Origin of the sequence: Actinoplanes subtropicus (assembly GCF_000721705.1) — a bacterium.
Taxonomy (GTDB): domain Bacteria; phylum Actinomycetota; class Actinomycetes; order Mycobacteriales; family Micromonosporaceae; genus Actinoplanes; species Actinoplanes subtropicus.
In genome coordinates this window covers 168,525-223,183 of record NZ_JOJL01000011.1, presented here as the reverse complement: position 1 = coordinate 223,183, position 54,659 = coordinate 168,525, and the positions used below count along the sequence as shown (strand labels likewise).

57 protein-coding genes (2 of these 57 cut by a window edge) are annotated in these 54,659 nt (G+C 71.9%); 35 read left to right on the top strand and 22 right to left on the bottom strand.

Annotated features, from left to right (window positions below; genetic code table 11):
- On the top strand, positions 1-496 hold the 3' end of the coding sequence (locus IH26_RS57950) for an aromatic amino acid lyase (protein WP_157437231.1). 1,268 nt of this gene lie to the left of the window's left edge; 496 of the gene's 1,764 nt are visible here — the last part of the coding sequence; its start codon lies beyond the left edge, outside the window; it ends in the stop codon at positions 494-496.
- Here the strand turns inward: IH26_RS57950 and IH26_RS0117520 are convergent.
- Positions 456-1,442 carry a LacI family DNA-binding transcriptional regulator gene (locus IH26_RS0117520; RefSeq protein ID WP_030437273.1) on the bottom strand — a complete coding sequence of 329 codons (987 nt, stop codon included), beginning with the start codon at positions 1,440-1,442 and terminating at the stop codon, positions 456-458. The genes IH26_RS57950 and IH26_RS0117520 overlap by 41 nt on opposite strands.
- Positions 1,443-1,539: 97 nt before the next feature.
- Between IH26_RS0117520 and IH26_RS0117515 the strand changes: the two genes are divergently transcribed.
- Together IH26_RS0117515 and IH26_RS0117510 are read left to right on the top strand one after the other, a co-directional pair.
- On the top strand, positions 1,540-2,427 hold the full coding sequence (locus IH26_RS0117515; RefSeq protein ID WP_030437272.1) for an amidohydrolase family protein: 888 nt from the start codon (positions 1,540-1,542) through the stop codon (positions 2,425-2,427).
- Positions 2,424-2,912 carry a cysteine dioxygenase gene (locus IH26_RS0117510; RefSeq protein ID WP_030437271.1) on the top strand — a complete coding sequence of 163 codons (489 nt, stop codon included), beginning with the start codon at positions 2,424-2,426 and terminating at the stop codon, positions 2,910-2,912. The genes IH26_RS0117515 and IH26_RS0117510 overlap by 4 nt, the downstream gene beginning before the upstream one ends.
- A gap of 45 nt (positions 2,913-2,957) precedes the next feature.
- Here the strand turns inward: IH26_RS0117510 and IH26_RS0117505 are convergent, their stop codons facing one another.
- A complete protein-coding gene (locus IH26_RS0117505) occupies positions 2,958-4,394 on the bottom strand; it encodes an aromatic amino acid lyase (RefSeq protein ID WP_030437270.1) in 1,437 nt (478 codons plus the stop codon).
- 105 nt (positions 4,395-4,499) lie between these two features.
- Between IH26_RS0117505 and IH26_RS0117500 the strand changes: the two genes are divergently transcribed.
- The 4 genes from IH26_RS0117500 to IH26_RS0117485 are packed head-to-tail and all read left to right on the top strand — an operon-like array spanning position 4,500 to position 7,736.
- A complete protein-coding gene (locus IH26_RS0117500; RefSeq protein WP_030437269.1) occupies positions 4,500-5,489 on the top strand; it encodes an ABC transporter ATP-binding protein in 990 nt (329 codons plus the stop codon).
- Positions 5,486-6,136 (top strand): ABC transporter permease, encoded by a 651-nt coding sequence (locus IH26_RS0117495; protein ID WP_030437268.1) that lies wholly within the window; start codon positions 5,486-5,488, stop codon positions 6,134-6,136. Before IH26_RS0117500 ends, IH26_RS0117495 begins: the two co-directional genes overlap by 4 nt.
- Positions 6,133-6,786, top strand: a complete 654-nt coding sequence (locus tag IH26_RS0117490) for an ABC transporter permease (protein ID WP_030437267.1) — start codon at positions 6,133-6,135, stop codon at positions 6,784-6,786. The genes IH26_RS0117495 and IH26_RS0117490 overlap by 4 nt, the downstream gene beginning before the upstream one ends.
- 17 nt (positions 6,787-6,803) lie before the next feature.
- A complete protein-coding gene (locus tag IH26_RS0117485) occupies positions 6,804-7,736 on the top strand; it encodes an ABC transporter substrate-binding protein (protein WP_425394384.1) in 933 nt (310 codons plus the stop codon).
- An 84-nt stretch (positions 7,737-7,820) separates the two neighbouring features.
- Here IH26_RS0117485 and IH26_RS0117480 read toward each other — a convergent pair whose 3' ends face one another.
- Positions 7,821-10,082: an ATP-binding protein gene (locus IH26_RS0117480; protein ID WP_030437265.1), complete on the bottom strand. Its 2,262-nt coding sequence runs from the start codon at positions 10,080-10,082 to the stop codon at positions 7,821-7,823.
- A 35-nt stretch (positions 10,083-10,117) separates the two neighbouring features.
- Between IH26_RS0117480 and IH26_RS0117475 the strand changes: the two genes are divergently transcribed.
- Positions 10,118-10,486, top strand: coding sequence for a response regulator transcription factor (locus IH26_RS0117475; protein WP_030437264.1), 369 nt, complete (start codon positions 10,118-10,120; stop codon positions 10,484-10,486).
- Here IH26_RS0117475 and IH26_RS57945 read toward each other — a convergent pair.
- Complete coding sequence (locus IH26_RS57945; RefSeq protein ID WP_245665256.1) at positions 10,452-11,435, bottom strand: sensor histidine kinase; 984 nt, start codon at positions 11,433-11,435, stop codon at positions 10,452-10,454. The two genes, IH26_RS0117475 and IH26_RS57945, sit on opposite strands and share 35 nt — an antisense overlap.
- 73 nt (positions 11,436-11,508) lie before the next feature.
- Between IH26_RS57945 and IH26_RS0117465 the strand changes: the two genes are divergently transcribed.
- Positions 11,509-12,708 carry an FAD-dependent monooxygenase gene (locus IH26_RS0117465; protein ID WP_030437262.1) on the top strand — a complete coding sequence of 400 codons (1,200 nt, stop codon included), beginning with the start codon at positions 11,509-11,511 and terminating at the stop codon, positions 12,706-12,708.
- Between the two features lie 29 nt (positions 12,709-12,737).
- Positions 12,738-13,031 carry a hypothetical protein gene (locus tag IH26_RS0117460; protein ID WP_030437261.1) on the top strand — a complete coding sequence of 98 codons (294 nt, stop codon included), beginning with the start codon at positions 12,738-12,740 and terminating at the stop codon, positions 13,029-13,031.
- Here IH26_RS0117460 and IH26_RS0117455 read toward each other — a convergent pair.
- The 5 genes from IH26_RS0117455 to IH26_RS57940 all read right to left on the bottom strand — a co-directional run bounded on the left by IH26_RS0117455 (position 12,985) and on the right by IH26_RS57940 (position 16,613).
- The gene (locus IH26_RS0117455) at positions 12,985-14,157 is read right to left on the bottom strand and encodes an MFS transporter (RefSeq protein ID WP_281179751.1); all 1,173 of its coding nucleotides are present in this window, start codon (positions 14,155-14,157) and stop codon (positions 12,985-12,987) included. The two genes, IH26_RS0117460 and IH26_RS0117455, sit on opposite strands and share 47 nt — an antisense overlap.
- A gap of 44 nt (positions 14,158-14,201) precedes the next feature.
- Positions 14,202-15,461 (bottom strand): FAD-dependent oxidoreductase, encoded by a 1,260-nt coding sequence (locus IH26_RS0117450; protein ID WP_034215469.1) that lies wholly within the window; start codon positions 15,459-15,461, stop codon positions 14,202-14,204.
- Between the two features lie 14 nt (positions 15,462-15,475).
- On the bottom strand, positions 15,476-15,982 hold the full coding sequence (locus tag IH26_RS0117445) for a GNAT family N-acetyltransferase (protein WP_030437258.1): 507 nt from the start codon (positions 15,980-15,982) through the stop codon (positions 15,476-15,478).
- The gene (locus IH26_RS0117440; protein ID WP_030437257.1) at positions 15,979-16,308 is read right to left on the bottom strand and encodes an ArsR/SmtB family transcription factor; all 330 of its coding nucleotides are present in this window, start codon (positions 16,306-16,308) and stop codon (positions 15,979-15,981) included. The genes IH26_RS0117445 and IH26_RS0117440 overlap by 4 nt, the downstream gene beginning before the upstream one ends.
- 95 nt (positions 16,309-16,403) lie before the next feature.
- Positions 16,404-16,613: a hypothetical protein gene (locus IH26_RS57940; protein WP_084598880.1), complete on the bottom strand. Its 210-nt coding sequence runs from the start codon at positions 16,611-16,613 to the stop codon at positions 16,404-16,406.
- An 89-nt stretch (positions 16,614-16,702) separates the two neighbouring features.
- On the opposite strand from IH26_RS57940, the gene IH26_RS0117430 reads away from it, so the two are divergent.
- From IH26_RS0117430 to IH26_RS0117415, 4 genes are read left to right on the top strand one after another with little or no spacing between them, the layout of a single operon-like run.
- The gene (locus tag IH26_RS0117430; RefSeq protein ID WP_051808225.1) at positions 16,703-17,077 is read left to right on the top strand and encodes an ArsR/SmtB family transcription factor; all 375 of its coding nucleotides are present in this window, start codon (positions 16,703-16,705) and stop codon (positions 17,075-17,077) included.
- A 22-nt stretch (positions 17,078-17,099) separates the two neighbouring features.
- Positions 17,100-17,774 carry an arsenate reductase/protein-tyrosine-phosphatase family protein gene (locus IH26_RS0117425; protein ID WP_030437255.1) on the top strand — a complete coding sequence of 225 codons (675 nt, stop codon included), beginning with the start codon at positions 17,100-17,102 and terminating at the stop codon, positions 17,772-17,774.
- A gap of 27 nt (positions 17,775-17,801) precedes the next feature.
- Positions 17,802-18,530 carry an aquaporin gene (locus IH26_RS0117420; RefSeq protein ID WP_030437254.1) on the top strand — a complete coding sequence of 243 codons (729 nt, stop codon included), beginning with the start codon at positions 17,802-17,804 and terminating at the stop codon, positions 18,528-18,530.
- The gene (locus IH26_RS0117415) at positions 18,527-18,934 is read left to right on the top strand and encodes an arsenate reductase ArsC (RefSeq protein WP_030437253.1); all 408 of its coding nucleotides are present in this window, start codon (positions 18,527-18,529) and stop codon (positions 18,932-18,934) included. The genes IH26_RS0117420 and IH26_RS0117415 overlap by 4 nt, the downstream gene beginning before the upstream one ends.
- Here the strand turns inward: IH26_RS0117415 and IH26_RS0117410 are convergent.
- Positions 18,885-19,415, bottom strand: coding sequence for a hypothetical protein (locus IH26_RS0117410; RefSeq protein WP_030437252.1), 531 nt, complete (start codon positions 19,413-19,415; stop codon positions 18,885-18,887). The genes IH26_RS0117415 and IH26_RS0117410 overlap by 50 nt on opposite strands.
- 73 nt (positions 19,416-19,488) lie before the next feature.
- Between IH26_RS0117410 and IH26_RS0117405 the strand changes: the two genes are divergently transcribed.
- Positions 19,489-19,833 carry a PadR family transcriptional regulator gene (locus tag IH26_RS0117405; RefSeq protein WP_030437251.1) on the top strand — a complete coding sequence of 115 codons (345 nt, stop codon included), beginning with the start codon at positions 19,489-19,491 and terminating at the stop codon, positions 19,831-19,833.
- Positions 19,815-20,387 carry an HAAS signaling domain-containing protein gene (locus IH26_RS0117400; protein WP_030437250.1) on the top strand — a complete coding sequence of 191 codons (573 nt, stop codon included), beginning with the start codon at positions 19,815-19,817 and terminating at the stop codon, positions 20,385-20,387. The genes IH26_RS0117405 and IH26_RS0117400 overlap by 19 nt, the downstream gene beginning before the upstream one ends.
- A gap of 4 nt (positions 20,388-20,391) precedes the next feature.
- Here the strand turns inward: IH26_RS0117400 and IH26_RS0117395 are convergent, their stop codons facing one another.
- On the bottom strand, positions 20,392-21,873 hold the full coding sequence (locus IH26_RS0117395) for an APC family permease (RefSeq protein WP_030437249.1): 1,482 nt from the start codon (positions 21,871-21,873) through the stop codon (positions 20,392-20,394).
- 145 nt (positions 21,874-22,018) lie between these two features.
- Here IH26_RS0117395 and IH26_RS0117390 point away from each other — a divergent pair, with 145 nt between their 5' ends.
- The 8 genes from IH26_RS0117390 to IH26_RS0117355 are packed head-to-tail and all read left to right on the top strand — an operon-like array spanning position 22,019 to position 30,324.
- On the top strand, positions 22,019-23,266 hold the full coding sequence (locus IH26_RS0117390) for a cytochrome P450 (RefSeq protein ID WP_034215464.1): 1,248 nt from the start codon (positions 22,019-22,021) through the stop codon (positions 23,264-23,266).
- Positions 23,263-24,192 (top strand): PDR/VanB family oxidoreductase, encoded by a 930-nt coding sequence (locus IH26_RS0117385; protein ID WP_030437247.1) that lies wholly within the window; start codon positions 23,263-23,265, stop codon positions 24,190-24,192. Before IH26_RS0117390 ends, IH26_RS0117385 begins: the two co-directional genes overlap by 4 nt.
- A 9-nt stretch (positions 24,193-24,201) precedes the next feature.
- Complete coding sequence (locus tag IH26_RS0117380) at positions 24,202-25,002, top strand: acetoacetate decarboxylase family protein (protein ID WP_030437246.1); 801 nt, start codon at positions 24,202-24,204, stop codon at positions 25,000-25,002.
- Complete coding sequence (locus tag IH26_RS0117375) at positions 24,999-26,459, top strand: aldehyde dehydrogenase (protein ID WP_030437245.1); 1,461 nt, start codon at positions 24,999-25,001, stop codon at positions 26,457-26,459. The genes IH26_RS0117380 and IH26_RS0117375 overlap by 4 nt, the downstream gene beginning before the upstream one ends.
- On the top strand, positions 26,452-27,381 hold the full coding sequence (locus tag IH26_RS0117370) for a DODA-type extradiol aromatic ring-opening family dioxygenase (protein ID WP_030437244.1): 930 nt from the start codon (positions 26,452-26,454) through the stop codon (positions 27,379-27,381). The genes IH26_RS0117375 and IH26_RS0117370 overlap by 8 nt, the downstream gene beginning before the upstream one ends.
- A 12-nt stretch (positions 27,382-27,393) precedes the next feature.
- Positions 27,394-28,239, top strand: a complete 846-nt coding sequence (locus IH26_RS0117365; protein WP_030437243.1) for a fumarylacetoacetate hydrolase family protein — start codon at positions 27,394-27,396, stop codon at positions 28,237-28,239.
- Positions 28,236-29,660, top strand: coding sequence for an aldehyde dehydrogenase family protein (locus IH26_RS0117360; RefSeq protein WP_084598879.1), 1,425 nt, complete (start codon positions 28,236-28,238; stop codon positions 29,658-29,660). The genes IH26_RS0117365 and IH26_RS0117360 overlap by 4 nt, the downstream gene beginning before the upstream one ends.
- Positions 29,653-30,324, top strand: a complete 672-nt coding sequence (locus tag IH26_RS0117355; RefSeq protein ID WP_030437241.1) for a gamma-glutamyl-gamma-aminobutyrate hydrolase family protein — start codon at positions 29,653-29,655, stop codon at positions 30,322-30,324. Before IH26_RS0117360 ends, IH26_RS0117355 begins: the two co-directional genes overlap by 8 nt.
- On the opposite strand, the gene IH26_RS0117350 is transcribed toward IH26_RS0117355, so the two are convergent.
- Positions 30,290-30,802 carry a MarR family winged helix-turn-helix transcriptional regulator gene (locus tag IH26_RS0117350; protein ID WP_030437240.1) on the bottom strand — a complete coding sequence of 171 codons (513 nt, stop codon included), beginning with the start codon at positions 30,800-30,802 and terminating at the stop codon, positions 30,290-30,292. The genes IH26_RS0117355 and IH26_RS0117350 overlap by 35 nt on opposite strands.
- Before the next feature lie 77 nt (positions 30,803-30,879).
- Between IH26_RS0117350 and IH26_RS0117345 the strand changes: the two genes are divergently transcribed.
- The 7 genes from IH26_RS0117345 (at position 30,880) to IH26_RS0117305 (ending at position 37,567) form a co-directional block, all read left to right on the top strand.
- Complete coding sequence (locus tag IH26_RS0117345; RefSeq protein WP_030437239.1) at positions 30,880-32,232, top strand: glutamine synthetase family protein; 1,353 nt, start codon at positions 30,880-30,882, stop codon at positions 32,230-32,232.
- Positions 32,210-32,944 carry a type 1 glutamine amidotransferase gene (locus IH26_RS0117340; RefSeq protein WP_030437238.1) on the top strand — a complete coding sequence of 245 codons (735 nt, stop codon included), beginning with the start codon at positions 32,210-32,212 and terminating at the stop codon, positions 32,942-32,944. The genes IH26_RS0117345 and IH26_RS0117340 overlap by 23 nt, the downstream gene beginning before the upstream one ends.
- 583 nt (positions 32,945-33,527) lie before the next feature.
- Entirely contained in the window at positions 33,528-34,298 is a 771-nt protein-coding gene (locus IH26_RS0117335) for a TnsA-like heteromeric transposase endonuclease subunit (RefSeq protein WP_211268665.1), read from the top strand.
- Complete coding sequence (locus IH26_RS59800) at positions 34,295-35,404, top strand: hypothetical protein (protein WP_051808224.1); 1,110 nt, start codon at positions 34,295-34,297, stop codon at positions 35,402-35,404. The genes IH26_RS0117335 and IH26_RS59800 overlap by 4 nt, the downstream gene beginning before the upstream one ends.
- Positions 35,326-36,207: a hypothetical protein gene (locus IH26_RS0117325; RefSeq protein WP_030437235.1), complete on the top strand. Its 882-nt coding sequence runs from the start codon at positions 35,326-35,328 to the stop codon at positions 36,205-36,207. The genes IH26_RS59800 and IH26_RS0117325 overlap by 79 nt, the downstream gene beginning before the upstream one ends.
- Complete coding sequence (locus IH26_RS53645; protein WP_051808223.1) at positions 36,204-36,926, top strand: hypothetical protein; 723 nt, start codon at positions 36,204-36,206, stop codon at positions 36,924-36,926. The genes IH26_RS0117325 and IH26_RS53645 overlap by 4 nt, the downstream gene beginning before the upstream one ends.
- Before the next feature lie 65 nt (positions 36,927-36,991).
- Positions 36,992-37,567: a DUF6245 family protein gene (locus tag IH26_RS0117305; RefSeq protein ID WP_157437230.1), complete on the top strand. Its 576-nt coding sequence runs from the start codon at positions 36,992-36,994 to the stop codon at positions 37,565-37,567.
- Positions 37,568-37,808: 241 nt separating this feature from the next.
- On the opposite strand, the gene IH26_RS0117300 is transcribed toward IH26_RS0117305, so the two are convergent.
- From IH26_RS0117300 to IH26_RS0117290, 3 genes are all read right to left on the bottom strand, one after another.
- Positions 37,809-38,288 (bottom strand): MarR family winged helix-turn-helix transcriptional regulator, encoded by a 480-nt coding sequence (locus IH26_RS0117300; protein ID WP_030437233.1) that lies wholly within the window; start codon positions 38,286-38,288, stop codon positions 37,809-37,811.
- Between the two features lie 11 nt (positions 38,289-38,299).
- Positions 38,300-39,361 (bottom strand): alkene reductase, encoded by a 1,062-nt coding sequence (locus IH26_RS0117295; protein ID WP_030437232.1) that lies wholly within the window; start codon positions 39,359-39,361, stop codon positions 38,300-38,302.
- Positions 39,362-39,445: 84 nt separating this feature from the next.
- Entirely contained in the window at positions 39,446-40,351 is a 906-nt protein-coding gene (locus IH26_RS0117290; protein WP_030437231.1) for an NADP-dependent oxidoreductase, read from the bottom strand.
- A 1,198-nt stretch (positions 40,352-41,549) separates the two neighbouring features.
- On the opposite strand from IH26_RS0117290, the gene IH26_RS0117280 reads away from it, so the two are divergent.
- Positions 41,550-42,539 carry a daunorubicin resistance protein DrrA family ABC transporter ATP-binding protein gene (locus IH26_RS0117280; RefSeq protein ID WP_030437230.1) on the top strand — a complete coding sequence of 330 codons (990 nt, stop codon included), beginning with the start codon at positions 41,550-41,552 and terminating at the stop codon, positions 42,537-42,539.
- A complete protein-coding gene (locus IH26_RS0117275; RefSeq protein ID WP_030437229.1) occupies positions 42,536-43,363 on the top strand; it encodes an ABC transporter permease in 828 nt (275 codons plus the stop codon). Before IH26_RS0117280 ends, IH26_RS0117275 begins: the two co-directional genes overlap by 4 nt.
- Here IH26_RS0117275 and IH26_RS63910 read toward each other — a convergent pair.
- Positions 43,345-46,677, bottom strand: coding sequence for an AfsR/SARP family transcriptional regulator (locus IH26_RS63910; protein WP_030437228.1), 3,333 nt, complete (start codon positions 46,675-46,677; stop codon positions 43,345-43,347). The two genes, IH26_RS0117275 and IH26_RS63910, sit on opposite strands and share 19 nt — an antisense overlap.
- Positions 46,678-46,812: 135 nt before the next feature.
- Here IH26_RS63910 and IH26_RS0117265 point away from each other — a divergent pair, with 135 nt between their 5' ends.
- Positions 46,813-48,279 (top strand): leucine-rich repeat protein, encoded by a 1,467-nt coding sequence (locus IH26_RS0117265; protein ID WP_030437227.1) that lies wholly within the window; start codon positions 46,813-46,815, stop codon positions 48,277-48,279.
- Here IH26_RS0117265 and IH26_RS62105 read toward each other — a convergent pair.
- From IH26_RS62105 to IH26_RS0117240, 4 genes are all read right to left on the bottom strand, one after another.
- Positions 48,267-48,449: a hypothetical protein gene (locus tag IH26_RS62105; protein ID WP_030437226.1), complete on the bottom strand. Its 183-nt coding sequence runs from the start codon at positions 48,447-48,449 to the stop codon at positions 48,267-48,269. The genes IH26_RS0117265 and IH26_RS62105 overlap by 13 nt on opposite strands.
- A 170-nt stretch (positions 48,450-48,619) precedes the next feature.
- Positions 48,620-49,333, bottom strand: a complete 714-nt coding sequence (locus IH26_RS0117250; RefSeq protein ID WP_211268664.1) for an RNA polymerase sigma factor — start codon at positions 49,331-49,333, stop codon at positions 48,620-48,622.
- 96 nt (positions 49,334-49,429) lie between these two features.
- The gene (locus tag IH26_RS63905) at positions 49,430-49,555 is read right to left on the bottom strand and encodes a hypothetical protein (RefSeq protein WP_281179748.1); all 126 of its coding nucleotides are present in this window, start codon (positions 49,553-49,555) and stop codon (positions 49,430-49,432) included.
- Between the two features lie 116 nt (positions 49,556-49,671).
- The gene (locus tag IH26_RS0117240; RefSeq protein WP_051808222.1) at positions 49,672-51,420 is read right to left on the bottom strand and encodes an alpha/beta hydrolase; all 1,749 of its coding nucleotides are present in this window, start codon (positions 51,418-51,420) and stop codon (positions 49,672-49,674) included.
- A gap of 222 nt (positions 51,421-51,642) precedes the next feature.
- Here IH26_RS0117240 and IH26_RS0117235 point away from each other — a divergent pair, with 222 nt between their 5' ends.
- Positions 51,643-52,596, top strand: a complete 954-nt coding sequence (locus tag IH26_RS0117235; protein ID WP_030437223.1) for an acetylxylan esterase — start codon at positions 51,643-51,645, stop codon at positions 52,594-52,596.
- Between the two features lie 21 nt (positions 52,597-52,617).
- On the opposite strand, the gene IH26_RS0117230 is transcribed toward IH26_RS0117235, so the two are convergent.
- Positions 52,618-54,051: an IS110 family RNA-guided transposase gene (locus IH26_RS0117230; protein ID WP_084598876.1), complete on the bottom strand. Its 1,434-nt coding sequence runs from the start codon at positions 54,049-54,051 to the stop codon at positions 52,618-52,620.
- Between the two features lie 324 nt (positions 54,052-54,375).
- Positions 54,376-54,659: the 3' portion of a YidB family protein gene (locus IH26_RS55885; protein WP_051808221.1), read on the bottom strand. It continues 124 nt past the right edge of the window; 284 of the gene's 408 nt are visible here — the last part of the coding sequence; its start codon lies beyond the right edge, outside the window; the stop codon is at positions 54,376-54,378.

Here is a 54,659-nt window from a genome sequence, read left to right as displayed (position 1 = left end):
CCACCAGGCCGGGGCGCTGACCACCGCGCTCGTGCACCTGGCCGAGCTGGGCGCGGCCCGGCTGCACCGGCTGCTCGACGCGGAGATCACCGGGCTGCCGCGGCAGCTCTCCGACGCGCCCGGCCTGCACGCGGGGATGGTGACGGTGCACAAGCGGGCGGTCGGGGTAGTGCACCGGCTGCGGCGCTTCGCCACGCCGGCGCTGGCCGGGGCGGTGGAGACGTCGCTGGGGCAGGAGGACGTGCAGAGCTTCGGCTTCGAGGCGGCCGAGTGCCTGGCCGAGGCGATCACCGGGCTGCGGGACGTGGTGGCCTGCGAGCTGCTCGCGATTCACCAGGCGCGGCTGCTCGGCGCGCCGGTCGGCGACGCGTTCGGGCCGGCGCTTGACGAGATCGCCGCCGTGCTGCCGGAGGGAACCGCGGACCGGCCCTTCGGACGGGACCTCGACCAGATCATCACCCGGCTGGCGGGTGGGTGGTCGAGCCGCGGACGATGAGCTCCGGGCGGAACAGCGGCGCGGGGTCGGCCGGGCCCGCCAGCTGCCCGATCGCGGCCTCGACCATGGCATCCTCGTCCCAGGCCATCGTGGTCAGGGCCGGGTCGACCAGGGCCGCCAGCTGGTGGTCGTCGTACCCGACCACGGACAGGTCCTCGGGCAGGCGCAGCCCAGCCTCCCGGACGGCCCGGTAGACCGCGAACGCCAGCGAATCGCTCAGGCAGAACACGCCGGTCGGCCGGTCGGCACCGGTCAACAGCGAGGCCGCCACCTGCACGGCGTCGGCGGTCGCGGCCGGGGCGGAGACCTCGATCAGCTCGACGCCGAGGCGGGTGGCGACCTCGGCCGCGAGGACCTGGGCCGGGCGGCCGGGCGTGGAGGGCAGGGTGGGCGCGAGCAGGCCGATCCGGCGGTGCCCCAGGCCGGCCAGATGCGCCAGGGCGGCCTCGACGCCGTACCGGTTGTCGAACAGGACGCTGCCCGAGCCGGGGCGGGTGGTCAGCGCGTCGCCGATCGCGACCACGGCGACCTCGGGGCCGAGCAGCCGCCAGTATTTCGCGGTGGGGTCGACCGGGGAGACCAGGGCGCCGTCCACCCGCTGGGCCACGAACTGCTCGACGATCAGGCGTTCCTGCTCGGGGTCCGCGTCCGCGTCGGCGATCGTCGCGTACCGGCCCTGGCTGCGCAGGGCGCGGGTGAGCAGGACCGAGAAATCCTGCTGCCACAGGTCGCGCAGGGAGCCGCTGACCCCGATCGATCCGGTACGCCCGCTGGCCAGCGCGCGGGCGATCGGGTCGACCGTGTAGCCGAGCTCGTCGGCCTTCTCCTGCACGCGCTGGATGGTCTCGGGGGAGCCGCGGACGCCGCGTAACGCATACGAGGTGGCGGCCAGGGAGAGTCCGACGGCATCGGCCAGGTCCTGCAAGGTGCGTCGCTGTCCGGACACCCGCCGAGACTAACAGCTGGGATTCGCTTGCGCGGGGCAGGAGGGAAGCGCTTCACTCCCTGCATCGAGTGAAGCGCTTCCCTCCCCGGAGACTGTCATGGTGATCGACTGCCACCAGCATCTTTGGCCGCCACGGCTGATTGACGCGTTGCGTCGGCGGCGGTCGTGTCCGTACCTGCGCGGCTGGACGCTGTATCTGGCGGGTGAGCCGCCGTACGAGGTCGATCCGGCGGCGCACGACGTCTCTCGGCGGCGGCGGATGGAGGCGGGCACCGAGCGGGTGCTGGTCTCGCTGTCCAGCCCGCTGGGGATCGAGCACCTCGACGGCCCCTCGGCGTCGGAGCTGATCGAGGTGTGGCACGAGAGCGCGCTCGAGCTGCCCGAGCCGTTCCGGGTCTGGGCGGCCGCCGCGGTGACCGAGCCCGATCCGGACGGGCTGGCCAAGGTGCTGCGGTCGGAGCGGGTGGCCGGCCTGCAGCTGCCGGCGACGGCGCTGAGCTCCCCGGCGGCCGTCGAGCGGGCCGGGCCGCTGCTCGCCGAGGCGGAGCGGGCCGGCAAGCCGGTGCTGGTGCATCCCGGGCCCGCGCCCTCGGGGGACGCCGGCCTGCCCGCATGGTGGCCGGCTCTCGGCCCGTACGTCTCGCAATTGCATTTGTCCTGGCTGGCCTGGCACGTCGCCGGACGGTCGCGGCACCCAGGCCTGCGGATCGCCTTCGTCGCGCTGGCCGGACTGGCGCCGTTGCATCACGAGCGGCTGGGGGCTCGGGGTGGCGCCTTCGGGGCGGTTGATCCGCACGTGTTCTACGAGACGTCGTCGTACGGGACCCGGGCCATCGACGCGATGGTCCGAGTCGTGGGGGTCGATCCGATCGTGCACGGCAGTGACCGGCCGTACGCGGAGTCGGGTGATCCGGGGTTGGGGGCGGCGTTCGCCCATGCCATGTTCACCGTCAATCCGGGTGTACTGATCGGAGGTTCGCGATGAAGGTGCCGGTCCTGCCGGGGCGGGTTCTGACCCGCCGGGAGCTGAAGGCATGGGTCACGGCGGTGGCGCAGCGGGCGGACCTCTGGGAGCCGCTGGTCCGGCACGACACCGGCGGGCGGCACTTCGCGCAGCTCTACCGGGACGGGGACATCGACGTCTGGGTGCTCTGCTGGAATCTCGTCGACGACACCGGCTGGCACGACCACGACACGTCGTCGGGAGCGGTCGCGGTGACCCGCGGCGCCGTCGCCGAGGCCACGCCGAGGATGGGCGGGGAGCCGGCCACCCGGGTGGTCCGGGAGGGGCGGGCGTTCGCGTTCGGCCCCGACCACATCCACCGCATGTCCGGCGCGGTGGACGGCTCGGTGTCGATCCACGCGTACTCGCCGCCGTTGTGGCGGATGGGCCAGTACTCGATCAGCCCGTCCGGGGTGCTGCGCCGCCGGGCGGTCAGCTACGCCGACGAGCTGCGGCCGCTCGACTAGGTCTGTGTCGAAATGGGGGCCGGAGCCCCCACTTCGACACAGACCTTAGAGCTGCCCCAGTTCCGGCAGCAGGTCGGTGGCCCGGGCCAGGTCGTCGCCCAAGGGGCGGTCGTCCATGGAGTCGTCGAGGGCCTTGGCGGCCAGATCGAAGGCCTGGCGGGCAGTGCCGTCGGTCAGGCGGCCGGGGGCCAGGCGCAGGGCGCGGACCGCGGCCACCAGCTCGGCGGCCAGCAGGGTGGGTGCGAGGTGGGTCATCGTTCTCAGGGAACGCGCGCCCTGAGTGGCGAAGCTGGCGTGTTCCTCCAGGCCGAGTGAGATGGTCAGGGTGCCGGCCGCGGTGGGCTGCATGCCCACCCGGATCTCGGTGAGCAGGTCCTGGACCACGTATTCGCTGATCATCAGGCCCGAGCTGCCGGGTGGGCCGGCGGCCAGGAACGCTCGCAGGCCGGTCATGTCGGGGCGCATCAGGAGGCCCAGCCGGGCCGCGGAAAGCGACAGCACGGGCAGGAAGGCGCCGCGCACGGCGTCCAGGTGGGTGGCCAGCGTGGCGGTGTGGAACTGCCCGTGATGGCGTACGCCGCCGGCGGTCACCAGCGGGTTTTCGACGGCGGCGTTGAGCTCGGCGATCAGGACGTCGTGCAGGGCCCGGGCGGCGGCCAGCGCGGGGGCGGTCACCTGCGGCAGCACCCGCAGGCCGAAGGGGTCCTGGATGCGGGCGGGGGCGGCACAGCCGGCCACCAGGGCGCGCAGCTCGGCGGCCACCTCGGCCTGGGCGGGGTGGGCGCGGGCGGCGTGGACCGATTCGTCGTACGCCTCGGGGTTGCCACGCAGGGCCAGGAAGGTCAGCGCGCCCACCACGACGGAGGCGCGCAGCTGGCTGCGCATGCGGTCCAGGGCCAGCGCGGCGGTGGTGACCGTGAGTGCGCTGGACGAGATCATGGGCAGGGCGTCGGTGGCGTCGATCGTGGTCACCGGGCCGGGCCTACGGCCGGAACGCCAGGGGCGCTCGCCGGCCAGGGTCAGGCCCAGCTCGGCCAGGGCGGCCAGGTCGGCGGTGCCGATCGCGCCCCAGGAGTGGAGGGTGGGCACGGCACCGTCGCGCAGGGCGGTCAGGAACGCGGCGGCGACCCGTCCCGAGATGCCGGAGCCGCCGGCCAGGATCTGGTTGAGGCGGGTGACCATGGTGGCGCGGGCGGTGAGGTCGTCCTCGACGGGGCCGGCACCGGCGCAGTGGCTGCGGAGCAGGCGCAGGGCGTGCGTCGACTCGTCGGCGGAGTCGGTGCGTTCGTGGCGGTTGGCGCCGACGCCGGTGTTGGCGCCGTAGACCGCGCCGCGGGAGCGGGCGGCCAGCAGCAGGGCGTGCCGCTCGTCGACCAGGGCCAGGGCGGCCGGGTCGGCGGTCACGTCCGCGCGGCCGGCGGCGACGGCGATCAGGTCGTCGATCGTCAGCGAGTGCCCGTCGAGCCGGACTTTTGCGTGCATATCGACACCACCTAGTTTCAGCAGCGTAAAGCCTCGGGCTGGGCGTTGACATTCTATTCAGCGCGTCGAGACTATGAATAGCCTCATTCAACGAGCGGGAGCGCCATGATCACATTTGACGATGTCGTGAAGGTCTACCCCGGCGGCAGCACGGCCGTGGATCACCTCTCGCTCGAGTTGCCGACCGGGCGGACGACGGTCTTCGTGGGGCCCTCGGGCTGCGGGAAGACCACCTCACTACGGATGATCAACCGGATGATCAGCCCGACCTCGGGGCGGATCCTCATCGACGGCAAGGACGTCGCGGGGCAGGACGAGGCGGTGCTGCGCCGCGGCATCGGCTACGTCATCCAGCACGCGGGGCTCTTCCCGCACCGGACCGTGCTGGACAACGTCGCCACGGTGCCGATGCTGCTCGGCAAGACCCGGCGGGAGGCCCGGGCCGCCGCGCTGGAGCTGCTCGACCGGGTCGGGCTCGCCGCGGAGTTCGCCGGGCGCTACCCGGCCCAGCTCTCCGGCGGCCAGCAGCAGCGGGTCGGCGTGGCCCGGGCGCTCGCCGCCGACCCGCCGGTCATGCTGATGGACGAGCCGTTCAGCGCGGTCGACCCGGTCGTGCGGGAGGGGCTGCACCGCGAGTTCCTGCGCCTGCAGAAGGACCTGGGCAAGACTATTGCGATGGTCACCCACGACATCGACGAGGCGATCAAGCTCGGCGACGTCGTCGCGATCTTCCGGCAGGGCGGGGTGCTCGCCCAGGTCGGCACCCCGCAGGAGCTGCTCACCCAGCCGGCCGACGAGTTCGTGGCCGAGTTCGTCGGGCGCGATCGCGGACTGCGGAGCCTCTCCTTCGAGTCGGCGGCCGGCCTGCCGGTACGCCCGGTCGCCGAGGCCCCCGAGGTGCTCCTCGACGACGCCGGCCGCCCGCAAGACGCCGCGACCTTCACCCAGGAGGACTCGCTGCGGCTGGTCACCGACCTGACGATCACCTCGCCCACCGGGATCGCGGTGCGGGTCGGGCCGGACGGGAAGGCCGACGGTATCGTCTCGCACCACGACATCGCCGACCACATCGCCCGGATAAAGGGCCAGAAATGACGACTTATCTCTCCAACAACTGGGACACCGTGCTGGCCGCGCTCGAGCAGCACATCTGGCTCGCGCTGCTGCCGGTGGTCATCGGCTTCGTGGTGGCGCTGCCGATCGGCTACCTCGGCGTCCGGTTCCCGTGGCTCTACCACCCGCTGGTCAACGTGTGCGGGGTGCTCTACTCCATCCCGTCGCTGGCGCTGTTCGTGTTCCTGCCGGTCCTGCTGGGCACCAAGATCCTGTCGCCGCTGAACATCGTGGTCGCGCTGATCATCTACACGGTGGCGCTGCTCGCCCGTACGGTCGCGGATGGTTTGAAAGCAGTTGATCCGCTCGTGGTGCAGTCGGCCACGGCGATGGGCTACCGGCGGTTCCGCCGGCTGACCGACGTGGAGCTGCCGGTCGCGCTGCCGGTCATCCTGGCCGGCCTGCGGGTGGCCACGGTCGCCAACATCAGCCTGGTCAGCGTCGGCGCGCTGATCGGCGTGGGCGGGCTCGGGCAGCTGTTCACCCGCGGCTTCCAGCTGTTCTACGTGGAGCCGATCATCGTCGGCATCGTCCTGTCGGTGCTGCTGGCCGGGCTGGCCGACCTGGTCATCGTGCTGCTCGGCCGGCTGATCACACCGTGGACCCGATTCCAGGGGGCGGCGTCGTGAACCTCTCCTACCTGCTCGACCCGTCGCACTGGGACTTCTCCGACGGCAGCATCCCCACGCTGATCGTGTCCCACCTCTGGTACGTGCTGCTGTCGCTGGTGATCGGCACCGCCATCGCGCTGCCGATCGGGCTGTGGATCGGGCACACCGGCCGCGGCTCGTTCCTGGCCATCAACGCGGGCAACGCCGGCCGCTCGCTGCCCACTCTCGGCCTGTTGATGCTCATGGTCACCCTGCTCGGCCTGGGGCTCACCCCCGTGCTGATCGCGCTGACCGTGCTGGTCATCCCGCCGGTGCTGACCTCCGCGTACGCCGGGATCCGCAATCTCGACCACCGGGTGGTGGATGCCGCGAAGGGCGTCGGCATGCGCCCCTGGCAGGTGCTCACCAAGGTGGAGCTGCCGATGGCCCTGCCGGTGCTGATGAGCGGCTTCCGCAGCGCCGCATTGCAGGTGGTGGCGACCGCGACGGTGGCCGCCGCGGTCGGCCTGAACGGCCTGGGCCGCCTGCTGATCGACGGCCTGGCCGTCAACGACTACTCCCGCGTGCTGGCCGGCGCCATCGTCGTCGCCGTGCTGGCCGTCCTCCTCGACCTGGTTCTCGCGCAGGTCCAGCGCTGGATCGTCTCCCCCGGCCTGTCGAAACGATAGAAAGGCAAAATCCCATGGTGCGTACGCGTCTGGCAGTCGCCCTGATATCCACCCTCGCCCTGACCGCCCTCACCGCCTGCGGAGCCAACAGCGACCCGCTCAGCAACGACAACAAGGGCAGCGGCAGCAGCAACTCGCCGTCCTCGGTCACCGTCGGCTCGGCCAACTTCGCCGAGAGCGAGCTGCTCGCCGAGATCTACTCCCAGGCCCTGGAGGCCAAGGGGGTGCAGGTCAAGCGGCAGTTCAACATCGGCGCCCGCGAGCTCTACCTGAAGGCGCTGCAGGACGGCTCGATCGACCTGCTGCCCGAGTACAACGGCGCCCTGCTCTCCGCCCTCGCCAAGGGCGGCGCCCCCGAGGGCGTCAGCAAGCCGGACGACGTGCTGGCCGCCCTCAAGAAGGTGCTGCCGGCCGGCACCGAGGTCCTCGACCAGTCGGCCGCCGAGGACAAGGACACGCTCACGGTCACCCAGGCCACGGCCACCAAGTACAACCTCAAGACCATCGACGACCTCAAGCCGGTCGCGAACAAGCTGTCGATGGGCGCCGGCCCCGAGTGGCAGGAGCGCTACCAGGGCCTCAAGGGTCTGAAGTCGCTGTACGGCGTGGAGTTCAAGACCTTCAAGCCGCTGGACGCGGGCGGCCCGCTGACGGTCAACGCCCTGATCAAGGGCCAGATCGACGTCGGCAACATCTTCTCCACCGACTCCTCGATCAGCACCAACAAGCTGGTCGTCCTGGACGACCCGCGCAACCTCTTCCTGGCCGAGAACATCCTGCCGCTGATCCGCACCCAGGCGGACAACCCGACGGTCAGCGGCGCCCTCGACGCCGTCTCGGCCAAGCTGACCACCGAGAACCTGACCACCTACCTCGCCAAGGTCCAGGTGGACAAGCAGGACACCAAGGTGGTCGCCAAGGCCTTCCTGACCGACAACGGCCTCGCCTGACCCACCCACTCCCGCCGCCGCCCGAGCCCATGCGGCTCGGGCGGCCCGTTGCGCACAACTGTCTCACCGGGTGGGCCTGATGGTTCAGGTCGCAACCCCGGCCAGTTCCGCCGAGAGCACATTCATCACATCGCCGACCTCATGAGCCTGCTCATAGAGATCGGCCGGCAACGTGCTGAGCGGCCCCAGATGCGCCCGATCCTCCAGATCAGCGCACAAAGCGGCAAACCGATTGGCCCCCAACGTAGCCGACGACCCCTTCAGCCCATGCGCCAGCCGAGCCAGATTGCGCGCGTCGCCGCTCCGCGCCGCCGCCTCCATCTTGCGCAGCACATCCGGCAGCCGATCGGCGAAATTGTGCAGGATCTCGGCGAGCTTGGCGTTGTCCCCGCCGGTGGCCACCGCCATGTCGTCGACCCACGCCCGGATGCTTTCCGCCTCCGTGTCGAAGACCGCCGCCGAGACGTCGGCCTGCGCCGCCGCCCCCGCCAGCACCGCGTCCAATTCCGCCTCGCGAATCGGCTTGGCCAGAAACCCGTCCATCCCCGCCCGCCGGCTCGCCGTCCGGTCGTCGACCATCGCGTTCGCCGTCAATGCGACGATCCGCGGCGACCCATGCGCGGGCGGGTGCGCACGAATCCGCTCCGTGGCCGCCAGCCCGTCCAGCACCGGCATCTGCACATCCATCAACACCAGATCGAAGGGCGTACGGTGCACCGCCGCCACCGCCTCGATACCGTCCGCCGCCAATTCGACCCGATGGCCGCGCCGTTCCAGCAGCAATTGCGCGACGCGTTGATTGACCGGATTGTCCTCGGCGACGAGCACGTGCAGCGACCGCCCCACCGGCGCGGCCGCCTCCACCGTCTCCGGCAGCACCCCCGCCGCGGCGCGAAGCCGGACGGTCACGGTGAAGGTCGAGCCCTGGCCGGGCGTGCTGTCCACCGCGATGCCCCCGCCCATCGCCTCGGCCAGCCGCTGACTGATCACCAGGCCGAGGCCGCTGCCGCCGTAACTGCGCGCCGCCGACGCGTCGACCTGGCTGAACGGCAGGAACAACCGATCGAGGCGGTCGGGCGGGATGCCGATGCCGGTATCCCGTACGGCGAACCGAATGTGACCCGGCGAGGGCGCCGACGTGGTGACCGTGACCGCGCCGTGGTCGGTGAACTTCACCGCGTTGCCGATCAGGTTGACCAGGATCTGCCGGATCCGGCTCTCGTCGCCGGCCACCGTCTCCGGGCAGTCCTCGACGAGGTGGCCGGAGAGGTGCAGCCCCTTGGCGTCGGCGGTGAGCGCGACCAGGTTGACCGCGCGCTGCACGCACGAGCGCAGCCCGAACGGCCGCTCGTCCAGGGTCAGCTCGCCCGCCTCGATCTTGGAGAAGTCCAGGATGTCGTTGATGATCACGAGCAGCGTCTCGCCGCTGGCGTGCACGGTGTCGACCAGCTCCCGCTGCCGGGTGTCGAGGTCGGTGTCGAGCAGCAGGCCGGTCATCCCGATCACGGCGTTCATCGGCGTACGGATCTCGTGGCTCATCGTCGCCAGGAACGCCGACTTGGCCGCCGCGGCCGCCACCGCCTCGTCCCGGGCGGCCAGCATCTCGGTCATCGAGACGTTCACCGCCCTGGCCATCTGAGCCAGTTCCCGCGGCCCGCTCACCTCGGCCCGCGGGCTCAGATCCCCCTCGGCCAGCGCCTGGGCCGCCGCGGTGACCCGCCGGACCGGCGCGGTGATCCGCCGGGTGATCCACCGGCCGCCCAGCGCGACCAGCGCCGCGGTGGCCACCGAGACCCAGACGATCAGCTGGCGGGTGAGCCGGGCGCTGTCGTCGCTGTCGTGCAGCTTCTCGGTCAGGCGATCCTGCTCATGCTTGTGCATCTCGCTGATCAGGGCCTGGGCCTCGGCCAGGTCCGGGTTCACCTGCTTGGGCCGGCCCGCGGCGACGGCCGCCCGGAAGGACGCGACCCGGGCGTCGAGGATCGTGTCGAGCTGGTCGAGGAGCCGCTGGTGCTCGTCGTCGCCGCGACTGTCCGTGCGTACGTGCTGAAGGTCGTCCTCGACCGAGTCGGAGATGTTGCGCAGCGCCTGCACCCATGCCACGTTCCCGGTGTCCCGGTAGTCGCGGGCCGTGCGGTCCAGGCCGTTCACCCGGTCGCCGAGCCGGCCGATCTCGCCGAGCAGCACGTCCGAATGCTGCAGCGGGGCCTGGCCGCGCATCAGGTCGCCGATCCGCACGTACGCGCCGGCGCCGACCACGGCCAGCGCCAGCAGCGCGAGCAGGAACCCGAACGACAGCATCCGGCCGACCGTCCACCAGGCGATCCGCTCACCCCGCTCCCCCATTCCAGCTACTGTAGGTAACGGCGGAGGGGGATGCGGTGACTTCTGTCCTGGTGGTCGACGACGATCCGACGATGCTGGAGATCGTCCGGACCGTGCTCAGCTCGGGCGGCCTCGAGGTGGCCACCAGCAGCACCGGCCGCGACGGCCTGCGCGCCGCGCACGAGCGCCCGCCGGACTGCGCGGTCCTGGACGTGACCATGCCGGACATGACCGGCCTCGAGGTGTGCCGGGCGCTGCGCGACGACGCCGAGACCGCCGACATCCCGATCATCCTGCTCACCGGCCGCGGCCAGTGGCTGGACGTGGCCTCCGGCTTCGACGCCGGCGCCGACGACTACCTGGTCAAACCGTTCACGGCGCAGGACCTGCTCACCCGGGTGGACGCGCTGACCGGGGCAGGCTGACCACCAGGTACGGGGCGCCCTCGGTACTCTCCACGCCGACCGTCCCGCCGTGCCGGCCGATCACCGCCCGGGCCAGCATCAGCGCGGTGGCGTTCCCGCCCGACTCGGAGTAGCTGAACAGCCGGTCGCTGGCCTGCCGGGAGGGCAGCCGCAGCGCGATCCGCCACCGGTCGCCGCGGGTCTCGGCCACCCCGGTGTCGTCGCCGCCCAGCGCCCGGACGGCGGCGACCAGGCGGCGGAAGACCTCGTCGAGCCGGTCCCGGTCGCCGGTCAGCGGCTCCGGCTCGGCCAGCACCACGAAGCCGTGCCCGGCGAGCATCTCCGGCAGGTCGAACGGGGTCTGCGCGAGCGGGACGGAGCCGTTCTCGATCCCGCTGACGGTGGCGATCTCGGCGGTCACCGAGCCGATCCGGCGGACGCCGCGGACGATCAGCTGGATCGCCTCGTCCAGGGCCGGGTCGCCGGTGGTGTCCGGGAGCAGGTCGGCCATCGCGAGACTGGCGGCGAGCGGGGTGCGCAGCTCGTGCAGCATCGCCGAGACCAGCTCGGTCTTGGTGGCGACCAGCTCGGCGAGGGCACGGTTGTGGCTGCGCAGGCTGCCGCGGACCCGGGTCTCGGTGGTCAGGTCGGTGACCACGGCGGCGAGCAGGTCACCGTCGTCGGCGGGCAGGGTGTGCCAGCGGACCTCGACCACCCGGTCGCCGGGCAGGTGACAGCGGCGGCGCCGGCCGGGGTCGCCGAGCCGGGCGGCCCAGAGGCCGGGGGCCCGGCGGAAGGGCTCGCGGGCGGCCACGTGCTCGAGGCGCTCCCCGACCGGGGAGCTGAGGAACGCGTCGAACAGCCCCAGGAACTCGTCGTTGGCCACCACCACGATGTCGTCGGCGGCGAGCAGCACGCCGGTGCCGACACACTGCGCCAGCGCCTCGACGACCCGCGGGACAACGATCACCACTCCAAAGATAGGCACGAACGCCGCCCGGGGTGGCTTGTCCGGCACACCGGCGACGGTCGAAGCTGGGGGCATGCGGGGGCTGCGGGTGGGTGTGGTGGGTGCCGGCATCGGCGGGCTGAGCGCGGCGTTGTCGCTGCTCGCGGCCGGTTTCGACGTACAGGTGTACGAGCAGGCGCGGGCGCTCGGCGAGGTCGGCGCCGGGGTGCAGGTGAGCCCGAACGCGTCGCGGGTGCTGTGCCGGCTCGGGCTGGCCGGCGAGCTGGCGCGTACCGCGGTGCGGCCGCTGGCCCTGCACCAGCGCCGGTGGGACGACGGGCGGACGCTGCTGCGCACGCCGCTCGGCGAGGCGATCGAGGAGCGGTTCGGGTTTCCGCACTACCAGATGCATCGGGCCGATCTGCTCGCCGCGCTGGCCGCGGCCATCCCCGCGGAGCGGATTCACCTGGGACGGCGGCTGGTCGCCATGGAGGACAACGGCGATGGCGTACGGCCGGGTTTCGCCGGCGGCGCCGAACCGGAGCTGGACGTGCTGATCGGCGCGGACGGCATCCACTCCACGGTCCGCGGCCTGCTGTCCGGGCCCGAGCGGCCACGCTTCACCGGCTGCGTCGCCTACCGCGGGCTGATCCCGGCGGAGCGGGTGAGCGACCTGTCGATCGAGGTGACCGCGCAGGTCTGGATGGGTCCCGGCGGCCACTTCGTGCACTACTACGTCAGCGAGGGGCGGCTGCTGAACTTCGTCGCCGTGGTGGAGCGGGACGCCTGGGGCCGCGAGTCGTGGACCGATCGCGGGGACGTCGAGCAGGCGCGGGCCGCGTACGAAGGGTGGCATCCGCAGGTGCGCGGCATCCTGGCGGCGGTCGACGAGACGTTCGTCTGGGCGCTGCTCGACCGGCCGCCGCTCGAGCGCTGGTCGTGCGGCCGGGTGACGCTGCTCGGCGACGCCTGCCATCCGATGCTGCCGTTCCTGGCGCAGGGCTCCGCCCAGGCGATCGAGGACGGCGCGACGCTGGCCGCGTGCCTGGCCGAGGGCGACGATCCGGCCGCGGCGCTGCGCCGGTACGAGCGCCTGCGGCTCCCCCGGACCAGCCGGGTGCAGGCCCTCTCCGCCGACAACAAGATCCGTTTCCACCTGCCGGACGGCCCGGACCAGCGCGCCCGGGACGAGGCGATGGCGGCGGGCGGGACGGACTTCTCGTACCGGGCCATCGAGTGGATCTACGAGCACGACGCGACGGCCCCGGGCCGGGCGTCGCCTCCCGGCCCGTGACTCCCACCCCACCGGCTACTGTTCGCCGCATGGCGGAGGCCCTGGGCACTCTTGGGTTCGGTGTGGTCATGCTCGTGGCCGGCGGGCTGCTGGTGACCGATTTCCGCGGTATGACGAGGTGGTACACGCGGTTCTCCCTCGATTTCGCCCGGCCCCTCACGGGGGCATTTCGCCGCCGCGAGACCCCGGAGAAGCGCGCCGAGCGGATCGCGTACGGCGTGCTCGTCACCCGTATCGTCGGCGGCATCTTCGCCGCGCTCGGCGGTTTCCTGATCTTCATCGGCGTGCCTTGGCTCCTGGGCGCCGTGGCCGTGAAGGTCTGACCCGGTCGCGGGCCGCGAGGAGGGCGGTCGCGGCGAGCAGGCCGGCGAGCCCGACGCCGGCGAACACCGCGGCATAGCCGCCGCCCGAGGACGCGAGCCAGGCCGCGCCGAGCGGGGCGGTGGCCTTGGCGACGGTGACCGGCACGACCATCGCGCCGGCGATCGTGGCGTAGCGGCGCGTGTCGTAGCGCTCGGCGAGAAGTACCGGCTTGGCGATCGTGGCGACGCCGAAGCCGAGCCCGAAGCCGACGACCGCGAGGACCGCGAGGGTGCCGTCCCGGCCGACCAGCGGAAGGAGGGCGGCCGCGAGGCCCTGCAGCGCGAAGATCGCCGCCACCACCGGGATCGTGCGGTAGCGGCGTTGCAGGCCGGTGGTGACCAGCCGGCCGGTGACCGACAGGACGCCGAAGAGCCCGGCGGTCGTCGCGGCGAACGTGGCCGGGTGGCCCCAGCCGATCAGCGCGGCGACCAGGTGCACGGTGACCACGGCGACCGCCGCGGTGTTCGCGGTGAAGGCGACGGTGAGCAGCCAGAAGGCCCGATCGGTGAAGACCTCCCGCAGCGGCGTCGCCGGCCGCGGCGACCGCACCGGGGGCGACGGGGCGGGCCGGAGGACGACCGCGTGCAGCGGCACGGTGAGGCCGGCCTGAATGGTGGCGAGCAGGAGCAGCGCGGTGCGCCACCCGTACGCGTGGACGAGCCATCCGGTCAACGGCAGGAAGACGGTGCTGGCGAAGCCGGCGACCACGGTCAGCGTCAGCAGGGCGGCCGGGCGCCGCCGTGGCGGGCACCCGGCGATGATCACCGCGAACGCGGCCTCGTACAGGCTGGCGGCCGCGGCGGCGCCGATGCCGATCTCCACCAGGTAGAGCTGCCAGAGCGCATGCACCTGCGACCAGGCCGCCAACAGGATCGCCCCGAGCAGCGATCCCCCGGTCATCAGCGCCCGGCCGCCGTGCCGGTCGAGCCATCGGCCCACCGGCACGGCGAGCGCGGCGGAGGTCAGTACCGAGGCGGTGAAGGCCCCGGTGATCGCGCCGGTGGAGGCGTGCAGGCCGGCGGCCATCGGGACCAGGAAGACGGCGAACGCGTAGTAGAGGGTGCCGTAGCCGACGGTCTGCGTGATCGCGAGCGCGCGGACGGTGGCCCGCGCCCGCTCGGATTCGCCGCTCAGGAGCAGCAGCTTCCGCCCGCGCCGACGGCGTCGGCGGCGAGCACCGGGTCGCTGGTGCAGACGCCGGTCTCGGGCAGGTCGAGCCGCACGTCGCGGGCCGCGGTCCAGTCACCGTCCAACGCCGCCACCACCGATCGGGCCTGCTCGTAACCGGTCGCGAGCAGGAACGTCGGAGCCCGGCCGTACGACTTCGCCCCGATGGCGTAGTAGCCGGGCTCGGGCTGGGTCAGCTCGTCGACGCCGTGCGGCGGGACGGTGCCGCAGGAGTGCTCGTTGGGGTCGATCAGCGGCGCCAGCGCCCGCGTCGCACCCATGATCGGGTCGAGGTCGAGCCGTAGTTCGGAGACGATGCCGTGGTCGGGCCGGAAGCCGGTCGCCGACACGATCCGGTCCACGACCACGCCGCGGCTGCCGTCGGAGACCTCGACGCCGCCGTCGCCCGCGGTGAGGCGCTGGACGCCGAAGCCGGTGAGCAGGGTGATCGCGCCGGATTCGACGTGCTCGCGCAGCCGGCTGCCGAGCGCGCCGCGAGCGGGCAGCGCGTCGTCCGCCTCGCCGCCGTAGGTGCGGAACGGCGTACCGGAGCGGATCGCCCACATGACCGAGGTGCCCGGCAGTTCCGTGAGCGACAGCAGCGTGTTGGCGGCCGAGTGCCCGGCCCCGACGACCAGGACGCGGCGACCGGCGAACTGGTCGCGGTCGCGGCCCAAGACGTCCGGAAGAGCCTTGCCGACGTACGCCCGGGCAGCCTCCTCGCCGTGCGCGGGGATGCCGGCGGCACCCAGCACGTTCGGCGTGCCCCAGGTGCCCGACGCGTCGATCACCGCCCGGGCCGGCACGTCCTCGCCGGATTCCAGCCGGATCAGGAACGGGGTGTCTTCCCGGCCGGCGGTGCGCAGCCGGTCGAGTCCGGCCCGGGTGATCGCGGCGACGCGGGCGCCGTAGCGGACGTGCGGCCGGAGGACGGGCAGGTCGGCGAGAGGCTGGAGGTAATCGCCGGCGAGTTCGGCGCCGGTGGGCAGCCGGTCGTCGTCGGGGCGGGCCCAGCCGGCGTCGGCGAGCAGCTTCGCGGCGGCGGCGTCGATGGTGTAGCGCCACGGCGAGAACAGCCGGACGTGCCCCCACTCCCGGACGGCGGTTGCGGCCCGCTCGCCGGCCTCCAGGACGACGAACGGCAGGCCGCGCTCGGCAAGGTGCGCGGCGGCGGCCAGACCGACCGGCCCGCCTCCGATCACGGCAATGGGCAGGATGGACATGGGTAGCTCCCGGATCAGTCGATGAATGGGCTGCGGCGCTCGATGAACACGACGTCGCGCCAGCGGTTGCCCTGGGCGAGATGCCGGCCGACCCGCTCGCGGACGCCGACGGTGCGGAACCCGGCGGCGCGGTGCAGGGCGAGGCTGGCCGCGTTCTCGGGGAAGACGCCGGACTGGATCGTCCAGATGCCGGCCTTCTCGGTGGACTCGATCAGCGCGTCGAGCAGCGCCCGGCCGATCCCGCGCCCCCGGGCCGCGGGATCGACGTAGACGGAATGCTCGACGACGCCGGCGTAGACGGGCCGCGCGGAGACGGCCGAGATGGCGACCCAGCCCAGCACGGTGCCGTGCTCGCCGACGGCGACGTACCGGTGCTCGGGCAGTTTGCTCGCGTCGAAGGCCGCCCAGGCGGGCGCGGTGTGCTCGAAGCTGGCGTTGCCGCCGTCCATGCCGGCCTGGTAGATGGACAGGACCGCGGGCGCGTCGGCGGCGGTCATCGGCCGGATCGTCACGTCGCTCATGCGCAGGCCCCGGTCGCGGTCGGCGCGGGGCGACCCAGGACCACGTCGGCGGCCGACGGGAAGCAGGCGACGCAGTTCGTGTTGATCCGGTAGTGCCGGGCGTTGCCGACCGCCTCGACCAGCACGAACCGCACCTCGGTGAGGATCTTCAGGTGCTGCGAGACGGTGGACTGCGCCAGCCCCGCGGCGGCGACGATCTCGCCGACCGGCATCGGCCGCCCCTGCCGCGCGAGGTATTCCACGATCTGCACCCGCGACGGGTCGGCGAGCGCCCGGAACCACGACGCGTACGTCTCCGCTGTCGTCCGGTCGAGCAGGTCGGCCATGTTTCACCATCTTCATCGTCTATCGCCGATTAACGATGAAAGTCTACCGCTCGCCGGCCGGGCCGGCGACCACGAGACGGCACACCGCGGCCAGGTCATCCGCAGCAGCCCTGACCGGCGGCGACCGCGGTGGATCTGGCCGAGCTGCCACAGCAGGAGTTCTCTGCCTTGGCCTCGGCCGGCGTGCCGCAGCAGGGCGCCTCGGCCACGGGCTCCGGAACCCCGCGGGTGGCCTGAGGCGAGTTGCCGCAGCAGCCGTTGCCAGGGCCGCTACGGCCCGCGGTGTCGGTGTCGGTGTCGCTCATGTCAAGCCTCCTGGTTTCGATAACTGTCGAGTTCGATGACTGTCGAAACCACAGTTGCACGCGGATTCGATACATGTCAAGCTCGACGCATGTCGAAACCAGCCGCATCCAACCTGCTCGACTCGGCGGTGCCGTGCTGCCCGCCGATGGCGCAGCAGCGGGTCGGCGCCGCCGCGGCGACCGAGCTGGCGGTGGCCTTCAAGGCGCTCGGCGACCCGGTCCGGCTGCAACTGATGTCGATGATCGCGTCGGCGCCCGGCGGGGAGATCTGCGTGTGCGATCTGACGCCGTCGTTCGAGGTGTCCGGCTCGACGATCTCGCACCACCTCAAGACCCTGCGCGAGGCCGGCCTGGTCGACGCCGAGCGCCGCGCGAGCTGGGTCTACTACCGACCCCGGCCGGCCCTGATGCGCCAGCTCGCGACCCTGCTCACGCCCGCCGGGGACGACTTGACGCCGAGCTAGAAGGTCAGTAGAAATTGACTCAATGAATGCTGAGTCTTCGGCGCTGCGCGCGCGGGCCCGCGTGCACGCGGCGCTCGGCGATCCCGCCCGGCTGGCGATCGTCGACACCCTGACCGTCGGCGACGCCTCCCCCGGCGAGATCGGCGCCGATCTGGGCATGCCGACCAACCTGGTGGCGCACCATGTGAAGGTGCTTGAGGAGGCCGGGCTGATCGTGCGCACCCGCTCCGAGGGCGACCGCCGTCGGACGTATCTGCGGCTGGAACCGCGCGCTCTCGCGGCGCTGACCCCGCCGCGCCTGGCCGGCGCCGAGCGGGTGGTCTTCGTCTGCACCCACAACTCGGCCCGCTCGCAACTGGCCGCCGCGCTGTGGCGCGACCGGGTCGGCGGGCCGGTGGCCTCGGCCGGCACGAACCCGGCGGCGCGCGTGCATCCCCGGGCGGTACGGGTGGCCCACCGGCACGGCCTGCCGCTGGATCCGGCCGGCACCGCGCACGTCTCCGCGGTGGTGCACGACGGTGACCTGGTCATCGCCGTCTGCGACACCGCACACGAGGAGCTGACCGCGGCGGCCCGGCCCCGGCTGCACTGGTCGGTGCGCGACCCGGTGCGCGTCGGCACCGACGAGGCCTTCGAGACGGCGTACGCCGATCTGGCCGGTCGCATCGATCGGCTGGCGCCGGTCCTCGAAGCCTGACCACCTCACCGACCGGAGTTCCTCGTCATGCACCTGATCTCGCTGCGGCGGCGCTTGCTGGCCGAGTTCCTGGGTACCGCGCTGCTGGTCACCGCCGTGGTCGGCTCCGGCATCATGGCCAGCACGCTGTCCCCGCACGACGTGGGCCTGCAGTTGCTGGAGAACTCGGTGGCGACCGCGTTCGCTCTCGGCGCGTTGATCCTGACCTTCGGCCCGGTCTCCGGCGCGCATTTCAACCCGGTGGTCTCGGCCGCCGACTGGTTCCTGGGCCGCCGGACGCGGAGCGGCCTGAGCGCGACCGAGCTGGCCGGCTACACGGTGGCCCAGGTCGTGGGCGCGATCGGCGGCTCGGTCCTGGCGAACCTGATGTTCGGCCTCGACGCGGTGACCATCTCGCACAGGCAGCGATCGGCCGGCCACCTCCGGCTCGGCGAGGTCGTCGCCACCGCCGGCCTGCTCCTGCTGATCTTCGCGCTGGCCCGGTCCGGCCGGGCGGCCGCCGCGCCCGCCGCGGTGGGCGCGTACATCGGCGCGGCGTACTGGTTCACCTCGTCGACCAGCTTCGCCAACCCGGCGGTCACCGTCGGCCGCGCCTTCACCGACACCTTCGCCGGCATCGCCCCCGCCTCGGTCCCCGGGTTCGTCCTGGCCCAGGCGGCCGGCCTGCTCGCCGGCACCGGGCTGCTGCTCGCCCTGTATCCGCACGTCGGCAGCGCCGCCGACGACGTCGTCATGGCACCCGAGGAGATCCGATGAGCGACAAGCCCAGCGTCCTGTTCGTCTGCGTGCACAACGCCGGCCGCTCCCAGATGGCCGCCGGCTGGCTGCGCCACCTGGCCGGCGACGCGGTCGAGGTGCGCTCGGCCGGCTCCGAGCCCGCCGACCGGATCAACCCGGCCGCCGTCGCGGCGATGCGCGAGGCCGGCATCGACATCACCGCCGAGACCCCGAAGAAGCTGGCGTACGAGACGGCCCAGGACTCCGACGTCATCATCACCATGGGCTGCGGCGACGCCTGCCCGGTCTTCCCCGGCAAGCGCTACGAGGACTGGCAGCTCGACGACCCGGCCGGCCAGGATGTCGAGGCCGTCCGCCCGATCCGCGACGAGATCAGGCGGCGGATCGAGGCGCTGCTGGCCGATCTGCTTCCGCCTCGGTAGCCGGGGCCCGGTTGCGGCGCAGCGCCCGCCAGGTCAGCGGCAGCGCCACGGCGGCGGGCAGCAGCCAGTACGTCAGGTGCGGCAGCCGGTCCCAGAGCGGCAACTGCGGGCCGTTGTCGACGTAGAAGCCGGTGAACAACGCCGCGTACGAGCCGGCCATCGCGCCGCCGTGCCGGGTCAGCCACCCGTCCCGCCCCCGGCGACGGGCCGCCCGGCCGAACCAGGCCAGTCCGGCCGCCACGCAGGCGATCAGGAACAGCCGCCAGTCCTCCCGCCAGCGCAGGGTGGCCAGCACGCTCGCCGTCAAGAACACCGCCGAGATCGCGGAGAGATACACCGCGCCGGCCCGTGGATGGCGCCCCGGCCGCTTCCGGGCGGTCGCCGCGAGGGCGCCGGACACCACCGCGGCGCCGCCGGCGAGCACATGCACCGCGAGCACGGCGAGGAAAAGGGGGCCGGCGTCGGGAAGGTGGAGATCCATGGCAACCACGACCATATGTAGGTTAGCTACCTAACGCGCCGAGAGTAGCATACCTACCTATGGAGGGACGCGGATGAAGGCCGAGGCGCAGGCACTCAAGGGCCACCTGGACGCGTTGCTGCTCGCCACCCTCGAGGACGGGCCGCGGCACGGCTACGCGATCAAGGAAGCGCTCCGGGACGGCAGCGGCGGCCGGTTCGACCTGCCCACCGGTACCGTCTACCCGGCGCTGCACCGGCTGGCGGCGGCCGGCCTGATCAGCGGCTCCTGGTCGCAGGCCGACGGCCGCCGGCGCCGCAGTTACCGGCTGACCCCGGCCGGCCGGCGCCGGCTGGCCGGCGACCGGGCCAGCTGGCTGGAGTTCTCCACCACCGTCACCGCCCTCCTGGAGGGTGCACCATGGCCGGCCACGACCTGATCGACGACTACCTCGCGCGCCTCGCCCGGCACCTGCCGGCCGACGCGGTGGCCGAGCTCGCCGACGGGCTGGCCGAGACCTACGACCGGCAGCTGAGCGCCGGCCTGGCCAAGGACGCCGCGGCCACCGCGGCGATCGCCGAGTTCGGCGCACCCGAGGTGGTGCTGGCCGCCTTCGTGCGGCAGTCGCCCGGCCGCCGCACGGCGCTGATCCTGCTGGCCTGCGGCCCGGTCGTCGGAGCGTGCTGGGCGACACTGCTGATCAGCGAGCACGCGTGGACCTGGCCGGTGCCGGCCGGGCTGCGGCTCGCCTTCGGCCTGGCGCTGGTCGCGGTAGTCGCCGCGCTGGCGTACGCGGCGACCGCCCGCACCGCCTACCGCCGGACCAGGGCGAGCGCGCCCGGCTGCCTCGTGCTGCTGCTGCTCGACGCCGGCCTGCTGGCCACCGCGGCGACGACGGTCCCGGCGCTGCGGTGGCCGTTCGCACTGGCGGCGGCGGCCAGCCTCACCCGGATGACGCTGACCGCCCGAGCCCTGCCGCGCCTGTTCGGGTGAGGCGTCAGGCGTCGCCGCGGTGGCGGCCCATCACCTCGTACAGCCGCGGATTTTTGGTCTTGAGGACCAGGGCCGAGACCACGCCGACCACCGCGGCCACGATGATCAGGGACGGGAGCAGCCAGCTCAGGGCGCTGCCCGGCTTGCTGATCAGCAGGCCGAACTGGGAGGCCGCGTAGATCGCCACCGCGGCCGTGGCGATGCCGCCGGCCAGGGGGGCGATGAGCGTGCGCCAGCGGTTGCCGTCCAGGCCGGGGTGGCGCAGGAAGAACGCGACCACCGCGAACGACGCGAGGGCCATCAGGATGATCACCGCCAGCGTGCCCAGCTGGGTGAGCCAGGTGAACAGGGCCAGCACCGGGTCCTGCTTGGTGATGGCGAAGACGGCGAAGACGACCAGGGCCAGGACCGTCTGGCTCACCGAGCCGGCGTGCGGGCTCAGATGCACCTGGTGGGTGCGGCCCAGGCGCTCCGGGACCAGGCCCTCGCGGCCCAGCGCGAACAGGTAGCGCGCGACCGCGTTGTGGAAGGCGAGCAGGGCCGCGAAGACGCTGGTGGCGAAGAGCAGGGTCATGATCGTGGTGAGGGTGCCGCCGAGGTAGGTGTCGGAGAGGGCGAACAGGAAGCCGGTCGGGTCGGGCTTGAGGCCGCCGAGGTAGTCGACCAGGCCGTCGGGGCCCTGGCCGTTGACCATCAGCCAGGTGGTGACGGTGTAGAACAGGCCGATCGTCAGGACGGCGACGTAGGTGGCCCGGGGCACCGTGCGGCGCGGGTCCTTCGCCTCCTCGCTGTAGATCGTGGTGGCCTCGAAGCCGATGAAGCTGGCCGCGTTGAACAGCAGCGCGATGGCGACCGAGCCGGAGGCGAAGGCCTTCCAGGTGAACGGTTCGAGGGTCAGCGGGGCGCCGCCGCCCTTGCCGCCCTTGGCCGCGATCGCCACGTCGAGGATCAGCACGACCAGGAACTCGGCGAGCACCAGCACGGAGAGCACCTTGACCGACAGGTCGACCTGGCGGTAGCCGAGCACGGCGATCACCGCCATCGCCACCAGCACGCACCCCCACCAGGGCACGTTCCAGCCGAACTGGGAGTTCAGGAAGCCGGACGCGGCCGAGCCGAACAGCCCGTACAGGCCGATCTGCATGGCGTTGTAGCCGAGCAGCGCGATCCAGGCCGCGGCGCCGCCGGCCGGTTGGCGCAGGCCGCGGGTGACGTAGCTGTAGAAGGCGCCGGTGCTGGTGTGGTGCCGGGCCATCGCGGTGTACCCGACCGAAAAGATCAAGAGCAGGACACTGACCACGACGTACGCGGCGGGGATGCCGCTGCCGTTGCCGAGCAGCATGGCGACCGGCGCACCACCGGCCATCGCGGTGAGCGGCGCGGCCGCGGAGATGACGAAGAAGGAGATGGCGAGCACGCCCAGGCTGCCCCGGCGCAGCTGGTGCGCCTCCTGCCGTTCGGTGCTCGACTGCTCGGCTTGGCTCATGCGGGCCGTCCTTTGTCGAGGCGGGCATCGTTCGTATACGAACGTTTGGATGCGAACCATAGGGCCATCGGGCCCCCTTGCGCCAGACCTTCGTCGCCCATATCGTTTGGGTCCGAACGACTTTTCGCCGCGGGAGGGTAGCGCGATGAATCTGGACGAGGTCGACCTGGCCGACAACGACCGCTTCCAGCGCAACGAGGGCTGGCCGCAGTTCGACACGCTGCGCCGCGAGGACCCGGTGCACTGGACCGCGGAGGCGGCGCCCAACCGCGGCTTCTGGTCTGTCATGAAATATCAGGACATCTGGGCGGTGGATCGGGACACTTCGCTGTTCACCTCGGAGAAATTCGTGAACCTCGAAGAAGTCGACGACGATCTGATGGACATCCGCCGGTCGATCCTGGAGACCGACGGGCAGCGCCACCTCGCCCTGCGCCAGCTGATCGCCCGGGAGTTCAGCCCGCGCAACCTGATGAAGAACTACGAGGGCTTCCTGCGCGAGCTCACCAAGCGGACGGTCGACGAGGCGCTGACCGCCACCGAGTTCGACTTCGTCGAGAAGATCAGCGCCGACTTCCCGATCCAGGTCCTCGCCCGGCTGCTCGACGTACCCCTCGAGGACACCGGGCAGCTGATCGCCTGGGGCAACGAGATGGTCGGCAACACCGACCCGGAGTTCATCGAGCACACGATCGACTCGCCGGAGAGCGAGAAGTACAAGCACCTGCCGTTCCGCTCGCCCACCACGCAGGACGTCTTCGACTACGGCCGGGCCCTGCGTGACCGGCGCCGCGACGGCGACGGCACCGACCTGATCAGCCAGCTCGCCAACAAACTGCCCAACGACGGCGTGGCGATGAGCGACAAGGACTTCGACAACTACTTCCTGCTGCTGGTGATCGCCGGCAACGAGACCACCCGGCACGCGATCAGCAACTCGATGCTGGCCCTGATCGAGCAGCCCGACCAGCTGCGCCTGCTCCAGGAGGACCCGTCGCTGATCGCCTCGGGCCTGGAGGAGCTGCTGCGCTGGGCCTCGCCGGTCTACCACTTCCGGCGCACCGCCACCCGGGACACGTCGCTCGGCGGCAAGGAGATCAAGGAAGGCGACAAGGTCGTCATGTGGTTCGCGTCCGGCAACCGGGACGAGGACGTCTTTCAAGATCCATACCAGCTTGACGTACGCCGGGCGAACGTCGACCACCTCACGTTCGGCAAGGGCAGCCCCCACCTGTGCATGGGCAACGCCCTGGCCCGCATGGAGGTCCGCCTGATGTTCGAGGAGCTGCTCCCCCGGCTGGCCGGCATCGACCTGAACGGCGACGTCGCCCGGGTCCGCTCCAACTTCGTCAACGGGATCAAGAAGTTCCCGGTCACGGTCAAGACCCGATGACCGCCGAATTCGAGGCCGACCTGGTCGTACGGGAGGTCGAGCCGGCGGCCGAGGGCGTCGTCGCGCTGTCGCTGGCCGGCGAGGACCTGCCGGACTGGACGCCGGGCGCGCACGTCGACCTGATCCTCGGCGACGGGCTGGTCCGGCAGTACTCGCTGTGCGGCCGGACCGGCGACCCCGGCTGCTGGCGGATCGCGGTGCTGGAGACGCCGGACAGCCGCGGCGGTTCCCGGGCGGTGCACCGGCTCGCGGCCGGCGCCACGGTCCGGGTCCGGGGACCGCGCAACCACTTCCCGGTCGTCGCGTCCCCCCGCTACCTGTTCCTGGCCGGCGGGATCGGCATCACCCCGCTGCTCCCGATGATCGGCGAGGTGTCGGCGGCCGGCGCCGACTGGGAACTCCACTACGGTGGCCGCACGCTCGAGTCGATGGCCTTCACCGACGAACTGGCGGCCTTCGGCGACCGGGTCCACCTGGTGCCCGAGGACACCCACGGCCGGCTCGGCCTGAACGGCATCCTCGGCACGCCCCGGCCGGACACCCTGGTCTACGCGTGCGGCCCGGAGGGCATGCTGGCGGCGGTCGAGCGGCATTGCGTGTCGTGGCCGCCGGGCAGCCTGCACCTGGAGCGGTTCACCGCGGACGTGGACAGGACCGGCGAGCCCTTCGAGGTGGTGCTCGAGCGCTCGGGACGCACGCTGGTCGTCGGGCCGGGCAGGTCGATCTTCGAAACGGTCCGTGCGGCCGGGGTGGGTGTGCTCGGCTCCTGCCTCGAGGGCATCTGCGGCACCTGCGAGACCGAGGTGCTCGACGGCGAGGTGGACCATCGCGACTCGGTGCTCGACGCGGACGAGCGCGCCTCGAACGAAGTGATGATGATCTGCGTGTCCCGCTGCCGCGGATCGCGCTTGACGCTCGCGCTCTGAGGAGGGCACATGAAGGGGTTCTTCTACCCGCGTACCGCGTCCGGCGGCTCGTCGCTGATCCCGGCGCCGCCCTGGCACTACTCGGGCGACCTGCTGACCGTCGAGTACCGGACCGACCCGGCCCGGGTCGCCGAGTTGCTGCCGGCCCCGCTGCGGTTGGCCCCGAACGACCCCGGAGCGGTGGCGCTGATCTGGGCCGACTGGCAGTCCTGCTCGTCGAGCCGGGAGGAGCTGCTCGACCCGGTGCGCTCGCAGTACAAGGAGGCGTTCGTGGTGGTGCGGTGCAGCTTCGAGGGGCAGACCTACTCGCGCTGCGTCTACATCTGGGTGGACAAGGACTTCGCCGTCGCCCGCGGCCTGCACCAGGGGTATCCGAAGAAGCTGGGCTCGATGTGGCAGACCCGGCCGCACCCGTTCGCGCAGGCCGCCCCGCAGATCGGGCCGGGCGGGGTGTTCGGGGCGACGCTCGCCGCCGGGGACCGGCGGCTGGCCGAGGCGGTGCTGACGCTGCGTTCGGAATCGGCGACCAACGGCTTCGTCAACGGGCACCCGATGGCGCACCACCGCTTCTTCCCGGGCATCGAAAAAGGCTCCCCCGATGCCTATGTCGAGCTCATCCGATCCGGCGCGGCGGCCTTCGAGGGTGGACAGGCCTGGAGCGGCGACGTCGAGCTGCGGTTGTTCGACTCGCCGACGGAAGAGCTCGCCCGGCTGGAAATACACGAGATCATCGGCGGCTACTACCGGCAGGTCGGGGTCGTGTGGGACGGCGGGCAGACGCTTGCCGTGGTAGGGAAGGACGAAGAATGATCGAGGTCGAGGGTGTCAAGATCGACACTCGGCACTGGATCGGCGGCGAGCGCGTGCCCTCCGTCCGAAAATTTCCGGATATTTCGCCTATCGACGAGGCGCACCTCGGGGACATCGACGCCGGCGGCGCCGCGGAGGCAGACCGAGCGGTGGCGGCGGCCCGGGCGACATTTCCGGAATGGGCGGGGAAAACGGCCGCTGAGCGTGGGGCGATCCTCCGGCGGGTCGCGGACGGGATCGACGAGCGCCGGGAGGACCTGGCCCGGGTGGAGACCCGGGACAACGGGTCGCTGCTGCGCTCGCACCGCCGCGGCGTCATGCCCCGGGTGGCGATGAACTTCCGGTTCTTCGCCGACTACGCCGAGACGCTGGCGCACCCGGATCTCGAGGTGCGCGGCCACCGCGAGCGGATCACGTACGATCCGGCCGGCGTCACCGCGATCATCACGCCGTGGAACGCGCCGCTGATGCTGGCCACCTGGCGGATCGGCCCGGCCCTCGCGGCCGGCAACACGGTCGTGCTGAAGCCGCCGGAGTGGGCGCCGCTGACCGCCTCGCTGCTGGCCGACATCGCGCACGAGGCGGGGCTGCCGGCCGGCGTCTTCAACGTCGTGCAGGGCACCGGCGCCGAGGCGGGCGCGCCGCTGACCCGGCACCCGGGAATCAGCCGGCTGTCGTTCACCGGCTCGGTGCCGACCGCCGGGGTGATCGCCGCGGCCGCCGCGCCGAACATCGTGCCGCTCTCCTTCGAGCTGGGCGGCAAGTCGCCGCTGCTGGTCTTCGCCGACTGCGACCTGGACCTGGCCGTCGACCTGGCCGTCGAGCAGTTCGACAACGCCGGCCAGGTCTGCCTGGGCGCATGCCGGCTGCTAGTGCAAGAAGGTATCGCCGAGGAGTTCACCGCCCGGGTGGTCGAGCGGGCCCGCGCACTGGTGCAGGGCGACCCGCGCGACGAGAAGACCGACGTCGGCGCACTGGTCAGCCGCCAGCATTTCGAGCGGGTGAGCGGCTTCGTCGAGCGGGCGCTGACCGGCGGTGCGAAGGCGCTGCTCGGCGGCGGCCCCAACACCGGCCTCGGCGGCCTCTACTACTCCCCCACGATCCTGGCCGGCGCCGAGCCGGGCAGCGAGATCCTCACCGAGGAGGTCTTCGGCCCGGTGCTGACGATCCAAACCTTCAAGGACGAGGATCAGGGCGTACGCATGGCGAACGACACCCGCTTCGGGCTGGCCGCCACGCTGGTGACCGGCGACCCGGAACGGGCCGAGCGGGTCAGTGCGCGACTCAACGCCGGGACGGTCTGGGTGAACTGCTTCTTCGTGCGGGACCTGGGCGCGCCGTTCGGCGGCAGCGGGAAGTCCGGCATCGGGCGCGAGGGCGGCACGTACTCGTTCGACTTCTACTGCGACGTCAAGAACACGGTGTTCAGCCCGGACGGTTGGAGGAGCCATGGGTGAGGTGGTGGGGGCCGGGCTGGTCGCCCACGTGCCCACGATCGTGCTGCCGGAGCGGGAGCGGCGCGATCTCAACCATGGCGTGGACTCGACCCTGGTGTCCGGCCTGCGGCAGCTGCGCCAGGAGGTCTTCGACACCGTCGACTACGACACCGTCGTGGTGCTCGACTCGCACTGGGCCACCACCGTCGAGTTCGTGGTGACCGCCCAGCAGCGCCGCGCCGGGCTGTTCACCTCGGAGGAGTTGCCGCGCGGGATGTGCCGGCGGCCGTACGACTTCCCGGGCGACCCGGCGCTGGCGCACCTGATCGCGTCGAAGGGCGCCGGCCACTCGACGTGGATCACCGCGATCGACGACGACCACCTGCCGATCTTCTACGCCACCACGAACGTGTGGGAGTTCCTCGGCCAGGGGCTGCCGGAGAAACGGTGGATCTCGATCGGCGTGTGCCAGACCGCGGACACCGAGGACAACCTGCGGCTCGGCCGGGCGCTGGGCGACGCGATCGCCGAGTCGGACCGGAAGGTGCTGCTGATCGCCTCCGGGGCCCTGTCGCACACCTTCTGGCCGCTGCGGAAGCTGCGCGACCACGAGGCGGCCGGCCCGGAGCACATCTTCACGCCCGAGGCCTGCAGGGCGGACCTGGAACGCATCGAGTGGCTCGCGGCCGGCGATCACGCGCGGGTCCTCGACACCATGCCGGAGTTCTACAAGTACAAGCCCGAGGCGCGGTTCGGGCACTACCTCATGATGATCGGCGCGCTCGGCGAGGGTGACTGCACGGCGGCCGGCCGGCAGTACGGCGAGTACGAGAACGCGGTCGGCACCGGCCAGGCCCATCTCTGGTTCGAGCGCCCGGCGGGCGGCTTTCCCCGTCCGCACCGCACTGCCCCCGACCCGGACTATATCCGACAAATGTCTTGAAAGGCTGATAAAATGCGGGAGACCCGCCGCATCCTCCTCGACGGCAATGTCGTGGACGTCGCGCGCCAGGGCGACGAGCTGGTGGCGCACGACGGCCGCAGCATCAAGATCGACGACGCGGCCCACCTGGCGCCGGTCGTACCGTCGAAGATCGTCTGTGTCCATCTCAACTACGCGTCCCGGGTGGCGGAGATGATGACGGAGCTGCCGGCCGCGCCCACCTACTTCCACAAGCCGGTGTCCGCGCTCAACGCGCACGACGCGGCGGTGGTCCGGCCGGCCGGCTGCAAGTGGCTCAACTACGAGGGCGAGATCGGCATCGTGATCGGCCGGACCGCCCGGAACATCTCCCCGGCCGAGGCCGGCGACTACATCCGCGGCTACACCGTGGCCAACGACTACGGGCTGCACGACTTCCGGGACACCGACGCCGGCTCGATGCTGCGGGTCAAGGGCGCGGACACGCTCTGCCCGCTCGGCCCCGGCCTGGTCGAGGGCTGGGACTTCCGTGGCAAGCGGATCCGCACGCTGGTCAACGGCGACGTCAGGCAGGACGGCAACACCGACGAGATGCAGTGGGACATGCACTACCTGGTCGCCGACATCGCCCGGACGATCACCCTGCAGCCCGGCGACGTGCTGCTGTCCGGCACGCCGGCCATCTCCCGCACGGTCTACCCGGGCGACGTGGTCGAGGTCGAGGTCGAGGGCCTGGGCACGCTGCGCAACCACATCGTGGAGGGCCCGACCCCGATCCGTACGGACGTCGGCGCCCAGCCCACCGAGAGCGAGGAGGTCCTCTCCACCGCGCAGGGCGGCGACTGGGAGTTCCGCGGCATCCGGGCGCCCCGCCGATGATCATCGGTGGCGTCGAGCGGGAGTCGCTCACCGGTGACCGCCGGCAGATCGTCACCCCGCGCGACGGGAGCGTGCTGACCGAGATCCCCTGGTCGGGCGTGGCCGACGCGGACGCGGCGGTGGCCGAGGCCCGGCGGGCGTTCGACGAGGGCCCGTGGCCGCGGATGCCGGCCCGCGAGCGCGGCGAGGTGCTGCTGCGCCTGGCCGACCTGGTCGAGCGGCACCGGGACGAGATCGCCCGGCTGGTCACCCTGGAGATGGGCAAGCCGATCACGGTCGCCCACGACATCGAGCTGCGGGCGCTGATCCGCTGCCTGCGCTACTACGGCGGGCTGGCCGACAAGACCGCGGGCGAGGTGCCGCCGACCACCGAGGGCGAGCTGGCCCTGGTCACCCGGGAGCCGGCCGGCGTGGTCGCGGCGGTGGTGCCGTGGAACTTCCCGCTGACCATCGGCGGCTGGAAGGTCGCGCCGGCCCTGGCCGCCGGCTGCACGGTAGTGCTGAAGACGGCCGAGCAGTCGCCGCTGTCCATGCCGCGGGTGGCCGCGCTGGCCCTCGAAGCGGGACTGCCGCCGGGGGTGTTCAACGTGCTCTCCGGCGACGGCGCGACGGTCGGCCGGCGGCTGGGCGAGCACCCGGACGTCGACGTGCTGACCTTCACCGGCTCGACCGCGGTGGGCCGGCACTTCCTGCGGTACGCGGCCGGCAGCAACGTCAAGCGGGTGCACCTGGAGCTGGGCGGCAAGTCGCCGAACATCGTCTTCCCGGACGCGCCGGACCTGGCGGCGGCGGCCGAGGCGGCGGCGTGGGCGGTCTTCTTCAACTCGGGGCAGATGTGCACGGCCGGGTCCCGCCTGGTGGTGCACCGGGACGTGGCCGAGGAGGTGGTCGACCGGATCGTCGCGGCGGCCGGCGCCTGGCAGCCGGACGACCCGCTGCTGCCCTCGACGCGGATGGGGCCGCTGGCGTCCTCCGCCGGGCTGGATCGCGTGCGGCTGCACCTGGCGCGGGGGCTGGAGGAGGGCGCCTCGCTGCGGCACGGCGGATCCCGCGTACGCAGGGAAGGTTTCTATCTGGAGCCCACGGTGGTGCTGGCCGATCGGCACAACACGCTGGTCCGGGAGGAGTTGTTCGCGCCGGTGCTGACCGTGCTGACGTTCGCGGACGAGGACGAGGCGCTGCGGATCGCGCACGACACCGACTACGGCCTGGCCGCCGCCGTGTGGACCGCGGACCTCGGGCGGGCGCATCGGATGTCGCGGCGGCTCAAGGCCGGCACGGTCTGGGTGAACTGCTACGAGGAGGGCGACATGGGCGTCCCGTTCGGCGGGGTGAAGCTCTCCGGCGGGGCCCGGGACAAGTCGCGGCACGCCCTCGACCAGTACACCGACCTCAAGACGACGTGGATCAGCCTTGGCTAGGCGGCCGGTCATCGCGATCCCGGCCCGGTTCTCCGCGCACGCCTCGGCACTGCGGTTCCGGGCCGAGGTCAACGCGTACCAGCTGATCCAGGCTGTTTACGACGCGGGCGGCGAGCCGGTCAGCGTCCATCCGCAGCTTCCGGCGGACGATGAAGAGGTGCGCTCCCGCCTGCACTTCGCCGACGCGGTGCTGCTGCCCGGCGGCGGGGACCTGGCCGCGCACTGGGCCGGACAGGAGCCGCACGAGAGCCAGTACGACGTCGACGACGTGCAGGACGCCTTCGACCTGGCGGTGGCCCGGGTCGCGCTGGCGGACCGGATGCCGCTGCTGGCGATCTGCCGCGGGCTGCAGGTGGTCAACGTGGCCCGCGGCGGCGACCTGATCCAGGACCTTCCCGCCGCGCACCGCAGCGTGCACGTGGTCGGCGGGCTGACCGTCTCCTGCTACCACCACCAGGGCGTCGGCCGGCCGGGCAAGGGGCTGCGGGCGACCGCGTGGGCCGCCGACGGAACGATCGAGGAGCTGACTCTCTCCCCCGACGATCTTGGCGGCTGGTTCCGTGGCGTGCAGTGGCATCCCGAGGACACCGCGGACACCGACCCGGCTCAGGCCGCTCTCTTCGAGGAGCTCATCCGGGCAGCCCGGTCTCCTCGATCGTGGTGACGATCTCGCGGAGGTTCTGCGTCATGGCCTTGGTGTCCCGGCCGGACAGCCGGCCGACGACCTTGGTCTCGATCGCGTTGAACTTGGGGTACAGCTCTTCCATGAGTTTCCGGCCCGAGTCGGTGAGGTGCAGCTCGACCAGCCGGCGGTCGTCGGTGCGGCCGCGCCGCTCCAGCCAGCCGCGCGCCGCCAGGGTCTTGGCGACGCCGGTCAGCGTGGCCTTGGAGATCGCGGCGGCCTCGGCGGCGTGCCGGGTCTCCATCCCGTCGAAGATCCAGACCACCCACAGCACCACCCAGCCGGTCCAGGTCAGGTCGTACGGCCGGAGCAGCTCGTTCCAGATGTACGACCGGACCGCGTTGGCCGCGCGGTAGATGCTCGACACGGCGTGCGCCGCCTCGAAGTCGAGGCCGAGCGACTCGACGTGCTCGCGCATCGCGCGCTCGGTCTCGACAAGCCGGGGGTGGTGGTCGGTCATGACAGCGATGGTAGCTATTGACAGGGTCGTTTGGGTCCGTACGATCTCTGCAACGCCCTTTTCCGAGGAGTCAGCCCATGCTGCACGTCGACGCGCACGCCATGGAGGCCGCGCAGGCGGAGCTCACCGAGCAGAACATCGACGTCGTACGCCTCGCGTACAGCGACCTGATCGGTGCCGAACGGGGCCGTGACCTGCTGGTCCGCCACCTCGCCCGGACCGCCGGCGACGGCGTCGCGTTCTGCCGCTCGATCTACGGTACCTCCCCGATGGGCGACGTCGTGGACATCGACGGCGGTCTGTCCGCGGGCCTGCCCGACGTGCTGGCGGTGCCCGACCTGTCGACGATCCGGCCGGTGCCGTGGGAGCCGGGCGTCGCGCACGTGCTGGCCGACCTCTACAACCCGGACGGCACCCCGAGCGAGGAGAGCCCGCGCACCGTGCTGCGCCGGGTGATCGACCGGTTCGCCACCCTGGACATGAAACCGATGATCGGGCCCGAGCTCGAGTTCTACGTCATGGAGCAGGACCCGGCCGCGCCGAACGGCTGGAGACGGTACGGCGAGGGCACCGGCAACGTCTACGTCGCCGGCCGCAAGGGCGACCCGGAGAACACTCTGCTGTCCGCACTTCGCCAGCTGGCGGGTTTCGGGCTGGACGTGGTCGCCGCCAACCACGAGTTCGCCTCCGGCCAGTTCGAGATCAACCTGTGGCACTCGGACGCCCTGGACGCCGCCGACCGGGCGTTCCGGTTCAAGAACGCGATCCAGGAGCTGGCCCGCATCCAGGGCCGGATGGCCACCTTCATGGCCAAGCCGTTCAACGACGAGGGCGGCTCCGGCTTCCACATCCACTTCTCCTGCTGGGGGCCGGACGGCGCGGCGCTGTTCGACGACCCGCGCGGCGAGGACGGGCTGTCCCAGGTCGGCCGGTCGGCGATCGCCGGCGTGCTGGCCCACGCCCCGGCGATCGCGGCGCTGCTCAACCCGACGGTCAACTCGTACAAACGGTTCGGGCCGGACACGCTCGCGCCCTGGCTGATCGACTGGGGGCTGGACAACCGCAGCGCGATGGTCCGGATCCCGCCTGAGCGCGGCCGGGCGGCCCGCCTCGAGCTGCGGCTGGGCGACGCGTCGGCCAACCCGTACCTGGCGATCGCGGCCCTGATGGCGGCCGCGTACCTGGGCATCCGCGACAAGCTGGAGCCGCCGGCCAAGCTGGAGGGCTACGGCTACGACGTCAGCAAGGCCGACAAGCTGCCCGGCGACCTGCCCGCCGCGATCGCCGCGCTGGAGGCGGACACCGAGCTGGCCGGCCTGCTCGGGTCGCAGTTCATCGCGACGTTCCTGGCGTACAAGCGCAACGAGCTGGAGCGCTTCGGCCAGTGGGTGACCGACTGGGAGTTCCGTGAGTACAGCTACCACCTCTGAGCGGCGGGTGCTGATCGTCCATCACGACCACGCCTCACCGGCCGGGCCGGTCGCCGACCGGTTCGCCGCGCTCGGCTGGCAGGTGGCCGACCACCTGGTGGTGCCGGCCGAGAGCTTCCACGCGCCCGGCGTCACCACCGCGTTCCCGGAGTTCTCCGAGTTCGACGCGGTGGTGGTGCTCGGCTCGCCCTGGTCGGCGTACGACCACGAGCTGATCGGCAGCTGGGTGCGGCCCGAGATCGAGCAGCTGCGCAAGGCCGACGCGGCCGGGGTGCCGGTGCTGGGCATCTGCTTCGGCGGCCAGCTGCTGGCGACCGCGCACGGCGGCAGCGTGGCCCGCTCCGACACCCCCGAGATCGGCTGGGCCGACATCGAGACCGACGACGAGGGCACCGTGCCGGGCGGCCCATGGTTCCAGTGGCACTACGATCGCTGGCAGTTACCGCCGGGCGCGACCGAGCTGGCCCGCAACCCGGCCGCGTCACAGGCATTCGTGCTGCGCCGCAACCTGGCCCTGCAGTTCCACCCGGAGCTGACCACCGCGTCCCTGGCCGGCTGGCTCGCCAACGGCGGCACGGCCGAGGCCGCCCGGCGCGGCGTCGACGTGGCTGAGCTGCTCGCCCGCACCGAGCGCCTCGCGGGCGAGGCCGCCGGCCGGGCAACCGCCCTCGTCGACGGATTCCTGCGGGTGTGCGCCGCAGCCCACCCCTGAGCCGGCACGCTGTCCCCGACCACTCGTCACCCCGCCAGCCCAAGACGGCGAACGCTGCGACTCACGGCGGCGAACGCTGCGACTCACGGCGGCGAACGCTGCGGCTCACGGCGGCGAACGCTGCGGCTCACGGCGGCGATGAATGCGGCGGCCGCGGGTTTGGCCGCGACCTCGCTGCAGCTGGTCGCCACTCGGCTCTGGGAGTCGCGCCGATGCCCGGGTGGGCCCTTTGCTCTGCGCACAAGGACGCACCTAACTCGCTGCTGCTGGTCGCGACGGCTCTGGGAGTCGCGCCGATGCCCGGGTGTGACCTTCAGCCGTAGTTGTCACCGGGTGATGGCCGTGGCCTGCGAGGCGGGACTGAAGTTTCGGCGATAGTTGTCACCGTTGTTCGAGGTTATTTGTCACTACTGCGAGCTTTCGGCGGTAGTTGTCACCCGTAGGGCTCATTGGGGGTTACGCGTGGGCTTGTGTCCGCTTCGATTCAGTTATGGCGGCTGGGGCTCGGGTTGACTCATGCGCGGGCACGGAGCCGGTTAGCCCCGGTACCTGGTCAGACAGGTGCGGCTGGGATCAACTGGCCGTGCTGCTTGATGGGCTTGACCGCGTACGTGACCAGCTGGATGGTCGGGCTGATTGGTCGCGGCGGTGGGCGGCGGCGTGGCGGTACGCCGGTAGCGAGGTGGTTTGCCCGGTACGGGATCTGGGGTCGATGCCGGCGGCGGGATGTGAGCCGATTCGCCGGTTTGGATGGCGGCGCGGTCAGCGGCATCGGCCTGGGCTGCAGTTCTTGGTGAGTACGGGCCGGCATCACGGCTTCGAGTCGTTGGCAGAGGCGCGACTGCTGCTCGCGCTGGACTTCGCCGGCGATCTGATGGATGTGTTGGCGCAGCCGCTGCGGCTTCGTTACGTATCCGGCGCCGGGCCGCGGGAGCACGTGCCGGATTTCCTGGCCTTCACCCGGGCGAACCGCTGGTTGATCGATGTCCGACCAGCGGCCAGGGTCGGCCGGGATGACCTGGTGGCGTTCGCCGCGACGGCGGAGGTGGCGTTGACGCTGGGCTGGCGCTACGAGGTAGTGACCGGGTGGCGCTCGCCGGTAGCGTCGACGTTGGACGCCTTGTCGGCGCAGCGACGACCGCTGACCGACCCGTTAGGCATGGTGGCGCAGATCAGGGCGGCGTTGGCGGCCGGCCCGCGGCCGTTCGCCATGATCGCGGAGGCGACGAGCCCTGCGCCGGTGGCGCGGGCTCTCCTGCTGCATCTGCTGTGGCATCGGCAGCTGGGCATGGATCGGAGTCGGGCGCTGGGCGACGCCACGCTGGTGCGTGCGGCTGAGGGCTGGCTGCGGTGAGCGGGTATCCGGTCCTCGACCTGTCGGCCGGGGCTGGGGTGGTGTTGGACGGCGTGGAGTGGCTGGTCGAGCGGGCCGAGCCGCATCACGCCCAGGTGGTGCTCCTGTCCGCGGGCGGCGATCGGATGACGGTGAGTTTCCGTTTCCTGCTTGGGCACCCGAACTGCCGAGCGTCGACTCGCACGAGCGCGGTGCCGGCGGCGAGTCGGGGGCGCCAGGCGGCGGTGTCGGGGGATCTGACCGTCCAGCAGCAGGAGTGGGTCGCGCTGCGCGTCGCGCATCTGCTGGAGGTGGAGACGGGGTTCCGCGGCGGTGACCCGCAGCGGCCGGCCCTTGGCGAGCCGCGGGCCGGTTATGACCCGGCGGCCACGACGGTGACCGAGCGTCGGCGGCGCAAGGTTGCCGAGTTCGCGGCGTTGGATCCGGACCGGGTGGGGTATCGCACGTTGCTGCGGTGGGAGATGCGCCGGCGCCGGTTCGGGGCGCTCGGCTGCGCCGACGACCGGTGGTTACGGTATCGGTCGGGTCACCCGAGCATCGGTGAGCGGGTACGCGAGGCGATCCACGCGGTGCACCAGGAGACGCTGCATCGGTCGCGGGTGAGTATGCGGACCCGGGAGCGGATGATCCACCAGTACGTGCGGGAGAAGTTCGGCGACCAGGCGGTGGAGGAGGTTCCCAGTTACGGCACCCTCTGGCTGGTCTGGCGGGAGTGGTTCGGGCCCGGCGGGGCCCGGCAGCGCTACCTGCGCACGGCCGAACTGCCGGCCCCGGGCGGGCACGTGGTGGTGCACCGGCCGGGACAGGTCGTCGCCCTGGACACGACGATCTTGCCGGTGAAGGTACGCGAGACGGTGTTCGGTGAGCCCGTGTCGGTGCATCTGACGCTGGCGTTGGATGTCTACACGCACTCGCTGGTCGGGTTCCGGTTGACGCTGGTGTCCGACCGGTCGGTGGACGTCACGCCGCAGCCGACCACCTCCTCACGCTCGACGACACCGACGCAGCCACCCGGCACATGCACACCATGGTCGATGCCGCGCCCGTCGGCCTGGCCTGGTTCCGCCGGGTCACCGCGATCCAGCACTACGTCTCGCCCGGCCTGACCATGGCCCTGCAGCCTGTCCTGTTGAGGTTCACGCCGTCTCCGAAGGCCAGCCGCATACACAGCTTTCTCCCCACCCGCCGCGCGAACTTCGACCACCGGCACATTCCACAACGGCTACCCGACACCTGGTTCGACCGCTTCTTCGGCCAGCTGCCGGCAGGCAGCCGACTCCTGCGCCGCGCCGCCGCTATCCGCCTGGTCCTCATGGTCGAAGGCGGCACCTATGCCCAAGCCGGCCACCTCCTCGGACTATCTGACGGCATGGCCAGGGGCACCTTCGCCCTGCTCAACCAATGGTTCAAGAACAGCACGAACGCCCAGGCGTTCACCGCTGCACTCAACAACCTCGCCGACGAACTCGACGTCACCACCGATCTGATCGACTACGGCAACCGCCGGCGGCAGCTGGCCGACTGGTCCATCCCACCCGATGACTGGCGAGCCTTGGTCGCAGACCGCTACCGGCCCCGACCGTTGCCGCCCGGCATCCCCGACTGCGGAGACCGCAAACGACGGTTCGCCTCATGGGTCGCCTGGACCGTCATGACCAGCAGCGAGCACCTGCTCGCACCCGGCAGTATCCTGCCGCCGGTCAGGCCCGGAGCCGACAATCGCTTCCGGACGAGTTTCGTCTTTGAGTGGTACATATTCCACCGCCGCCCCTGGGCTCATCACGCTGAACTTCGCGACATCATCAACCGCCAGGTCCAGCGGACGATCGAAGCCCTGGATTGTCACAACGGCACCTCCGGCGAGCCGGACAACGGCAGCACCCCGTCCTGCTCGAAAATCGACGTGTGACGACGACTTCCCTTGCGCAGCGGACAGCCGATTCCCCTCCCGCACTGCACTACTACGTGGTCCACGACCATGCCGGCGAGCTGGAAGGGCTGTTGGCCGAAGAGTTCCTGCTCGCGGAGGACTACTCCTCCGCCGGGCTGGTAAGTGGCGGCTGGAGCCGGTCGGAGGGCCGCTGGCGCGACGCGTCGGCCACCAGCCGACGTTTACGCATCGACGCCGCGCTGCGTGAGCGAGTGACGCCCGTCGGCCGAACAACGGCGGCGGCGCTTTACCGGGACCTTTGCGGCACCGACCTGCCGGACGAGACCGCCCTGCGGGCATGCTTCGGTGCCCCTCCCGACCAGCCACCAGCCCCGTTGCGGTTGAGCGGGTCCGAGGCCACGCCCGGATTCCGCGAAACGCGCATCTACCGGATCCTGTTCGCCGACGAGTTGAGCCCGGACGGTCTCGCGGCACTCAGCGAGGCATGGCAAATGCCCGTCCTCGGCGACCTCGCGGATCCCGAGATCCGCGTCCTCGGCGCGGTCCGCCGCCAGGTCTCCGGCGACACCTTCCGCTGGGATCTGCGCCGTGTCGCCGCAGGCGCCGCCTGGAGCTTGGACGTGACCTGTGATCTGGTGGGACACCATGACGAAGCGATCGGCGTTCTGCTGCGCGGCCTGACCACGCAGATGCGGCAGCAGGGAATGATCCCCGTCACCGTCGACCGGTTCCGCTGAACCCACCAGAAGACCGGAAGGCGTGGCTACCACACCTGGTGGCCGTTCATCGATACGTTGCCCCCATGGAACTGGCTGGCAGAGCAGATGGAACGGAGCCTCCCGCACAGCGTCTCCTCGCGGCGCTGCACGCACTCGGCCTCGACGACGTTCCGCACGGAGCAGCCGAGCAAGCCGCCGCGATCGAGGAACTCGGCGGCGTGAACGCCTACCAGGCATGGCTCTCGAGCGCGTTGCTCGGCGCAGCACAATCCGAAGCGATGACCGCCGACAGCCTGCCCTTGAGCCGAGAAGCCCGTTACACCGTCTGGCAAAAGCTGCTGAGCGCCGCAGACGTCGCCGCCGACCCCGCAGCGCGCGCCGAACTCATCCGATGGCAAGTACGCAAAGCCTGCGCGCCGCTGCCGGCGATAGCTCAGGAAAGCCGGACCGATCCCATCCCACTGGCCGCCGGACAGGCCGCCGAAGGACTACAGACCCTCCTCGCCGTTGCCGCAGCAACCCACGGAGCCGTCGCGGCCGGCGACGTCGCCACGCTCGCCGCCCACGGCGGCAAGCTCCGTGAAGCACGAAAGACACTGCAGGCGGCGATCAGCAACACCGATCTACTGCTGGATCTGCTGGCTTCCGTGGATCTCTAATCAGCCCAGCGGATGGCCACCCGGGGTCTCAAAACGCCTGTGCCGAAGTACGATAGTTGTGACCGCTGGCGCCAGCTGACCTGGGCTTCTGGCCGCGTCAAGGCACGGTAGTTGTCATCGTTTGGGCGCGCTGCTTGTCACCAGCGCCGCCGAAGCACGCCGGTTGGCGCGGTCCCTTGTCCGCCTGACGTGTGCGGAGGGTCGGCGGTGGCTCCCGACACTTCCGCAGGCTTCGGCTGCGTTACCGGGACCGGTCTGCGGAGGACGAGCGGTTGTTGATCGCGTCGGTTATGGCGCAGGCGGTGTCGAGGAAGGACTCTGCCCGCTGTGCCGACAGGTTCCGCACGGAGACCTCCTCCAGGGCCCGCCACATGGTCGCCAAGGGCTCGCGCATGGCGCGGCCTTTGTCGGTGAGGCGGACGACCAGGACCCGCCGGTCGTGTGGGGCCGGCTCGCGGACGATCAGACCGGCGTCCTGCATGCGGCGCAGGGACTTGGAGACGGTGGAGTGGTCCAGGCCGACGCTTTCGAGCAGTTCGGATTGGGTTTGAGCGTCCCGGTCGAGCAGGTGCATCAGCAGTAGTTCCTGTCCGGGGTGCAGGTCCATCTCGCGGAGCATGGCGGCGGCGTAACCGCGGTGGGCGCGGGCGAGCTGGAAGATCGCGTAACTCACCGGCCCGTCGCCGGCTGTGGTGGGGATGCGGGGTGTGGGGACGGGCATGGTGAGGTTCCTCAGGCGGTGTGGGTGGGGTAGTCGGTGTAGCCGGCCACTCCGCCGCCGTAGAAGGTCGCTGGATCGGGGGTGTTGAGCGGCGCGTCCGAGCGTAGCCGCTCGACCAGATCCGGGTTGGCGAGCGAGAGGGCGCCGACAGAGACGAGATCGGCCGTGCCGTTCTCGATGTCCTTGGCGCGGACGGGCAGGTCGGTCCCGGCCCGGTTGAGGATCAGCGTGCTGGGCCACAGCGCGCGCAGGTGGTTCAGCAGTGCCTCGTCACCCGTGTGCATCACGTGAAGGTAGGCCAGGTCCAGGGGGCGCAGGGCGTCCAGGAGAGCCGGATACAGCTGCGCGGTGTCGGACTCGGCGATGTCGTTGTAGGGGTTTCCAGGGGAAATACGCAGGCCGGTGCGGCCGGCGCCGATCTCGCCAGCCACCGCGGCGGCGACCTCGACGGCGAAGCGGATGCGACCCTCGATCGAGCCGCCATAGCCATCGGTGCGCTGATTGGTGTTGTCGGACAGGAACTGGTGCACCAGGTAGCCGTTGGCGCCGTGGATCTCCACGCCGTCTGCGCCTGCCTCGACGGCGGCCGCCGCGGCGCGGCGGAAGTCGTCGACGGTCTCCGCGACCTCCTGCGCCGACAGCGCGCGGGGGGTCGGCATCTGTTGGGGTTCAGTGGCGGTGAACATCACGCCCTGCGGCTGGATCGCTGATGGGGCGACCGGCTGGCGCCCGTGGGGGGTGTTGTCGGGGTGTGCGATGCGTCCGGTGTGCATGAGCTGGATGACGATCCGGCCGTCGGCTGAGTGCACGGCGTCGGTGATCTTGCGCCATCCGGCGATCTGGTCGTCATTGTGGATGCCGGGGGTCAGGAGGTAGCCCTGGCCATCGGCCGACGGCTGGGTTCCCTCGGTGATGATGAGCGCGTGCGAGGCCCGCTGGGCGTAGTACTCGGCGTTCAGCTCGGTCGGTACGCCTTCTGGTGTGGAGCGGTCACGGGTCATGGGGGCCATGACCAGGCGGTGCGGCAGAGATATGCCGCCCAGAGTGGTCGGCGTCCACAGGGATTCCAGCATGAGGGTCCTTCCATAGGGCGGTGACCGGGCCGGCCACCGCCAAAGGGCAGCAGGTGGTAGTGGGGAGGCGGTGGGCAGGGCTGCTCAGTCGACGGTCAGGACGAGCTTGCCCCGCACGTGCCCGGCGTCGCTGACCTGCTGGGCGGTGGCCGCCTGGTCGAGCGGGTAGGCGGTGACGGTGGTGACGAGCTTGCCGGTCGCGGCGTCCTGGGCCACAGCGGCCAGCCGGACCGCCGAGCGTTGCGGGGACCCCTGGGAGAAGGTGATACCCAGCTGCCGTGCGCCGAAGTCGGCGATGGTGACGATCCGCTCGGTACCGCCCCGCAGGGCGATGGAGTCCTCCAGGGCTCCCTTCCCGGCCAGGTCGAACACCGCGTCCACGCCGTCGGGGGCCAGCGCCTGCACGCGCTCGACCAGGCCCTCGCCGTAAAGGGTCGCGGTGGCGCCGAGCGCGGTGAGGTAGTCCTGGTTGGCGGCGCCCGCGGTGGCGATCACGCGTGCTCCGCGGGCCGTGGCGAGCTGGATCGCCACCGTGCCGACCGCTCCGGACGCGCCGTGCATCAGCACGGTCTCCCCGGCGGCGACGCCTAGCAGGTTCAGGACACGCTCGGCCGTCTCGCTGGCGACCGGCAGCGCGGCCGCGTGCTGCCAGTCGAGGTCGGCGGGCTTGACGGCCACGGTGGTGGCCAGCGCGTATTGGGCGTACGAGCCGGTGTCCGACCAGCCCAGCACCTCATCGCCGACCTGCACCTCGAGCACGCCCTCACCCAGGGCGTCGACCACACCGGCGAGCTCGCCACCGGGGACGGCGGGCAGGGCCGTCGGGCGGACAGCCTCCATCATCCCGGAGCGGATCTTGCCGTCCACCGCGTTCAGCCCGGCCGCCTTCACCCGGACCCGGACCTGGCCTGGGCCGGGCCGCGGGACCTCGATGTCCGCCTCGTGCAGCACCTCCGGACCGCCGAAACGGTCGAACTGGATGGCTTTCATGATGACTCCTCAGCCTTCGACGACAGCAGTTATGTGGCTAGACACATAACGTAGCGTCAGATGTGTGGCTAGCCAACTATTTGGGGTGTGGCGCTCCTCGCTGTGCCGGTGGCCAAGGCGTCCGGGCGTTGCACCCGCCGTACCGCCGCTGAGCTGCACGGGCCGATCTCGACCGCGCGCCGCTGGGCTGCGCTGGGGTTAGCGGTGAGCACGTGAGCTGGCTACACCGCCGCGGTATCCACCACGCTCACAGCCTCGACCCGGACCTCCTGACCGGCCCAGTCGCGGAGGCCAGCCCGCGGGGTAATGCGGTGCAGGCCCTCGCGGGGCACGGTCCTGGCTCACCGCCGTCGGTTCGAGCATCCAGTCGAACCGTGGGCGTTGATCGTCGCATTCGTCCACGGCCGGCTCCTCGCTACAGCGGTGGATAGAAGGCAGGCCAGCTACCTGCAGCGCGATCTACGGCCCTCGCCTGCGACGCGGCACGCGAGGGCCCAAACGATCGACACTGCTGTCGATCCGCAGCCGCCAAGAAAGTCGGGGAACCCATCTATTGCCGGGGTCGCAATCCCATCGGCTCCTGATCGCGCAGGTGACAACAAGCCTGCCAAGGCGACAACTACCGTGCTTCTGCTCACCGCCAGTCGCAAGCCGAATCAACCTGCGGTGACAAGTATCTCCGAAAGGTGACAACTACGGCTGAAAGTCACACCGGGTGGGCGCTTTGCTCTGCGCACAAGGACGCACCTAAATCGAACGGCTATTCGATTTAGGTGCGTATGGGTGCGCAGAGCAAAGCCGTGCCGGCCGTTTCGGAGCTGCCCCGGCGCGGGGTAGGTGCGTATGGGTGCGCAGAGCAAAGCCGTGCCGGCCGTTTCGGGGCTGCGCGGCGCGGGGTAGGTGGGGCTGACCTGGGATCGCACCGAGCGGCTGGGTTGGCGGCCGGGGTCGCGGCCGTGAGCGGCGGCAGCGTGCTCGGGTGTCGCTCAGGCCGGCCCGCCCGAGTTGCAGTCTCAGCCCGGATGGTGGCGGCACGGGGCCGGGACGGCAGCGAGATCGCCTTGGTAGGCGGGGACTTGGCCGATCCTCGTACGGGAACCGGAAGTTGATCTGGAATTTGCCGGCCGCCGAAGCGCTGTCAGCGGCGTATCAGCGTCGTGTGCGCGGTCTGTCAGCGCCACTGTCCATGCTCCTTCCCATGACAGATCTAGTGGTGCGGGCCGAAGGGCTCCGCAAGCGATTCAAGACGACGCAGGCGCTGGACGGGGTGGACCTGTCGATGCGCCGCGGCACCGTGCTCGGCGTGCTCGGGCCCAACGGCGCCGGGAAGACCACGGCGGTGCGGGTGCTCGCCACGCTGCTGCGCCCGGACGCCGGCCACGCGGAGGTGGCCGGCATCGACGTGCTCAAGGAGCCGCAGCGGGTCCGGCGGCGGATCGGGCTCACCGGCCAGTACGCCAGCGTCGACGAGGACCTGACCGGTACCCAGAACCTGGTGCTGATCGGCCAGCTGCTCGACCTGACCACCAAGGACGCCAGGAAGCGCGCCGCCGAACTGCTGGAGTGGTTCGACCTCGCCGACGCGGCCGGGCGGCCGGCCAAGACCTACTCCGGCGGCATGCGGCGCCGGCTCGACCTGGCCGCGAGCCTGGTCGGCCACCCTGAGGTGATCTTCCTGGACGAGCCGACCACCGGCCTCGACCCGGCCAAGCGCGAGGACATGTGGGGCGTCGTGCGCACCCAGGTCACCCAGGGCGCCAGCGTGCTGCTCACCACCCAGTACCTGGAGGAGGCGGACGCCCTCGCCGACGAGATCGTGGTGATCAACAAGGGCCGGGTGATCGCGCACGACACCCCGGACGGGCTCAAGCGCCGCGTCGGCGGCCTGACCCTGCGGGTGCGCCCGGCCGACCCGGCCCGGGTGCCGGACACCCTCGCCGTGCTGGACCGGGTGGCCGCCCCCGGCACCAACGCCTCGGCCGACGCGACGGCCGGCGCCCGCCCCGGCGCCGTCCTAGTGCCCGTCACCGGGGACACCGCCCTCGACGAGGCGCTGCCGGCGCTGCGCCGGGCCGGCATCGAGGTCGTCGACCTCGGGCTGCAGCTGCCCAGCCTCGACGAGGTCTTCCACGCCCTCACCGGCGACCACACCGACGACACCCCGGCCAAGGAGGCTGAGCTCGTATGACGACCCTTGACGTACCCGTTCGCAACATCGTCGGCGACATCGACAAGCCGCGCGGCGGCGCGCTGGCGGCGCTGGCGAGGCACAGCGTCGCGCTGGCCCGGCGAAGTCTGATCAAGACGATCCGCACCCCGGAGGCGCTGATCGACGTGACGCTGCAGCCGGTGATCTTCCTGCTCCTGTTCACCTACCTGCTCGGCGGCGCCATCTCCGGCGGCGACCGGCACGGCTACCTGCAGTTCCTGCTGCCCGGCATGCTCGCCCAGTCGCTCGCGATGGGCGGCATCGCGCTCGGCCAGAACCTCAACGCCGACATCGAGAAGGGCGTCTTCGACCGGTTCCGGTCGCTGCCGGTGGCCCGCTCGGCACCGCTGGTCGGCGCGGTCGCCGCCGACGTCGTCCGCTACCTGACGGTGTGCGTGGTGATGCTCGGCTTCGGCATGGTGATGGGCTTCCGGGTGGAGACCGGCTTCCTGCCGGCCGTCGCCGCGGTCGCGCTGTCCATCGGCTTCGGCCTGTGCTTCTGCTGGATCTCGGTCTGGGTCGGCATGCTGGTGCGCACCTCCGGCGCCGTGCAGGGCGTGATGTTCCTGCTGGTCTTCCCGCTGTCCTTCGGCAGCAACGTGTTCGTACAGACCAGCACGCTGCCCGGCTGGCTGCAGGCCTTCGTGCACGTCAACCCGATCACCCCGCTGGTCGGCACGATCCGCGGCCTGCTGGTCGGCGGCCCGGTCGCCGGTCACCTGCTCTGGACCGTGGTCTGGATGGCCGCCCTGCTGGTGATCTTCGTGCCGCTCGCGCTCCGGGCCTACGCCCGGCGGGCCTGATCCGGCGCCGGCAAAGCCTCCTGGCGCAGCCGGGCCGGGTCCACCCGGGCCGAGGCCGATTGCGGTTCCAACTGCCAACCGATGTCGTACGCCTCGGCGAAACCGTCCTCGCCCAGCGCCTCCCGGCCGCGCTGGGCGAGTTCGTTCGCCTGCGGATCGGTCCGGTCGTGCGTGCCGCGCAGCCGGGACGCCGCACCGAGCAGCAGCGCCACCTCGCGGGGCCGGCCACGCAGCTCGGCCAGCGCGGCGGCGGTCACCGCGACCATCGACAGGATCGGCATGTCCTTGCTCTCCAGCGCCGCCGCGTACGCCCGCTCCAACGCCACTGCCGCCCCGTCGGCGTCCTTGAGCTTGATGCACAACATCGCCCGGACGCCGCCGATCAGCGCCGTCCCGTGATCACCGGCGAACGGCAGCCCGGCCGCCAGCCCCGCCTCGGCCACCTCGACCAGCTCCCGGGCCCGGTCCAGATCGCCGATCCGCAGCCACAGCCCGCCCTCCAGCGCGTCCACCAGGATGATCATCTCGGGCGAGCCGGCGCGCGCCGCCCGGTCCCGGGTCCCGGCGAGCATCTCGATCGCCGCCTCGGTCTCGCCCCGCCGCATGTACAGGTCGACCCAGCGCAGGTCGATGAAGATCTCGTCGCTGAGGCTGAGCTGCCCGAACTCCCGGGCCAGCGACCGGGCCCGGCGCAGGTCGGCGAGCGCGCCGTCCAGGTCGCCGTCGTACTGCCGCAGCATGGCGCGCATCGGCAGCGCGGTCGCCAGCCCCCAGCGATCGCCGACCCGGCCGAACACCGCCAGCGCGCCCTCCACATCCACCCGCAACTGGCCGACGTCGCCGTTGTTCTCGGCGAACTGGGCCCGGAACAGCCGGGCCAGACCGGTCGCCCACAAGTCCGCCCCGCCGACCAGCCGGTCGATGATCGCCAGCGCGTCGTCGAACCGGTCCAGGAAGACCAGCGTCATCGCGGCCAGCGCGGCCGGCATACCGACCAGGTCCGGATACCCGCTCAGCCGGTCGGCCAGCGCCCGCAGCTCGGCCTCGCGGGCCCTGTTCACCTCGTCCATCGCCGAGCCGCGGAAACTGATCTGGTTCAGCAGCATGATCGCCTCGGCGCAGTCCCGGTCCAGCGACGGCTCACCGGGCAGCGCCAGGGCCTCCTCCAGCCAGGACGCGGCCTCGGCGTGCCGGCCGAACATCTGCCAGTACCAGCCGAGATTCAAGCCCAGGCCCACGGCGGCGTCGCCCTCACCGGTCTCGATCAGGTGCCGCAGGGCGGCCAGCGCGTTGTCGTACTCGGCGCTCAGCTCGGCGAGCGCGACCAGCTGACCCGAGCCACGCAGCCGCGGGTCGAGCTCGGCGACCAGCCCGGCCAGGTAACCGGCCGCGAGATCCCGGGCGGTCCGCAACGTGCCCTGCTCGGCGAGGCGCTCGATCCCGTACTCCCGAAGGGTTTCCAGCATCCGGTAGCGGCCCGCCTCCGCGCCCAGCTGCAGCAGCGACTTGTCGACCAGCGCGGCCAGCAGCTCCGGGACCTCGGCCGCCGGCACCCGCCCGGCGCAGAGCGCGGTGGCCGAGGCCTCCGTGACACCGCCGGGCAGGACCGAGACCCATTCGGCGACCGTACGCTCGTCCTCCCCCAGCAGATCCCAGCTCCAGGCGATCACCGCTCGCAGCGTCCGGTGCCGCGGATACGCCGTCCGGCTGCCGGTGGTGAGCAGCCGGAACCGGTCGGAGAGCCCGGCTGCCAGCTCGGCCAGCGACAACGTCCGCAGCCGGGCGGCGGCCAGCTCCAGGGCCAGCGGCATGCCGTCCAGCCCCCGCACCACCCGGACGATGTCGCCCAGCGTCTCCGGCTCGACGTCGAAACCGGGCCGGACCGCCGCGGCCCGCTCGGTGAACAACCGGACCGACGCCGTACGCCTCGCCTCGGTCACGTCGTCCTCGGGCTCGGGCACGGTCAGCGGCCCGAGCGGCACCAGCGCCTCCCCGTCGACGGCCAGCGGCTCCCGGCTGGTGGCCAGCACCCGCAGCTCGGAGCAGCGCGGCAGCAGCGCCGCGATCAGATGCGCGACCGCGTCGATCAGGTGCTCGCAGTTGTCCACCAGCAGCAGGTTCTCCCGGCCGTTGAGCTCGTCGACCAGCACGTCGAGGTCGTCGCCCTCGACCCGGAGCTTGCCGGAGGCCTCGAACATCGCGGCGCCGCGCAACCCGATCGCGGCCAGCACCGCCCCGCTGACCTTGGCGGGCTCGGTGACCGCGGCGAGGTCGACCAGCCAGACGCCGTCGCGGAACTCGTGCCGGCGCCGCCGGGCCGCCTCCAGCGCGAGCCGGGTCTTGCCGGCCCCGCCCGGCCCGAGCACGGTGACCAGCCGCCCGCCGGCCAGCAGCGTGTCGATCCGGGCCAGGTCGTCGTCCCGGCCGACGAAGCTGGTGACGGCCGCGGGCAGGTTGCTCTTGACCGGGGCCGGCGCCGGCTCGGCGGGCGTCGGGCCGGGCTCCGGCGTACGCAGGATGCGCAGGTGCCGCTCGCGCAGCGCGACACCCGGGTCGACGCCGAGCCGGTCGGCCAGCGCCTCCCGGACCCGCTCGAACAGCGCCAGGGCCTCGGCCTGCCGGCCCTGCGCGGCGAGCGCGTCCATCAGCAGGCCGGCCGCGCGCTCGTCCACCGGGCTTTCGGCGAGCAACGCGGACAGCACGGTCGCGGCCACGGCGGGCCGGCCCAGGGCCAGCTCGGCCTCGCCCAGGTCGGCCTCGGTCTCGGCCCGCGCCTGGGCGAGCCGGGTGGCGACGGCCGGCGCGACGGCGGCGACCACGGCCGGCTCGCCGCCCGGCTGGCCGGCCCAGCAGGCCGCCGCCGCTCGCAGTAGCTCGGCGGCCGCAGCTAGGTCGCCGGCCCGCAGCGAGTCGCGGCCGTCGGCGGCCGCGCCCGGGTCGCCGGCGCGCAGCCGGGCCCGGCCCTCGGCGGCCAGCCGTTCGAAGCGCAGCGCATCCACGTCGTCGGCGGTCACGTCGAGCCGGTAGCCGCCGCCCTCGGTCGGGGTCACCGCGCCGGCCGCGCCCAGCATCTTGCGCAGCCGGGAGACCAGCGACTGCAGCGCGTTGGCCGGGTCGGCCGGGCGCTCCTCCGGCCAGAGGGCGTCGACCAGCGCGCCGGCCTCGACCGGGGCGCCGCCGGCCAGCGCCAGCCGGACCAGCAGGCCGCGGGCGCGGGCCCCGGGCACCGGCACGGCGGCGTCACCGCGAGTCACCTCGAAGGCGCTCAGCACCCGGACCCGCATCCGCCCCGCCGTCTCCCCGTGCCCCACCACACGCCGATCCTCTCGCGCCACGGCCCGGCCGCCCAACCCGGCCCGGCCCGGTGCCCGCTCAGCGCCGTCACAGGCCGTCGAGCTTCCTAGGAACCTGGGCTGTTCCCCTCGATCTTGTTTCGGTAATCTGCCGCGGTGCGCGGCGTCTTCTCGAACATGGCCTCACCTCATCGTCGTGCCGCCGTCATCGGCGGCGCGGTCGTGCTCGTGGCGGCGGGTCTGGGCGGGATCGCGTTCGGCGCACTGCGCAATTCGTCCCACACGGGCTCGCCGTCCCCGACCGCCGCCGCCTCCTGGGCGACCGGCAGCCCGCCGGCGTCGTCACCCACGGTGACGGCGTCCTCCGCACCGTCACCCTCCCCGTCGGCCACGGCGCGGCCGTCGAGCCGGGCGGGGAATCCGTACGCGGCGAACGCCGTCCTGGCCGATCCGGCCGCCGACCCGGGACCGGACCCGATCTTCGCGAGCGACCCGGATCTCCGGCGTACCGAGAGCTATGTCTCCCGGATCTCCAGGCCGGGCGACCAGCCGCTGGCGGCCGGCACCTACGCCTTCCAGTACGACGTGACCACCCACGCGCTCAAAGACCGGCTGGCCGCCCGGAAGGGGAAGCTGGCCTCGGCGAGCGGCATCGCGCTGTACCTGACCGGCGGGACCGCGCTCGCCGACGCGGACCTGAGCGCCCTGCAGACCGCGGGCCGGGACCTGGCGCTGCCGAACCTGTCCCGGCTGTACGTCTACAACCTGCGCACCATCCAGGGCGGCCGGGAGTGCACCCCGGACTCCGGGCTGGCCTGCGCCGGGCAGACCGCGCGCGGCGGCCTGTTCCCGTACCTGTGGTTCAACGGCTGGTGGGACACCTGGGTCCGGCACCTGATCCTGGACGACCTGACCGCGGTCCCGGACGGGGCCTTCAGCAACCACAACTTCGCCGACGTCAGCCTGCGCTCGGTCCGTACGGTCGGGGTGATGGGTTTCGGGCACGCCCCACACGCCAAGCTGAGCGTCCTCTACCTGCCCAGCGTCCGGACGATCGCGCACGACGCCTTCCGCCGCAACCAGGGGCTGACCAAGGTCGTGCTGCCCCGGGCCACGACGATCGACGACTACGGGTTCGACGACGCCTCCAGCCTGAAGTACTTCACCGCGCCGCAGCTGACCCGCCTGGGCCGCAACGGGCTCAACGACAGCGGCGCCCTGCTCTCGGTCAACTTCCCGAAGCTGCGGTACATGGGCATCAACAGCCTCAACGGGCTGCTGACCGGGCTGCGCCTGCCCGCCATGGTCACCGTCGACAAGAGCGCGATCAGCCGGTTCGGCAACCTCCGCTGGCTGTACGCGCCGAGCCTGTCGACCCTGCGCGACGACGCGGTGACCGACAACCCGGTGCTGCGCTCGGTCTACCTGCCCCGGGCCGCCGAACTCGATGCGCGGGCGCTGCGCGGCAACCCGGCGCTTCGGCAGATCGTCTTCGGCGCCCGTCCCCCGGCGCAGAAGGCGGACGTGTTCGCCGGCACCGACCACGCCACGATCTACCACACCGGCGCCTGGTCCGGATTCGTGCCCGCCGGCAACCCGTCGCTGCCGGTTCAGTCCAGGTGACTCCGCTGGGGGACGGTGAGCGGGTCGGCGTTCGCGCGGGTGGCGTACTGCGGGACCGGGCACGCGTCGGTTCCGGGGTCGCGGACCAGCCCGTACCGGATCGGCAGCCCGCCCGGCACCGGCGCGGCGCGCAGGTCGGCGTCGATGCTCGCCCGGTCGACGATGTGCACGTAGAGGCGCCCGGGATCGGGTCGTCGAGGCGCCGGCCGCCGCCGGAGGCGACGTGGAACAGCTTGCCGGTCAGCCCGGTCCAGGCCGGCATCGCGATGGGGCCGACCCGCTGGGTGTAGGCGACCTGCCAATCGACCCGCAGGTAGCCGCGGCCCCGGTAGGTCGCGTACTACCCGCGGCGGATCAGCGAGACGACGTCGGGGCGCGGATCCTCGTCCACGCCGGCCGTCACGGTCAGCGTGCCCTCGGGCCGGACCGGCAGTCTGCCCGGCTTGCGGCCGGCCGGCGGCGCGGCGTCGACGCTGTCCACCACGCTGCCGTAGCGGACCACCGGGGCGGGGGCGGTGGCGGTCCGGGTCGGATCCGGCGCCGCCCGGGTCCGGGCGATCCCCAGCCACCACAGCGAGAGCACGAACCGGTCGGCGGGATCGAGCCAGCGGACGGCCGCCACGACCTGGCGCCGCTGCCCGGACAGCCCGAGCCGGAGGATGGTCGCCTTGGCAAAGTCGGCGTCCGGGTCGGCGACCTCCCGGGCGGCGTCCAGCGGGCTGAGCCGGGCGATCGAGGCGTGCCGGCGGCGCATCCGGTCGGCGACCTGGCGGTGCAGGATCGCGAGGATCCAGCCGGAGAATCGGGCCGGGTCCCGTACCGGCCCGATGTTCTCCACCACCCGCAGCAGCGTTTCCTGCACCACGTCGTCGACGTCCGCGTGCCCGCCGAGCGCCCGCCCGGCGACGTTGTACAGCATCGCCAGGTGATCGCTGATCAGCCGCTGCAACGCCTCGCGATCACCGCGCTGGGCGGCCGTCACCCGCTCGACCGGCAGGAGCGCCTCGGTGCCGCGCATTCGTTCGGCCAACTCCTCGGCTCGGGGCCCGGTCACCCCGCCCGGCGTCGACCCATGATCGGGCACCGCCGGGGGACACGGCTATCGGCTCCCTGCCCGGAGAGCCGATCGCGTGATGAAAGTCGCAGCTCGTCAGGCGCGATGGCCGCCCCGGTGGCGGCTGCGCAGGCGGATCAGCAGGGCGCCGCCGACCGCGGTGAACGGACCGGCCGGCGCCGACGAGCAGCTGACGGCGGCCGGCGGACGTCGAGGGGACATGAAATCGGCCTTCCCTGGGGGACGGGGTCACCCTGGACGACGTATCGGTGGCCGTCGTCATTACCGAAAACGCGGCGCCCGTCTCCAGGCGCCGCGCTTTCACTTCCGATCGGTTGTCACCGGGTGCCGTCGAGCGTGGACGGCAGCGGCGGGCGGGCCACCGGCGCGGTGTGGTTCTGCGCGGCGGTTGCGTGCACCGACGACGCCCGCAGCCCGGAGCCGTCCGGCAGCGGCTCGAGGAACGGCTGGTAGGCGCCCTCGCAGAGGGTCCCCTTGGCCGGCAGGGCGACGGTCAGCAGGTAGGTGTCGATCGCGTTGCTGGCGCAGTCGGACGTGCCGTACGAGGTGTGCCCCCAGTTCGTGTTCGACAGCAGCCGGCTGTTCGGCAGCAGCTTCGAGGCCGCCACCGCGTCGTCGTAGTTGGTTGCCGGGTCCCACTTGGTGCCGACGATCAGCACCGGTGCGGCGGTCCTACGGTTCCACGGCCCGGTGTACGCGTCCTCGTCCCGTACGGTCCAGGTGTTCCGCGCGCAGGGCGCGGTCGCCCAGCCCCACGCCCGGCCGAAGTACGGCGCCCGCTGGTCGGCCTTCGCCATCAGCGCCGGCCACTGGCCCGCGTCCCGCGGGTGCAGCGCGTCGGTGCAGTCCACGCCCGTGAAGGTCTCCACGCTGTTGTCGTACGGGAAGTCCCGGGCCGGCTTCTTCGCCCGGGCCCGCCGGATCCGGTCGATCACGCCGGCCTTCGCCTTGGCCAGCGCCGCCGGGCTGCTCGAGGTGAGCAGCGTCCAGATGAACTGCGAGTCCTGGGTGACGAAGTCGCCGGCGCCCACGTTGTACAGGTCGCCGAGGATGGTGGCGACGAAGTCCGCGTACGTGATCGTGTAGGTGCCGTTCTCGTTGGTGACCACCAGCGGCTTCTGGCGCAGCTTCCGGGCGATCGTGTCGAAGTTGGCCACCGTGTCGCCGGCCGCGAACGCGCAGTACTTCTCCCCCGCCGCGTCGCAGCGCTTGAGGATCTCCCGCAGCGCCCGGTAGGCGCCGTCGGCCGATCGCAACCGCTCGTCCTGCTCCTGGTTCGCGGTCGCCTTGGTGCCGACCCAGTGCTCCGGGTCGAGCACGCCGTCGACCACGATCGCCCGGAACCGGTCCGGGAACATGTTCGCGTAGTACTGGCCGATCGCGGTGCCGTAGCTGAAGCCGAGGTAGCTCAGCTTCTTGTCGCCGACCGCGCGGCGCAGGACGTCCATGTCCCGGACCACCTCGGCGGTCGACATCGAGCCGGAGAGCGGCTTGCCCGTGGTCGAGCACGCCTGGCCGAGCCGCTTGGCCGCGCCGACGTACTTCTGCTCCTCGGTCCTGCCCCACGGGAACGCGACATTCAGGTCCCGCAGCACCGGGGTCTGGTCCTTGACCGTCTTGAAGCACCTGATCTGGGTGCTGCTGGCGATGCCGCGCGGGTCGAAACCGATGATGTCGAACCGGTCGAGCAGCGACTTGTCGAGGAAGTTCGGCGCGAACAGCGCGATGTCCACACCGGACCCGCCCGGGCCGCCCGGGTTGAGGAACAGGCTGCCGATCTTGTGCTTCTGGTCCTTGGCCTTGATCCGCACCAGCGCGACGTCGGTCTTCGGGCCCTTGGGGTTGTCGTAGTCGAGCGGGAGCTGAGTGATCGCGCACTGGGCGATGTCGTAGCAGTCGTACCAGCCGAGTCTCGGCGTGGGCACACTGTCGACCCGCTTGCGCTCCTGCGCGGACGTCTGATCGCTCTTGGCGGCGGTGGCGGCCGCGGCCGGCGCCGCGGCCCCGGCGATGAGCACGCCGGCGACCACTCCGGTCACCAGCACGGTTCTGCCGAGACGTGGCATGCACGATTCCTTCCGTCGGTCGGACGCGGCTTCGTCGCCGCATTCGGGATAGTAGGAAAGGAATGCAACACATCTCGATGCATCAATGTCGCTCGCCATTTCGTCGACAATTTCACGAACAATTTTGCCCGGCGGGTGTTGATTCGCCGAAGCACTTCTCCTACGCTCGTCGGCGAGTCGCCGCCCCCACCGCACCGGCGTGGACAGGAATGCGAGGCCTTGATGGCGCAGTTCGATCTTTCCCCGGCCGACCTCGCGACCTACCGGCCCGACGTGCCGGAGCCGGCGGATTTCGACGAGTTCTGGCGCAAGACCATCGAGGAGGCGGCCGGCTACGACCTGGCGCCCACCTTCGAGCCGTACGACGCGATGCTGCCCGGCGTCGCCATCTACGACGTGCGCTTCACCGGCTCCGGCGGCCAGCGGGTGGCCGCCTGGTTCCTGGTCCCCCGCCAGCTCACCGGTCCCCTGCCGACCATCGTGCAGTTCATCGGGTACGGCGGGGGCCGCGGCCGCCCGCACGAGTGGCTGCTCTGGCCGGCCGCCGGGTACGCCGTGCTGGTGATGGACTCGCGCGGCCAGGGCGACGGCGACACCCCCGACCTGCCCGGCGTCGGCCCGCAGCACGTGGGCCTGATCACCCGCGGCGTCCTCGACCCGATGCAGTACTACTACCGGCGCCTGTTCACCGACGCGGTCCGGGCCGTCGACGCCGCCGCGACCCGTCCCGAGGTGGACCGCTCCCGGATCGTGATGGCCGGCGGCTCGCAGGGCGGCGGCATCGCCCAGGCGGTGGCGGGCCTGCGCCACGACATCGCCGGCGCGATCGTCGACGTGCCGTTCCTGACCTACTTCCGGCGGGCCACCGAGATCTCCGACGCCTACCCGTACCGGGAGATCGCCGACCTCTGCGCGACCAACCGGGACAAGGTCGAACAGATCTTCGACACGCTGAGCTACTTCGACGGCGTCAACTTCGCCGCCCGCGGCCGCTGCCCGGCCCTCTACACGGTCGGCCTGATGGACGCGATCTGCCCGCCGTCGACGGTGTACGCCGCGTTCAACCACCGCCCCGGCCCGACCGAGTTGCTGGTCTGGCCGTACAACGGGCACGAGGGCGGGGCCACCTTCCAGCCCCCGGAGAGCCTGCGCTGGCTGCGCCAGCTCTTCGGCTGATTCCCTATCGGGGATCGGTTGTCAAGGGGCTGGTTGCTTGACGTTGCGCGGCGGCGTCGCGGAGGATCGGCGTGGGGAAGGTCGCCTCGTTACGCTTCGAGCGTCTTTGTCATGTCCCGTGAGGGCTTGCTGAGGGGCCTTCCCCGCCCTGTGTTTACTGCTGCGTCGCCTGCGCCGGATGTCCTCGGTCACGGTCCACTGCTGCGCGATGAGTTGTTTCGCCTGCTCGGGTGTGACCGGGGTGCCGTCGATGTCGCAGATGACATACGGCATGCGGCGGCGCATCACGGTCCAGAGCCGTTCGGCGAGCCGGGCGGCGACCACGCAGCTGGCCTTGAGGTGTTGCGCGCCGCGTTCGGCCATCTGCTGGTGGTAGATCCGGGCGAGCTGGGGGTCTTGTTTGCGGGCCCAGTCCGCGGCCCGGACCAGGGTGGCTCGGGCGAGCCGGGGACCGGCCTTGGACATCGGCTGGCCCTTGCGGTCGGTGTCCCCGGTCTCCGACGCCCGGGGTGCGAGCCCGAGGTAGGACTTGAAGTGCGCCGCGCTCGGGAACCGGGCGGCGTCACCGATCACCGCGGTCATCGCCGGCCCGCCGACCTCGGCCAGGCCGGGCAGGCTACGGGCCAGTTGCAGCGGGTCGACCCACCGGTAGCAGGACTCCCGCTCGGCCGCGTGCGCGGCCAGCTCGGTGTCGATAGCGCGTAGCAGCCGCACCTCGGTCGCGATCTCCGCGGCCAGGTCGGCGAACGCGACCGCTGGATGCTCGCCGTAAAGCTCGACCGCAGCCCGGGCGGCGGCCAGCCACTGCTCGGCCCGCGCCGCGCCTTGGTGGTTGTTGGACGCCTTGCCGATCAGCGTGGTCAGCCGGGCCCGGCCGAGCCGCAGCAGCGCCCGCGGGTCGGCGTAGCGTTCCAGCACCGCCAGATCGGCCTTGCCCAGATCCCCGGTCAGCGGGGTGCACGGCAGCACCTGCCGGACCAAGTCCTTGATCCGCACCTTGTGCTCGGACGCGGCCATGGTCAGCCGGTCACACGCCCGGACCCGCCGGTCCAGCGCCGCCGCGGCCGCGTCCGGCAGCTCCAGCGGCCGTAGCCCGTCCGGATCGATCAACGGCAACCTCGCCAGGGTGTCCGCGTCGATCCCGTTGGACTTCGCATGCCGGGACAAAAACCGGCGCAGATCCGCCGCCTTCGCACTCGAGACCCGGAACACCAGATGCCCCCGCGCGGTGAAAAACACCGCGATCGGCAACCACGCCGGCCCGGTCGGCTCGATCACCACCTCCAACCGCGTCCCCGCCTGCGCACCAGCCAACGCCGCCTGCTCGACCACGCTCAGACTCTCCACCGTCGGCTCGCACCGGCGCCGGCACACCTCCCGCCCGGCCTCATCACGCACCCGGACCGTGTGCGCCGACGCGATCCCCAGATCAATCCCTACCAGCCTGCGCTGCACTTACCGCCTCCCCAGCTCAGCACCCCATCCACACGCCCCGGCCGCCCGCGCGGGTCAACACCGCACACAGCCACGGTCCCAAGGAGGCAGAGCAGCCTGACGACGGCTCCCACTCATGTGCTGCAACCGGGCCCGGCCTCTCACGGACCGGCCCACTTCCCTCATCCGGGGCATCCGTGGCCAGACCAGCGGTGGCAATCAGCCGAACGAGGCTTAATCCTCAGAGCCCAACGCGACGCCACCCACCGGACCAACCGGGATGCTCATGCAACCCTGGAACCCCGGACTGATCAAGTACCGGAGCTCCTTACATGAGCGCTCCCCTCACTCGCCGAAGACGCCCGCCTCGAGGTCGTCCTCGGCGGTCACCTGGCCGAGCTCCCGGGCCAGCACGTCGGCCTCCAGCACCCGGCCGCCCGGGGTGACCGCGTCGACCAGGTCGGGCAGGATCCCGGCGAGCTGCCAGGCGACCGCGCCCGGCGTGCTGCCGCCGGCGTCGGCCAGGTCGCCGAGCAGCTCCTCGCCGACCGCCGCCCGCACCTGGCCGGTGGTCATCGCGTGGTTCCGCTCGCCGTCGTCGAGCCAGCTGCGGTACTGCTCGGGAGTCG

Excerpts from the sequence above, each read along its gene's own strand:
- IH26_RS0117515 (WP_030437272.1), top strand. The coding sequence starts at position 1,540 with ATGGTGATCGACTGCCACCAGCATCTTTGGCCGCCACGGCTGATTGAC.
- IH26_RS0117510 (WP_030437271.1), top strand. The coding sequence starts at position 2,424 with ATGAAGGTGCCGGTCCTGCCGGGGCGGGTTCTGACCCGCCGGGAGCTG.
- IH26_RS0117505 (WP_030437270.1), bottom strand. The coding sequence starts at position 4,394 with ATGCACGCAAAAGTCCGGCTCGACGGGCACTCGCTGACGATCGACGAC.
- IH26_RS0117500 (WP_030437269.1), top strand. The coding sequence starts at position 4,500 with ATGATCACATTTGACGATGTCGTGAAGGTCTACCCCGGCGGCAGCACG.
- IH26_RS0117495 (WP_030437268.1), top strand. The coding sequence starts at position 5,486 with ATGACGACTTATCTCTCCAACAACTGGGACACCGTGCTGGCCGCGCTC.
- IH26_RS0117480 (WP_030437265.1), bottom strand. The coding sequence starts at position 10,082 with ATGGGGGAGCGGGGTGAGCGGATCGCCTGGTGGACGGTCGGCCGGATG.
- IH26_RS0117465 (WP_030437262.1), top strand. The coding sequence starts at position 11,509 with ATGCGGGGGCTGCGGGTGGGTGTGGTGGGTGCCGGCATCGGCGGGCTG.
- IH26_RS0117460 (WP_030437261.1), top strand. The coding sequence starts at position 12,738 with ATGGCGGAGGCCCTGGGCACTCTTGGGTTCGGTGTGGTCATGCTCGTG.
- IH26_RS0117450 (WP_034215469.1), bottom strand. The coding sequence starts at position 15,461 with ATGTCCATCCTGCCCATTGCCGTGATCGGAGGCGGGCCGGTCGGTCTG.
- IH26_RS0117445 (WP_030437258.1), bottom strand. The coding sequence starts at position 15,982 with ATGAGCGACGTGACGATCCGGCCGATGACCGCCGCCGACGCGCCCGCG.
- IH26_RS0117440 (WP_030437257.1), bottom strand. The coding sequence starts at position 16,308 with ATGGCCGACCTGCTCGACCGGACGACAGCGGAGACGTACGCGTCGTGG.
- IH26_RS57940 (WP_084598880.1), bottom strand. The coding sequence starts at position 16,613 with ATGAGCGACACCGACACCGACACCGCGGGCCGTAGCGGCCCTGGCAAC.
- IH26_RS0117430 (WP_051808225.1), top strand. The coding sequence starts at position 16,703 with ATGTCGAAACCAGCCGCATCCAACCTGCTCGACTCGGCGGTGCCGTGC.
- IH26_RS0117425 (WP_030437255.1), top strand. The coding sequence starts at position 17,100 with ATGAATGCTGAGTCTTCGGCGCTGCGCGCGCGGGCCCGCGTGCACGCG.
- IH26_RS0117420 (WP_030437254.1), top strand. The coding sequence starts at position 17,802 with ATGCACCTGATCTCGCTGCGGCGGCGCTTGCTGGCCGAGTTCCTGGGT.
- IH26_RS0117415 (WP_030437253.1), top strand. The coding sequence starts at position 18,527 with ATGAGCGACAAGCCCAGCGTCCTGTTCGTCTGCGTGCACAACGCCGGC.
- IH26_RS0117410 (WP_030437252.1), bottom strand. The coding sequence starts at position 19,415 with ATGGATCTCCACCTTCCCGACGCCGGCCCCCTTTTCCTCGCCGTGCTC.
- IH26_RS0117405 (WP_030437251.1), top strand. The coding sequence starts at position 19,489 with ATGAAGGCCGAGGCGCAGGCACTCAAGGGCCACCTGGACGCGTTGCTG.
- IH26_RS0117400 (WP_030437250.1), top strand. The coding sequence starts at position 19,815 with ATGGCCGGCCACGACCTGATCGACGACTACCTCGCGCGCCTCGCCCGG.
- IH26_RS0117395 (WP_030437249.1), bottom strand. The coding sequence starts at position 21,873 with ATGAGCCAAGCCGAGCAGTCGAGCACCGAACGGCAGGAGGCGCACCAG.
- IH26_RS0117390 (WP_034215464.1), top strand. The coding sequence starts at position 22,019 with ATGAATCTGGACGAGGTCGACCTGGCCGACAACGACCGCTTCCAGCGC.
- IH26_RS0117385 (WP_030437247.1), top strand. The coding sequence starts at position 23,263 with ATGACCGCCGAATTCGAGGCCGACCTGGTCGTACGGGAGGTCGAGCCG.
- IH26_RS0117380 (WP_030437246.1), top strand. The coding sequence starts at position 24,202 with ATGAAGGGGTTCTTCTACCCGCGTACCGCGTCCGGCGGCTCGTCGCTG.
- IH26_RS0117375 (WP_030437245.1), top strand. The coding sequence starts at position 24,999 with ATGATCGAGGTCGAGGGTGTCAAGATCGACACTCGGCACTGGATCGGC.
- IH26_RS0117370 (WP_030437244.1), top strand. The coding sequence starts at position 26,452 with ATGGGTGAGGTGGTGGGGGCCGGGCTGGTCGCCCACGTGCCCACGATC.
- IH26_RS0117365 (WP_030437243.1), top strand. The coding sequence starts at position 27,394 with ATGCGGGAGACCCGCCGCATCCTCCTCGACGGCAATGTCGTGGACGTC.
- IH26_RS0117360 (WP_084598879.1), top strand. The coding sequence starts at position 28,236 with ATGATCATCGGTGGCGTCGAGCGGGAGTCGCTCACCGGTGACCGCCGG.
- IH26_RS0117350 (WP_030437240.1), bottom strand. The coding sequence starts at position 30,802 with ATGACCGACCACCACCCCCGGCTTGTCGAGACCGAGCGCGCGATGCGC.
- IH26_RS0117345 (WP_030437239.1), top strand. The coding sequence starts at position 30,880 with ATGCTGCACGTCGACGCGCACGCCATGGAGGCCGCGCAGGCGGAGCTC.
- IH26_RS0117325 (WP_030437235.1), top strand. The coding sequence starts at position 35,326 with ATGGTCGATGCCGCGCCCGTCGGCCTGGCCTGGTTCCGCCGGGTCACC.
- IH26_RS0117305 (WP_157437230.1), top strand. The coding sequence starts at position 36,992 with ATGGAACTGGCTGGCAGAGCAGATGGAACGGAGCCTCCCGCACAGCGT.
- IH26_RS0117300 (WP_030437233.1), bottom strand. The coding sequence starts at position 38,288 with ATGCCCGTCCCCACACCCCGCATCCCCACCACAGCCGGCGACGGGCCG.
- IH26_RS0117295 (WP_030437232.1), bottom strand. The coding sequence starts at position 39,361 with ATGCTGGAATCCCTGTGGACGCCGACCACTCTGGGCGGCATATCTCTG.
- IH26_RS0117290 (WP_030437231.1), bottom strand. The coding sequence starts at position 40,351 with ATGAAAGCCATCCAGTTCGACCGTTTCGGCGGTCCGGAGGTGCTGCAC.
- IH26_RS0117280 (WP_030437230.1), top strand. The coding sequence starts at position 41,550 with ATGACAGATCTAGTGGTGCGGGCCGAAGGGCTCCGCAAGCGATTCAAG.
- IH26_RS0117275 (WP_030437229.1), top strand. The coding sequence starts at position 42,536 with ATGACGACCCTTGACGTACCCGTTCGCAACATCGTCGGCGACATCGAC.
- IH26_RS63905 (WP_281179748.1), bottom strand. The coding sequence starts at position 49,555 with ATGTCCCCTCGACGTCCGCCGGCCGCCGTCAGCTGCTCGTCGGCGCCG.
- IH26_RS0117240 (WP_051808222.1), bottom strand. The coding sequence starts at position 51,420 with ATGCCACGTCTCGGCAGAACCGTGCTGGTGACCGGAGTGGTCGCCGGC.
- IH26_RS0117235 (WP_030437223.1), top strand. The coding sequence starts at position 51,643 with ATGGCGCAGTTCGATCTTTCCCCGGCCGACCTCGCGACCTACCGGCCC.